This is a genomic window from Acinetobacter sp. BIGb0102 (genome assembly GCF_003815055.1).
GTDB lineage: Bacteria > Pseudomonadota > Gammaproteobacteria > Pseudomonadales > Moraxellaceae > Acinetobacter > Acinetobacter vivianii.
Genome location: NZ_RKQE01000018.1, coordinates 57,672 through 115,342, shown reverse-complemented (window position 1 = coordinate 115,342; position 57,671 = coordinate 57,672). Strand labels below are relative to the sequence as shown.

At 43.2% G+C, this 57,671-nt stretch carries 54 protein-coding genes and 2 tRNA genes (2 of these 56 cut by a window edge); 48 read left to right on the top strand and 8 right to left on the bottom strand.

Annotation, left to right across the window (positions count from 1 at the left end; genetic code table 11):
* The 10 genes from EC846_RS18005 to galE form a co-directional block, all read left to right on the top strand.
* Nucleotides 1-710 carry the 3' portion of an O-antigen polymerase gene (locus EC846_RS18005; RefSeq protein ID WP_123775971.1) on the top strand. 544 nt of this gene lie to the left of the window's left edge, so the window shows 710 of its 1,254 coding nt (coding positions 545-1,254); the start codon falls outside the window, past its left edge; its stop codon occupies nucleotides 708-710.
* 15 nt (nucleotides 711-725) lie between these two features.
* The gene (locus tag EC846_RS18000) at nucleotides 726-1,937 is read left to right on the top strand and encodes a glycosyltransferase family 4 protein (protein ID WP_123775970.1); all 1,212 of its coding nucleotides are present in this window, start codon (nucleotides 726-728) and stop codon (nucleotides 1,935-1,937) included.
* Between the two features lies 1 nt (nucleotide 1,938).
* Nucleotides 1,939-2,550: a sugar transferase gene (locus tag EC846_RS17995; protein WP_123775969.1), complete on the top strand. Its 612-nt coding sequence runs from the start codon at nucleotides 1,939-1,941 to the stop codon at nucleotides 2,548-2,550.
* Nucleotides 2,547-3,197 carry a NeuD/PglB/VioB family sugar acetyltransferase gene (locus EC846_RS17990; protein ID WP_123775968.1) on the top strand — a complete coding sequence of 217 codons (651 nt, stop codon included), beginning with the start codon at nucleotides 2,547-2,549 and terminating at the stop codon, nucleotides 3,195-3,197. The genes EC846_RS17995 and EC846_RS17990 overlap by 4 nt, the downstream gene beginning before the upstream one ends.
* Before the next feature lie 26 nt (nucleotides 3,198-3,223).
* Nucleotides 3,224-4,393, top strand: coding sequence for a DegT/DnrJ/EryC1/StrS family aminotransferase (locus EC846_RS17985; protein ID WP_123775967.1), 1,170 nt, complete (start codon nucleotides 3,224-3,226; stop codon nucleotides 4,391-4,393).
* Nucleotides 4,394-4,541: 148 nt separating this feature from the next.
* On the top strand, nucleotides 4,542-6,416 hold the full coding sequence (locus tag EC846_RS17980; protein WP_123775966.1) for a nucleoside-diphosphate sugar epimerase/dehydratase: 1,875 nt from the start codon (nucleotides 4,542-4,544) through the stop codon (nucleotides 6,414-6,416).
* A gap of 12 nt (nucleotides 6,417-6,428) precedes the next feature.
* Complete coding sequence (galU, locus tag EC846_RS17975) at nucleotides 6,429-7,304, top strand: UTP--glucose-1-phosphate uridylyltransferase GalU (protein WP_123775965.1); 876 nt, start codon at nucleotides 6,429-6,431, stop codon at nucleotides 7,302-7,304.
* 20 nt (nucleotides 7,305-7,324) lie between these two features.
* Nucleotides 7,325-8,584, top strand: a complete 1,260-nt coding sequence (locus EC846_RS17970; RefSeq protein ID WP_123775964.1) for a nucleotide sugar dehydrogenase — start codon at nucleotides 7,325-7,327, stop codon at nucleotides 8,582-8,584.
* Nucleotides 8,585-8,586: 2 nt separating this feature from the next.
* Nucleotides 8,587-10,260, top strand: a complete 1,674-nt coding sequence (pgi, locus tag EC846_RS17965) for a glucose-6-phosphate isomerase (protein ID WP_171410057.1) — start codon at nucleotides 8,587-8,589, stop codon at nucleotides 10,258-10,260.
* Entirely contained in the window at nucleotides 10,253-11,269 is a 1,017-nt protein-coding gene (gene galE / locus EC846_RS17960; protein WP_123775962.1) for a UDP-glucose 4-epimerase GalE, read from the top strand. Before pgi ends, galE begins: the two co-directional genes overlap by 8 nt.
* Nucleotides 11,270-11,321: 52 nt before the next feature.
* On the opposite strand, the gene EC846_RS17955 is transcribed toward galE, so the two are convergent.
* Nucleotides 11,322-12,692 carry a phosphomannomutase CpsG gene (locus EC846_RS17955; protein ID WP_123775961.1) on the bottom strand — a complete coding sequence of 457 codons (1,371 nt, stop codon included), beginning with the start codon at nucleotides 12,690-12,692 and terminating at the stop codon, nucleotides 11,322-11,324.
* A gap of 384 nt (nucleotides 12,693-13,076) precedes the next feature.
* On the opposite strand from EC846_RS17955, the gene lldP reads away from it, so the two are divergent.
* From lldP to dld, 4 genes are all read left to right on the top strand, one after another.
* Nucleotides 13,077-14,744 carry an L-lactate permease gene (lldP, locus tag EC846_RS17950; protein ID WP_171410052.1) on the top strand — a complete coding sequence of 556 codons (1,668 nt, stop codon included), beginning with the start codon at nucleotides 13,077-13,079 and terminating at the stop codon, nucleotides 14,742-14,744.
* Between the two features lie 19 nt (nucleotides 14,745-14,763).
* Nucleotides 14,764-15,516: a transcriptional regulator LldR gene (gene lldR / locus EC846_RS17945; RefSeq protein ID WP_123775959.1), complete on the top strand. Its 753-nt coding sequence runs from the start codon at nucleotides 14,764-14,766 to the stop codon at nucleotides 15,514-15,516.
* Entirely contained in the window at nucleotides 15,513-16,664 is a 1,152-nt protein-coding gene (gene lldD, locus EC846_RS17940) for an FMN-dependent L-lactate dehydrogenase LldD (protein WP_123775958.1), read from the top strand. Before lldR ends, lldD begins: the two co-directional genes overlap by 4 nt.
* Before the next feature lie 255 nt (nucleotides 16,665-16,919).
* Nucleotides 16,920-18,626 (top strand): D-lactate dehydrogenase, encoded by a 1,707-nt coding sequence (gene dld / locus EC846_RS17930; RefSeq protein WP_123775956.1) that lies wholly within the window; start codon nucleotides 16,920-16,922, stop codon nucleotides 18,624-18,626.
* Nucleotides 18,627-18,684: 58 nt separating this feature from the next.
* On the opposite strand, the gene EC846_RS17925 is transcribed toward dld, so the two are convergent.
* A complete protein-coding gene (locus EC846_RS17925; protein WP_123775955.1) occupies nucleotides 18,685-19,899 on the bottom strand; it encodes an aromatic amino acid transaminase in 1,215 nt (404 codons plus the stop codon).
* A gap of 442 nt (nucleotides 19,900-20,341) precedes the next feature.
* Between EC846_RS17925 and EC846_RS17920 the strand changes: the two genes are divergently transcribed.
* The 13 genes from EC846_RS17920 to EC846_RS17860 all read left to right on the top strand — a co-directional run bounded on the left by EC846_RS17920 (nucleotide 20,342) and on the right by EC846_RS17860 (nucleotide 33,153).
* The gene (locus EC846_RS17920) at nucleotides 20,342-21,052 is read left to right on the top strand and encodes a GntR family transcriptional regulator (protein WP_005255772.1); all 711 of its coding nucleotides are present in this window, start codon (nucleotides 20,342-20,344) and stop codon (nucleotides 21,050-21,052) included.
* The gene (gene prpB, locus EC846_RS17915) at nucleotides 21,045-21,929 is read left to right on the top strand and encodes a methylisocitrate lyase (protein WP_004773358.1); all 885 of its coding nucleotides are present in this window, start codon (nucleotides 21,045-21,047) and stop codon (nucleotides 21,927-21,929) included. Before EC846_RS17920 ends, prpB begins: the two co-directional genes overlap by 8 nt.
* Before the next feature lie 269 nt (nucleotides 21,930-22,198).
* Nucleotides 22,199-23,356: a 2-methylcitrate synthase gene (prpC, locus tag EC846_RS17910; RefSeq protein WP_123775954.1), complete on the top strand. Its 1,158-nt coding sequence runs from the start codon at nucleotides 22,199-22,201 to the stop codon at nucleotides 23,354-23,356.
* Nucleotides 23,356-25,962: a Fe/S-dependent 2-methylisocitrate dehydratase AcnD gene (acnD, locus tag EC846_RS17905; RefSeq protein WP_123775953.1), complete on the top strand. Its 2,607-nt coding sequence runs from the start codon at nucleotides 23,356-23,358 to the stop codon at nucleotides 25,960-25,962. The genes prpC and acnD overlap by 1 nt, the downstream gene beginning before the upstream one ends.
* 75 nt (nucleotides 25,963-26,037) lie before the next feature.
* The gene (locus EC846_RS17900; protein ID WP_123775952.1) at nucleotides 26,038-27,471 is read left to right on the top strand and encodes a hypothetical protein; all 1,434 of its coding nucleotides are present in this window, start codon (nucleotides 26,038-26,040) and stop codon (nucleotides 27,469-27,471) included.
* 336 nt (nucleotides 27,472-27,807) lie between these two features.
* A complete protein-coding gene (locus EC846_RS17895) occupies nucleotides 27,808-27,951 on the top strand; it encodes a zinc ribbon-containing protein (protein ID WP_004637424.1) in 144 nt (47 codons plus the stop codon).
* Nucleotides 27,952-28,078: 127 nt separating this feature from the next.
* Nucleotides 28,079-28,654 carry a DUF4126 domain-containing protein gene (locus EC846_RS17890; RefSeq protein WP_123775951.1) on the top strand — a complete coding sequence of 192 codons (576 nt, stop codon included), beginning with the start codon at nucleotides 28,079-28,081 and terminating at the stop codon, nucleotides 28,652-28,654.
* A 43-nt stretch (nucleotides 28,655-28,697) separates the two neighbouring features.
* The gene (locus EC846_RS17885; protein ID WP_123776000.1) at nucleotides 28,698-29,399 is read left to right on the top strand and encodes a hypothetical protein; all 702 of its coding nucleotides are present in this window, start codon (nucleotides 28,698-28,700) and stop codon (nucleotides 29,397-29,399) included.
* Between the two features lie 72 nt (nucleotides 29,400-29,471).
* Complete coding sequence (locus tag EC846_RS17880) at nucleotides 29,472-30,359, top strand: DMT family transporter (RefSeq protein WP_123775950.1); 888 nt, start codon at nucleotides 29,472-29,474, stop codon at nucleotides 30,357-30,359.
* A gap of 571 nt (nucleotides 30,360-30,930) precedes the next feature.
* On the top strand, nucleotides 30,931-31,383 hold the full coding sequence (locus tag EC846_RS17875; RefSeq protein ID WP_123775949.1) for a hypothetical protein: 453 nt from the start codon (nucleotides 30,931-30,933) through the stop codon (nucleotides 31,381-31,383).
* Nucleotides 31,384-31,484: 101 nt separating this feature from the next.
* The gene (locus EC846_RS17870) at nucleotides 31,485-32,150 is read left to right on the top strand and encodes an RluA family pseudouridine synthase (protein WP_004773344.1); all 666 of its coding nucleotides are present in this window, start codon (nucleotides 31,485-31,487) and stop codon (nucleotides 32,148-32,150) included.
* A gap of 25 nt (nucleotides 32,151-32,175) precedes the next feature.
* Nucleotides 32,176-32,658, top strand: coding sequence for a GNAT family N-acetyltransferase (locus EC846_RS17865; protein ID WP_123775948.1), 483 nt, complete (start codon nucleotides 32,176-32,178; stop codon nucleotides 32,656-32,658).
* Nucleotides 32,659-32,784: 126 nt separating this feature from the next.
* Complete coding sequence (locus EC846_RS17860; RefSeq protein WP_005255750.1) at nucleotides 32,785-33,153, top strand: ribonuclease E inhibitor RraB; 369 nt, start codon at nucleotides 32,785-32,787, stop codon at nucleotides 33,151-33,153.
* 59 nt (nucleotides 33,154-33,212) lie between these two features.
* On the opposite strand, the gene EC846_RS17855 is transcribed toward EC846_RS17860, so the two are convergent.
* The gene (locus tag EC846_RS17855; protein ID WP_004773316.1) at nucleotides 33,213-33,680 is read right to left on the bottom strand and encodes an Lrp/AsnC ligand binding domain-containing protein; all 468 of its coding nucleotides are present in this window, start codon (nucleotides 33,678-33,680) and stop codon (nucleotides 33,213-33,215) included.
* A gap of 139 nt (nucleotides 33,681-33,819) precedes the next feature.
* Between EC846_RS17855 and EC846_RS17850 the strand changes: the two genes are divergently transcribed.
* From EC846_RS17850 to EC846_RS17835, 4 genes are all read left to right on the top strand, one after another.
* Complete coding sequence (locus EC846_RS17850) at nucleotides 33,820-35,076, top strand: D-amino acid dehydrogenase (RefSeq protein WP_123775947.1); 1,257 nt, start codon at nucleotides 33,820-33,822, stop codon at nucleotides 35,074-35,076.
* A 24-nt stretch (nucleotides 35,077-35,100) separates the two neighbouring features.
* Nucleotides 35,101-36,204, top strand: a complete 1,104-nt coding sequence (gene alr, locus EC846_RS17845) for an alanine racemase (protein ID WP_123775946.1) — start codon at nucleotides 35,101-35,103, stop codon at nucleotides 36,202-36,204.
* A gap of 10 nt (nucleotides 36,205-36,214) precedes the next feature.
* Entirely contained in the window at nucleotides 36,215-36,574 is a 360-nt protein-coding gene (locus EC846_RS17840) for a RidA family protein (protein ID WP_123775945.1), read from the top strand.
* A gap of 192 nt (nucleotides 36,575-36,766) precedes the next feature.
* Nucleotides 36,767-38,203 carry an amino acid permease gene (locus tag EC846_RS17835; RefSeq protein WP_123775944.1) on the top strand — a complete coding sequence of 479 codons (1,437 nt, stop codon included), beginning with the start codon at nucleotides 36,767-36,769 and terminating at the stop codon, nucleotides 38,201-38,203.
* 66 nt (nucleotides 38,204-38,269) lie between these two features.
* Here EC846_RS17835 and EC846_RS17830 read toward each other — a convergent pair whose 3' ends face one another.
* On the bottom strand, nucleotides 38,270-39,151 hold the full coding sequence (locus tag EC846_RS17830) for a LysR family transcriptional regulator (RefSeq protein WP_123775943.1): 882 nt from the start codon (nucleotides 39,149-39,151) through the stop codon (nucleotides 38,270-38,272).
* Nucleotides 39,152-39,316: 165 nt separating this feature from the next.
* On the opposite strand from EC846_RS17830, the gene EC846_RS17825 reads away from it, so the two are divergent.
* The 7 genes from EC846_RS17825 (at nucleotide 39,317) to EC846_RS17795 (ending at nucleotide 47,915) form a co-directional block, all read left to right on the top strand.
* Nucleotides 39,317-40,834 (top strand): CoA-acylating methylmalonate-semialdehyde dehydrogenase, encoded by a 1,518-nt coding sequence (locus EC846_RS17825; RefSeq protein ID WP_123775942.1) that lies wholly within the window; start codon nucleotides 39,317-39,319, stop codon nucleotides 40,832-40,834.
* 11 nt (nucleotides 40,835-40,845) lie between these two features.
* Entirely contained in the window at nucleotides 40,846-41,736 is an 891-nt protein-coding gene (mmsB, locus tag EC846_RS17820; RefSeq protein ID WP_123775941.1) for a 3-hydroxyisobutyrate dehydrogenase, read from the top strand.
* A gap of 81 nt (nucleotides 41,737-41,817) precedes the next feature.
* On the top strand, nucleotides 41,818-43,467 hold the full coding sequence (locus EC846_RS17815; protein ID WP_123775940.1) for an AMP-binding protein: 1,650 nt from the start codon (nucleotides 41,818-41,820) through the stop codon (nucleotides 43,465-43,467).
* A 10-nt stretch (nucleotides 43,468-43,477) separates the two neighbouring features.
* Nucleotides 43,478-44,605 (top strand): acyl-CoA dehydrogenase family protein, encoded by a 1,128-nt coding sequence (locus EC846_RS17810; protein ID WP_123775939.1) that lies wholly within the window; start codon nucleotides 43,478-43,480, stop codon nucleotides 44,603-44,605.
* A gap of 21 nt (nucleotides 44,606-44,626) precedes the next feature.
* Nucleotides 44,627-45,400, top strand: a complete 774-nt coding sequence (locus EC846_RS17805) for an enoyl-CoA hydratase (RefSeq protein ID WP_123775938.1) — start codon at nucleotides 44,627-44,629, stop codon at nucleotides 45,398-45,400.
* A 12-nt stretch (nucleotides 45,401-45,412) separates the two neighbouring features.
* A complete protein-coding gene (locus EC846_RS17800; protein WP_123775937.1) occupies nucleotides 45,413-46,438 on the top strand; it encodes an enoyl-CoA hydratase/isomerase family protein in 1,026 nt (341 codons plus the stop codon).
* Nucleotides 46,439-46,559: 121 nt separating this feature from the next.
* Nucleotides 46,560-47,915 carry an MFS transporter gene (locus EC846_RS17795; protein WP_123775936.1) on the top strand — a complete coding sequence of 452 codons (1,356 nt, stop codon included), beginning with the start codon at nucleotides 46,560-46,562 and terminating at the stop codon, nucleotides 47,913-47,915.
* A gap of 187 nt (nucleotides 47,916-48,102) precedes the next feature.
* Here EC846_RS17795 and EC846_RS17790 read toward each other — a convergent pair.
* A tRNA-Gly gene (locus tag EC846_RS17790) sits at nucleotides 48,103-48,178 on the bottom strand.
* A 45-nt stretch (nucleotides 48,179-48,223) separates the two neighbouring features.
* Nucleotides 48,224-48,299: transfer RNA gene (locus tag EC846_RS17785), tRNA-Gly, on the bottom strand.
* A 189-nt stretch (nucleotides 48,300-48,488) separates the two neighbouring features.
* On the opposite strand from EC846_RS17785, the gene EC846_RS17780 reads away from it, so the two are divergent.
* From EC846_RS17780 to EC846_RS17760, 5 genes are all read left to right on the top strand, one after another.
* Nucleotides 48,489-48,797, top strand: a complete 309-nt coding sequence (locus EC846_RS17780; protein ID WP_004773293.1) for a BolA family protein — start codon at nucleotides 48,489-48,491, stop codon at nucleotides 48,795-48,797.
* Between the two features lie 9 nt (nucleotides 48,798-48,806).
* The gene (locus tag EC846_RS17775) at nucleotides 48,807-49,199 is read left to right on the top strand and encodes a SirB2 family protein (protein WP_123775935.1); all 393 of its coding nucleotides are present in this window, start codon (nucleotides 48,807-48,809) and stop codon (nucleotides 49,197-49,199) included.
* A gap of 80 nt (nucleotides 49,200-49,279) precedes the next feature.
* Nucleotides 49,280-50,122: a ParA family protein gene (locus EC846_RS17770; RefSeq protein ID WP_004773290.1), complete on the top strand. Its 843-nt coding sequence runs from the start codon at nucleotides 49,280-49,282 to the stop codon at nucleotides 50,120-50,122.
* A gap of 9 nt (nucleotides 50,123-50,131) precedes the next feature.
* Entirely contained in the window at nucleotides 50,132-50,521 is a 390-nt protein-coding gene (locus tag EC846_RS17765; protein ID WP_004773289.1) for a hypothetical protein, read from the top strand.
* A 209-nt stretch (nucleotides 50,522-50,730) separates the two neighbouring features.
* Nucleotides 50,731-51,321 carry a LysE family translocator gene (locus tag EC846_RS17760; RefSeq protein ID WP_047433081.1) on the top strand — a complete coding sequence of 197 codons (591 nt, stop codon included), beginning with the start codon at nucleotides 50,731-50,733 and terminating at the stop codon, nucleotides 51,319-51,321.
* 13 nt (nucleotides 51,322-51,334) lie between these two features.
* On the opposite strand, the gene EC846_RS17755 is transcribed toward EC846_RS17760, so the two are convergent.
* A complete protein-coding gene (locus tag EC846_RS17755; RefSeq protein ID WP_004773285.1) occupies nucleotides 51,335-51,973 on the bottom strand; it encodes a DedA family protein in 639 nt (212 codons plus the stop codon).
* Between the two features lie 234 nt (nucleotides 51,974-52,207).
* Here EC846_RS17755 and EC846_RS17750 point away from each other — a divergent pair, with 234 nt between their 5' ends.
* Nucleotides 52,208-52,624 (top strand): DoxX family protein, encoded by a 417-nt coding sequence (locus EC846_RS17750; protein WP_004773284.1) that lies wholly within the window; start codon nucleotides 52,208-52,210, stop codon nucleotides 52,622-52,624.
* A gap of 144 nt (nucleotides 52,625-52,768) precedes the next feature.
* Nucleotides 52,769-53,137, top strand: a complete 369-nt coding sequence (locus tag EC846_RS17745; RefSeq protein ID WP_005255721.1) for a NirD/YgiW/YdeI family stress tolerance protein — start codon at nucleotides 52,769-52,771, stop codon at nucleotides 53,135-53,137.
* Between the two features lie 48 nt (nucleotides 53,138-53,185).
* Here the strand turns inward: EC846_RS17745 and EC846_RS17740 are convergent, their stop codons facing one another.
* Nucleotides 53,186-54,412: a DUF445 family protein gene (locus EC846_RS17740; RefSeq protein ID WP_171062171.1), complete on the bottom strand. Its 1,227-nt coding sequence runs from the start codon at nucleotides 54,410-54,412 to the stop codon at nucleotides 53,186-53,188.
* Between the two features lie 443 nt (nucleotides 54,413-54,855).
* Between EC846_RS17740 and guaA the strand changes: the two genes are divergently transcribed.
* The 3 genes from guaA to EC846_RS17725 all read left to right on the top strand — a co-directional run.
* Nucleotides 54,856-56,424, top strand: coding sequence for a glutamine-hydrolyzing GMP synthase (gene guaA / locus EC846_RS17735; protein WP_005255720.1), 1,569 nt, complete (start codon nucleotides 54,856-54,858; stop codon nucleotides 56,422-56,424).
* Between the two features lie 70 nt (nucleotides 56,425-56,494).
* A complete protein-coding gene (locus tag EC846_RS17730; RefSeq protein WP_123775934.1) occupies nucleotides 56,495-57,286 on the top strand; it encodes an ANT(3'')-II family aminoglycoside nucleotidyltransferase in 792 nt (263 codons plus the stop codon).
* Nucleotides 57,287-57,401: 115 nt separating this feature from the next.
* Nucleotides 57,402-57,671, top strand: the start of a protein-coding gene (locus EC846_RS17725) for a LysR family transcriptional regulator (protein WP_123775933.1). Its footprint extends 660 nt past the window's final position; the window shows 270 of its 930 coding nt (coding positions 1-270); the start codon lies at nucleotides 57,402-57,404; its stop codon lies beyond the right edge, outside the window.

The window sequence follows — 57,671 nt, the reverse complement described above, 5'->3', positions numbered from 1 at the left end:
TCTATATTATTATAATTCGAAGTAGAGGTTTTATTGTGCCTGTACTTATGATTTTTGGTTTTTATTATTTAGTTTGGAAGAGAAAAGTTTTTAGTTCATTTTTGTTCGGTATTTTATTTTTATTTTTGTTTTTTGCACTTCAGCAGATAAGATATTTGGGTGAGCTTAATAATGTCTCAGATATTAAATTTGATGTTATGGTTGGAAATATAATAGATAAAATTATGAGTGAGGATAGTGAGTTCTCTTTGAGGAATTCATTTTATTATTTTATTCAAAATTATAACTATTTGGTTGAAAGATATGGGTTTGGTAACTTCCAGACCTATAGACGTATAGTTTTCTTTTTTGATGTTTTTAATTTAGGACTTAAGCCTGATGATTTTACGAATACTATGTATCGTGCTTATTATGGTGATAGTGCAGTCTTAGCAAATCCTACTTTGCATCCTACAATGTATGGCAATTTATATGCAAATGGCTTATATATTTCTTCATTAATTTTCACTTTATTTTTTTCTTTCTTGATTTTTATTGAAAAAATTATACGTGAAAAAGGTGGACTAATTTATTGGTTTATCGTGCCTATATTTTTGTATAGTTGTATTTTTATTGCGAGAGGGAGTATCTATAATGCTTTCCTGATTTTAATAATGAATATATTTCTAGTTTTTTTTCTTGTTAATATTAGAAAAATTAGATTGTTTTGAAAATGGAGCTAGTATATGAGAATTTTATATTTCCACCAGCATTTTTCAACACCTAAAGGGTCAGCAGGCATTCGCTCCTATGCCATGGCACAATCACTAATCCGTAATGGCCATCAGGTAACAATGGTTTGTGGTTCTTTTGGTGCAGGTCAAACCGGTTTAACTCAGCCATTTAATAAAGGCATGCGACGAGGTGTGGTTGATGGAATCGATATTATTGAATTTGAGCTGCCATACTCAAATAGTCTATCTTTCCTTAAACGCATTTTAATTTTTTTAAGTTTTGCCTTTAAATCAATTAAAGTTGCTTTAACTGAACAATACGATGTTGTATTCGCAACAACGACACCATTAACAGCAGGGATTCCGGGAATTTTTGCCAAGTGGTTACGACGGAAACCTTTTGTTTTTGAAGTGCGAGACTTATGGCCAGAACTCCCTAAGGCGATGGGCGTAATTAAAAATCCAGTTGTATTATGGATGATGTCTGTACTTGAGTGGACCTCTTATCATTCAGCTGATCGCTTGGTTGGTCTGTCTCCAGGTATTGTAGATGGTATAATTAAACGGGGAATCGCGCCTGAAAAAGTTGCGTCTATTCCAAATGGCTGTGATCTTGATATTTTTGCTTCTGAACATCAGCCTTGGCGACCAGAGGGTGTCAAAGAAACGGATCTCATGGCAATTTTTACCGGGACGCATGGCTTAGCCAATGGACTCAATGCTGTGCTAGATGCAGCAGTTGAGTTAAAGAAACGCCAAAGAACAGATATTAAGTTGGTTCTGGTTGGTGATGGTATGCAGAAGCAGGCGTTGGTAGAGCGTGCAACTGAATTGCAACTCGATAATATTATTTTTCACAATCCGGTTAATAAAGAAAAGTTGGCAGGGCTTATGGCCAGTGCCGATATTGGTTTACAAATTTTAGCTAATGTCCCTGCCTTTTATTATGGAACCTCACCCAATAAGTTTTTTGACTATATTTCAGCAGGCTTACCTGTTTTAAATAACTATCCAGGTTGGTTGGCAGACTTGATTACCAATAAACAATGTGGTTTTGCTGTACCGCCTGAAAATCCTCAAGCTTTTGCTGATGCGCTAGAGCAAGCTGCGGATCACCGTGAACAATTATTGGAAATGGGTAAAAATAGCCAGCAAGTTGCTACAGAACAATTTAATCGTAGCATTCTTTCTCAAAAATTTTCTGACTGGGTAACAGGAGCATAATATGCTGAAACGCTTACTGGACGTTGTGATTGCCTCTATTGCCCTGATTCTGCTTTCACCTTTATACGCCTATGTCGCTTATAAAGTAAAAAAGAATCTGGGTTCACCCGTGTTATTCCGCCAAGTCCGTCCAGGTTTACATGGTAAGCCTTTCGAAATGATTAAGTTTCGTACCATGAAAGATGCAATCGATGAGCAGGGCAACCCATTACCGGATAGTGAGCGTTTAACGCCTTTTGGCAAGATGTTACGTTCGACCAGTCTGGATGAAATGCCTGAACTCTGGAATGTGATTAAAGGTGATATGAGTATTGTAGGCCCACGTCCATTATTGATGGAGTACTTGCCGCTGTATAATAAAGAACAGGCAAGACGGCATGAAGTTCGTCCGGGTATGACTGGACATGCTCAGGTCAATGGCCGCAATGCGATTAGCTGGGAACAGAAGTTTAAACTGGATACCTGGTATGTAGAAAACCGTTCGCTGTGGTTAGATTTTAAGATCATGCTGCAGACGGTAAAGAAAGTCATTGCCAAAGATGATATCAGCGAAGCTGGAGAGGCGACCATGAGTAAATTTACAGGTACAAACAATAAGGATTTAGATAAATGACAGAATTTATTGGTATTTACGGTGCAAGCGGTTTTGGCAAAGAGGTCATGCCATTAGTCCGTCAAAAATTTCCTACTTTGAAAAAAGAACAATTTGTTTTTATTGATGACGGTCAGGCGGGTGTAAGCCTAAATGGTTATTCTGTTTTAACTTATACAGATTTCATTAATAACTCAGCCACGCATAAAGCTGTAACGATTGCGATCGCAAATAGTGCTGTGCGAGAAAAACTAGTTGCACGTTTAAATGAAGATAAAATCCAACACCTAGCTGTTCAAGCCGCCAATACCGTAATTTTGGATGAAGTAGAGATGGGCGAAGGAAGCTTACTTTGTCCATTCACCTGCCTAACTTCAAATATTAAAATTGGCAAGTTTTTCCACGCTAATATCTACAGTTACGTTGCTCATGACTGTGTGATTGGCGACTACGTGACCTTTGCACCGGGTGTCAAATGTAACGGTAATATCCATATCGAAGACCATGCTTATATTGGGACGGGTGCTGTGATCAAGCAGGGAACACCAGATCAGCCATTGGTGATTGGTAAGGGTGCCGTTGTGGGTATGGGTGCAGTCGTGACCAAAAGTGTACCTGCAGGCGTCACTGTAGTCGGTAACCCTGCAAGAATTTTAGAAAGAAAGTAAGACATATTTTTTATTAGGAAATCATAATGTTAAATACTGCATTTGAACCATGGCCAAGTTTTACGCAAGAAGAAGCAGACGCAGTTAAAAATATATTACTTTCAAATAAAGTAAATTACTGGACAGGGCAAGAGTGCCGTGAGTTCGAAAAAGAATTTGCAACATTTGCCGGTACTCAATATGCAGTGGCTTTAACCAATGGTACCGTTGCGCTGGATGTCGCTTTAAAGGCTTTGGGCATTGGTCCGGGTGATGATGTCATCGTGACCTCGCGTACTTTTTTGGCTTCAGCCAGCTCAATTGTGACGGCAGGCGCCAATCCTGTATTCGCCGATGTAGAACTGGATTCCCAGAACATTTCACGTCGTACCATTGAAGCCGTACTGACACCAAACACGAAAGCGATTATTTGTGTACATCTGGCGGGCTGGATGTGTGATATGGACCCAATTATGCAGCTTGCTCAAGAAAAGGGTTTATCTGTCATTGAGGACTGTGCACAAGCGCATGGTGCAAAATACAAAGGCAAACCTGCAGGTTCAATTGGACATATTGCTGCTTGGTCTTTCTGTCAGGATAAGATCATGAGCACGGGTGGGGAAGGTGGTATGGTCACCACCAATGATGAAATGCTGTGGAAGAAAATGTGGTCTTATAAAGATCATGGTAAAAGCTATGATAGTGTTTATAACAAGCAACATCTGCCAGGTTTCCGATGGTTGCATGATTCCTTTGGTACAAACTGGCGTATGATGGAAATGCAGGCAGTGATTGGTCGTATTCAGTTAACACGTATGACCGAATGGACACAAAAACGTACTGAAAATGCAGAGAAAATCTTAAAGGCTTTTGAAGGTTCTCCTTACTTTACCGTTCACTTACCTTCAAATGATTATGTACATGCGCATTATAAATGTTATGTACAGGTCAATTTACCTGCATTACCAGAGGGCTGGTCGCGTGATCGAATCATGCAAGAGATCAATGCACAAGATGTGCCTTGCTTTAGCGGTTCGTGTTCAGAAGTCTATCTGGAGCATGCATTTGATGGAACGCCATGGCGTCCAGAACAACGTTTGCAAAATGCACAGCAACTCGGTGAGACAAGTCTCATGTTCTTGGTGCATCCAACACTGAGCACAGAGAGCATTGATAAAACAATTAGTGCAATTGACAAGGTAATACGCGCAATTTAATAAGGTTAAAAAAGTAAGGAGAAGAGTGCAATAATCTTTCAAATGCTTCTCCTTATGATTGTGTAATCAATATGTAAAAGTCATTTCTAGTTCTGTCAGAAATGCGTATAAAGATCAAACTGTAAAATGGAATGATTAGAAGATCATTGTGAAAAAGATTATTCATCAATTCGCCTCAGCACCAAGGCTTTTTAAGCAAATTTTCCTTGTTCTTTTGGATGCTCTAGCTTTCCCTATAATTTTATGGTTATGCTATGTGATCCGTTTATTTGACTTAGGTGCAGATGTTATTCCTGGTATTCCTCATGGAATCATGCTGGTCAGTTTTATTACGGTTCTGAGTCTGGCACTTACAGGCGTTTATCATTTTATTGTACGCACATTTAACGAAGTCTTTATTGTTAAATTGGCGATTTCCGTGGCATTGACCATGGCAACCTTGTACATCCTTAATGTGATTACGCCAGCCTATATCCCAATGTCGATTCCATTTATGTATGGATTTATGATGTTTGCCTGGGTATGGCTCAGTCGTGCAGTGATTCGTTTTATTATCAAAGCTTCTTTTTATTCTGAGATTGGTCGTAAACGAATCGCAATTTATGGAGCGGGTGATGCAGGGCAGCAAATCGCAGCGGCATTACATCGTTCAGATGACCATTTACCAGTATTCTTTATTGATGACTATACTTCTTTACAAGGCCAAACTGTTGGTGGTTTAAAAGTTTATTCGGTTGAAAAAGCGTTACAGCGCTTTAAAAAAGACCGTATTGATGAAATTCTACTGGCACTTCCTTCTGTTGGACGGGTGCGTAAGGCTGAAATTATCCAGCAATTTGAAATCGCACGTTTAAAAATTACAGAATTACCTGGTCTAACCCGTTTAGTGGATGGCGAAATCCAAGTTTCGGATATCCAGGAAGTTGATATTATTGATTTATTGGGTCGTGATCCAGTTCCACCTATTTCACATCTGATTGCCAAAAATATCCAGAATAAAGTGGTCATGGTGACAGGTGCTGGCGGTTCAATTGGTTCTGAACTGTGCCGTCAAATTATTAAGAATAAGCCTAAGATGTTAGTCATTTATGAGCTAACAGAATTCGCTTTATACGATATTGATAAAGAGTTAAGACAAACAGCAACTTGTGAAATTGTTCCGATTTTGGGAACGGTACAAGATCAGCAAAAACTTGAACGTATTATTGAACAATATCATATTCAGACGGTTTATCATGCCGCAGCTTATAAGCATGTCCCTCTGGTTGAGTGTAATCCTATCGCTGGCTTAAAAAACAATGCGATTGGTACTGCGAATAGTTTGAATGCCGCCGTGAAAAAAGGCGTTGAAACCTTTGTTTTGATCTCAACAGATAAGGCGGTGCGACCAACCAATGTGATGGGTGCATCAAAACGTATGGCTGAGCTCTATTGTCAGGCGGTCGCTGAAACCAAACCTGATACGCAAATCAGTATTGTTCGTTTTGGTAATGTCTTGGGATCTTCTGGTTCGGTTGTTCCACTCTTTAAGCAACAGATTGCAAAAGGTGGTCCGATTACAGTGACTCATCCTGAGGTGACCCGTTACTTTATGACCATCCCTGAAGCATCACAGCTTGTCATTCAAGCGGGTGCATTGGGCACTGGGGGCGATGTATTCTTGCTCGATATGGGTGATCCCGTCAGAATTCAGGATCTTGCTCGTCAAATGATCAAACTCAGTGGTTTGAAAGTGAGAGAAAGCGGTTCACTGGATGGTGATATTGAAATTGCCTATAGTGGTTTGCGTCCAGGTGAAAAACTGTATGAAGAATTGCTGATTGATCAGGACAATACCGAATATACTGAACATACCCGTATCTTACGTTCGTTTGAAAAACATTTTCCCTTAGAAGAAATTCAGTGTGTATTTGGTAAAATCAATCAAATGACAGCAATCGATCATGATGTTGACTGGGCTTTAACACAGCTTGAGCATTATGTTGATGGCTATAAACGTAGTGATGAAGTTCGAGTTAACTAATCTGAGAAAGCAATGATCAAAAAAGCAATTTTACCTGTAGCAGGTTTAGGTACACGTTTCTTACCCGCAAGTAAATCTATTCCAAAGGAAATGGTGACTGTTGTTGATCGTCCTGCGATTGAATATGTGGTGTGTGAAGCTGTAGAAGCGGGAATTGAGCAAATCATTTTGGTCACCCACTCATCAAAAGCATCGATTGAAAACTATTTTGATCGTAATTTTGAGCTGGAAACGACGTTAGAGCAAAAAAAGAAATTCGATTTACTCAAAGAAATCACAGATATTCTGCCAAAACATGTCAGCGTGGTGAGTGTACGTCAACCACAGCCATTAGGCCTTGGTCATGCGGTACTCTGCGCAAAAGATATTGTCGGCGATGAAGCCTTTGCGGTGTTATTACCCGATGTGCTGGTCAAAAACCAAAGTGCTGAAAATGATTTGTCATTGATGATTCAGCGTTTTGAAGCATCTCAAGCTGCGCAAATTATGGTAGAAGCAGTACCTGACCACTTGGTTGATCAATATGGGATTGTAGACGTTGCTGTATCACCGAATGAAGGTGAAAGTATTGTTATGCAAGGCATTGTTGAAAAACCTGCCGTGGGAACAGCACCTTCAAATCTATCTGTGGTTGGTCGTTACATTTTACCCGCACAAATTATGGATCTTTTGGAAAATACACCGCGTGGCGCTGGAAATGAAATTCAGCTGACGGATGCGATTGCGACTTTACAGCAAGCACAGGCCGTTGAAGCATATCGTATGAAAGGGCAGACCTTCGATTGCGGTAGCAAACTTGGTTATCTGAAAGCTGTGTTACATTATGGTGTTGAGCATCCAAAACTGGGCGCAGAATTTAAGGGCTTAATCAAGGAATTGGCCCTCTAATCATTTAGGGCAAGTATTTTATGAAAGTCGCGATCTTTGGTAATACTTTATATGCAGGCGTTATGTCTGCATTATTGTCTGAATCTGGTCATTTGGTGTATTGGTGTTCACAGCTTAATAGAGAAATAGATGATCAACAATATGCCTTCCATGATGAAAACGTCAGTCATTTATTGCAGAAACAACTGAGCAGTGGTTTTCTGCATTATAGTGATTTAGCGGGTATACCTTTAGATATTGATGCTTATCTATTTAGTTTTAACCAAACGCAAGAGCAGCAAGTCTTTCAACTGTTACACTCTTTGAAACAACGTCCAATTATTCATCCGAAATTGATGATTAATGCATCCACTTTTGGTTTGCGTGGCACAGAGAAATTTCAACAGATCCTTTGTGATGATGATTGGGCTTATTTGCCTGATACCATGCAGGAAGGAAACGCCTTACAGAGCTTAACTCAGGCAAAACAATTGATTGTGGGCTGTACACGAACCGAAGTACAGGTGAAGGTCAAAGAGTTATTAAGACCTTTCTTTCCCTTAGAGCAACAATATCTATTTATGCCGATTCTGGATGCCGAATTTACCAAGCTGAGTATTTCGGGCATGTTGGCGACACGCATTAGTTATATCAATGATTTGGCAGTAGTGGCGGAAAAGTTGGGTATTGATATTGCCTCAGTGCGGCAGGGCATGTCCGCAGACAGTCGTATCGGCTCGGCGTATCTGGCACCTGGTGCTGGTTTTGGCGGGGAAAACTTCTCGCATGATATTTTGACCCTTGCCAATACTGTTGCCAATACTGGGGTGAAAAGTCAGTTACTTGCCCAAGTTTGGGATATTAATGAACAGCAAAAAGAAATCCTGTTTCGCAAGTTCTGGAATTATTACCACGGTGATTTACAAGCTAAATCCGTTGCGATCTGGGGTGCATCTTTTAAAGAAAATACCTCAAGTATTCAACAATCTCCAATTCATCAAATGCTTGCCGCTTTATGGGCTCAAGGTGTAACCGTTCATCTGCATGATCCACAGGCCTTAGATGAAATTGAAATAATGTATGGGCAGCGTAGTGATTTGATTTTGCATCATGATCAATATGATGCTGTTAAAAATGTGCATGGCTTATGCGTTTTAACGGCTTGGAAACAATACTGGAGTCCGGATTTCAAACAATTAACACAATTAATGGAACATCCCTTGATTTTAGACGGTCGAAATATTTATGACCCACACTATGTAAAAGCCCAAGGTTTTGCTTATATGGGAGTGGGACGTTAATGATGACTAAGCAGATTCATCCTTTCGCTGTTAAAGCACAGTCCTCTGTTTTGGAGGAGCTGGCTGTTTTACAAAAGCAGTTTAAGGCGCTTCATCTAAATGCTTTATTTGCAGAGGATCCTACTCGCTTCAAGCATTTTTCAGTCGAATATGATCAGATCGTTTTAGATTTTAGTAAACATCGTATTGATCAACAGGTGTTAAATCAATTGGTGGATTTGGCTCATGCTCAGGATCTAAATGGGTGGATTAAACGACTATTCTCATGTGAGCAGATTAACTACACCGAACATCGGGCTGCGATGCATTGGGCCTTACGTCTGCCTAAATCAAGTCCAAAGCTGCCAGAGGTCAATCAAGCCGTTCAAGGTCAACTGGAGCAAATGTATGCACTGGTTGAAAAAATTCATGCTGGCCAATGCCGTGGTGCAACGGGTGAAGTGATTCAGGATGTGGTGAATATCGGAGTCGGTGGATCTGATCTAGGCCCACTCATGGTCACGCACGCCCTTTCAGACTTTAAAGTCAAAACGGCAAAGCCTTTAGATATTCACTTTGTTTCAACCATGGATGGCAGTCAGCTCTCTGAATTGTTACATCAGCTTCGCCCTGAAACCACCTTATTTATTATTTCTTCCAAGTCGTTTGGTACCATCGATACACTTTCGAATGCTCAAACTGTACGACAATGGTTAGAAAAAGCGTTAGGAAGCAACGAAAAGATTCTAAAGAATCACTTTGTTGGGGTCTCGACTAAACCAGAAAAAATGACGGAATGGGGGATTGCACCTGATAAGCAGCTTTTGCTTTGGGATTGGGTCGGTGGCCGCTATTCACTGTGGTCATGTATTGGTTTACCGATTGCGTTAACGATAGGTGTTGAAGGGTTTAAACAACTGTTGGCAGGGGCATATGCCATCGATCACCATTTCCAGACGGCTTCATTTGAACAGAATATCCCTGTATTGATGGGGCTGTTAGGGGCGTGGAATAATAATTTTCTCGATATCCAAACCCATGCGGTATTGCCTTATGATGGGCGTCTCAAGTATTTCGCAGCTTATTTACAGCAGCTTGAAATGGAGTCGAATGGTAAGTCCATTCAACGCAATGGGGAAAAGGTCAATTCAGCCACCTGCCCAATTGTTTGGGGGGAAGTGGGACCGAATGCCCAGCATGCCTTCTATCAGCTGTTACATCAAGGCACGCACTCGGTCAGCTGTGATTTTATTGCCCCAGTAAAACGTTATAACGCAAATCAGTTTACCTATGCAGAAAGCGCAGAGGCACTGGTCGAGCAACATCATCTTGCTTTGTCTAACTGTCTGGCTCAATCACGTTTACTGGCGTTTGGAAATCAGGCTTTAGCCGCTGACGAACTTGAAGCTTTACCTGTATATAAGCAATATGAAGGTAATCAACCGAGCTCAACCATTTTACTTAAAGAACTCAACCCTTATAGTTTAGGGATGTTGATTGCAATGTATGAGCATAAGGTATTTGTGCAATCTGTACTCTGGAATATCAACCCCTTCGATCAATGGGGCGTTGAAAAAGGTAAAGAAATTGCCAATCAGCTGTTACCGATTTTAAATCGTGAGCAAGAAGATTTATCTTCATTTGATGCATCAACCCAAGGTTTGCTGAAAATATTGTTAGGAAAGACCGATGGCTAAGATTTTAGTCACAGGTGGTGCGGGCTATATTGGTTCGCATACCTGTTTAGAATTGCTGGATGCAGGTCATGAAGTTATCGCATTTGATAATTTGTCCAATAGTTCGGAAGAAGCTTTGCGCCGTGTCGAAAAACTGGCAAATAAAAGCCTGATTTTTGTAAAGGGTGATATTCGCCATGAGCAGGATCTAGATCAGGTCTTTCAAAAATTCCAGATTGATGCGGTGATCCATTTTGCAGGCTTAAAAGCAGTGGGTGAAAGTCAGCAAATCCCCTTGGCCTATTTTGAACATAATATTGCGGGGAGTATACAACTCTTCAAATCGATGGAAAAAGCGGGTGTTTTTAGCTTAGCATTTAGTTCATCTGCAACGGTATATGGTGAGTTAAATCCTTCACCTTATCAAGAAGATATGTCTCTAAGTTTGCCAAATAATAATTATGGTTATACCAAACTGATTATTGAACAGATGCTAGAAAAGATGGCGCTGGCAGACTCAAGATGGTCGATTGCCTTGCTACGTTATTTTAATCCAGTCGGTGCACATAAAAGTGGGCAGATTGGAGAAGATCCTCAGGGTATTCCCAATAATTTAATGCCCTATGTCACACAAGTAGCGGTAGGACGTCGTGAAAAACTGTCTATTTTTGGCAATGACTATCCAACCAAAGACGGCACTTGTGAGCGGGATTTTATTCATGTGGTTGATTTGGCGAAAGCTCATGTGCTGGCTGTTTCCAATCGTCTCAACAATAAAGGTTGCCGAGCTTGGAATATTGGAACCGGAGCTCCAATTTCAGTTCTACAAATTAAAGAAACCTTTGAGAAAGTGAATGGGATTAAGATTCCGACAGAATTTGCGGAGCGGAGAGCTGGAGATTTAGCCGCATTTTATGCAGATGCTTCGCGAGTTAAAGCTGAGCTGGGCTGGCAACCCCAATATACTTTGGAAGATATGCTGGCAGATAGCTGGAACTGGCAAAAGCAAAACCCAAATGGTTTTAACTGAATCTGGTGGTAATAAAAAAGGAGCATGAAGCTCCTTTTTTATTGGGACTAAATTAGCCCTGAATCAAAGCTGTTAATTCATCAACATAATGCTGCATCGGTTGCGGATTTTTGTCTGCACGGCTTTCGATATTTAAGCGCAATAATGGCTCAGTATTTGATGCACGTACATTCAGGCGCCAAGCACCAAAATCGAGGCTAACACCATCAGTGCGGTCTACCTGAGGATTCTGGTCAGCATAATGATCAAAGATTTTTTGCACTGTGGTTTGAGTATCAGCCACTTTAAAGTTGATCTCGCCACTGCACGGGAATTTGGCAATCATGTTTTCAACCAGTGTTGAAAGCGATTGTCCTGTTTCTGAAAGCAATGCAATGGTGAGTAACCACGGAATCATACCGCTGTCACAATAGGCAAAATCGCGGAAATAATGATGGGCGCTCATTTCACCGCCGTAAACTGCATTGTGTTCACGCATCACATCTTTAATGAAGGCATGTCCTGATTTTGACTGTACCGCAATGCCTTGATATTGATCGACGATATCAAAGGTATTCCAGACCAGACGTGGGTCATGCACGATTTTCTCACCTGATTGTTTGATCAGGAAGGCTTGTGCCAATAAACCGACGATGTAATAGCCCTCAATAAACTGACCTTTTTCATCGAACAGGAAGCAACGGTCAAAATCACCATCCCAGGCAATGCCCATATCGGCTTGATGTTGCAGTACTGCATCACGGGTACTGTCGCGGTTTTCAATTAAAATTGGGTTAGGAATACCATTTGGGAAGTTGCCATCAGCTTCATGATGAATTTTAATAAATTCCACAGGGATGTTGAGTTGCTGGAATTTTTGTTCAATGGCATCAATCACATGACCTGCTGCACCATTACCTGCATTGACCACCAGTTTGAGTGGACGAATTTTTTGTGGATCGATATAGGTGAGCAGATGCTCGATAAACTCAGGTAAAATATTATAGTTTTGGGTGGTACCTTTATTCGCAACTTCAGTGAATTGCCCTGATTCCGCTAGTGCCTGAATTTCTTTTAAGCCTGTTTCCGCACTGATAGGACGAGCATTTTCACGCACTAATTTCATGCCGTTGTAATCCATTGGATTGTGGCTGGCTGTCACTTCAATACCGCCTTGCACATCTAAATGGAAGGCTGCGAAATAGACTTCTTCTGTGCCTGTCATACCCAAATCAAGCACATTGATGCCTGCATCATTCAAACCACGAATGGTTGCCTGTTTTAAGCCTTCGCTACTTAAACGGATATCACAACCAATCACTACAGTTTTAGGTTGATAGATCTGTCCATAGGCACGACCAATGTTATAAGCAATCTCTTCATTCAGTTCTGTGCCGAGTTTGCCGCGAATATCATAGGCTTTAAAACAAGTCAGTTGAGTCATATTGTTCAATTCATAGTGATGTGATTTGAGTTGTGAACACATTATACAGATATCGCCAAGAAGTCATATTTATAGTTCTTTATCGAGTGATTACGGTTGAGTTCAACTTCGTAGAGTTGCTGTAAAGACAATCCTTTCATAAGACTTTAGTCGAATGTGAAATAAGAAGATTGATAGAAAAGGGTTGATTTAGTTTAATTATTATTGGTCATACCAATTATTGTCGTTACAGTGGGGTTGATCCTGATAATTCATATAATTAAGATGCGTAAAGATTGCAAATGGGTGGGATTTGCTTATTTATTAAATATTGGTCATACCAATATTGGGAAGATTCGTTAAATATCGAAGTGAAAACAAAATGACGCCCAGCATTTCAAGGAGATGAGAATGCTAAATGTGTGGCAACAAATTTATGACCCTTTAAATAATATCTGGCTATCCAGTGCGGTTGCGCTGATTCCGATTGTTTTCTTCTTTTTAGCTTTGGCTGTATTTCGTTTAAAAGGCAGTGTTGCGGGAACCTGTACCGTGATTATTGCCATGCTGATTGCTTTATTCTTCTATCAAATGCCCGCTGAAATGGCATTTGCTTCAGTAGTTTATGGTTTTATTTACGGTTTATGGCCAATTTCGTGGATTATTATCGGTGCCGTTTTTCTATATAAAATTTCAGTGAAAACAGGGCAGTTTGATGTCATTCGCTCCAGTATTTTGTCGATTACTGAAGATCAACGTCTGCAAATGCTGCTGGTGGGTTTCGCTTTTGGTACCTTCCTTGAAGGTGCGGCAGGTTTTGGTGCGCCAGTTGCGATTACCGCTGCCTTATTAGTCGGACTAGGTTTTAAACCGCTTTATGCCGCTGGTCTTTGTTTGATTGTGAATACTGCCCCTGTGGCCTTTGGGGCGATGGGGATCCCGATTATTGTGGCAGGGCAGGTATCTGGTGTGGATACCATGGAAATCAGCCAGATGGTGGGGCGCCAGTTACCTTTTCTAACTATCATCGTGCTGTTCTGGATCATGGCGATCATGGATGGCTGGCGTGGAGTGAAAGAAACTTGGCCTGCAGTACTGGTTGGCGGGAGTGCCTTCGCCATTGCACAATACCTGACCTCGAATTTTCTGGGGCCAGAACTGCCTGATATTACTGCCGCGATTGCCTCATTGGTCAGTCTCACCTTGTTATTCCGCGTCTGGAAACCAAAGCATATTTTCCGTTTTGAGGGTGTAGAGCCACAAGATACAAGCTCAGCAGAGCATACGCCACAACGCTATAGCATTGCGCAGATTGCCAAAGCATGGTCTCCGTTTATGATCTTAACCGTGATGGTGACCATCTGGAGTATTCAACCCTTTAAGGCTTTGTTTGCCAAAGATGGGGCATTGGCGGACTGGATTTTTAAAATTGAAGTGCCGTATCTGCATAAGCTGGTAGAAAAAATGGCGCCGATCGTGCCTGAAACCACAGCTTATGAAGCGATCTATAAATTTGACTGGTTCTCTGCCACAGGTACAGCGATTTTTATTGCGGCTATCATTACCATCATGTTCCTGAAAATGCAAACGCGTGAGGCGGTCACCACCTTTGGCGAAACATTGAATGAATTAAAAACGCCAATTTATTCTATTGGGATGGTGTTGGCTTTTGCTTTTATTGCCAATTATTCAGGTCTTTCTGCGACTCTGGCTCTAGCGTTATCACACACAGGTCATGCTTTTACTTTCTTCTCGCCATTCTTGGGTTGGCTGGGTGTATTCCTGACGGGTTCAGATACGTCATCAAATGCCTTGTTCTCGGCTTTACAAGCGACCACAGCCCAGCAAATTGGGATTCCAGAAGTATTGCTGGTAGCTGCCAATACCAGTGGCGGCGTAACGGGCAAGATGATTTCACCACAATCGATTGCGATTGCCTGTGCAGCGGTAGGTCTCGTTGGAAAAGAGTCAGACTTGTTCCGTTTCACGGTAAAACATAGCATCATATTTACTATCTTTGTTGGCATCATCGTCACGGTTCAGGCTTATCTGGTGCCGTGGATGATTCCATAACGCTAATCAAGGAAATGTGATGAGAATCTCCGATCAAGTGGTCATGAAATTACAGGCGCTCATTGAGCAGCGTCAGATGAAACAAGGTGATCGTTTGCCAGCCGAGCGTCAGCTTGCAACTAGCTTGGGAGTGTCTCGTCCGTCCTTACGTGAAGCGATCCAGCAGTTGAACAGTCAGGGCGTGCTCAGTAGCCGCCGTGGTGATGGGACTTATATCCAGCAATTGCCAGAACAATGGTCACAACAGTTGATTGTGAATCCGATTAGTAACTTGATTGAAGAAGATCCGCTGTACCGTTTTGATGTGCAAGAAGCTCGGTTATTACTGGAAGGTGGAACAGCATGGTATGCAGCATTGCGTTCAACGTCTGAAGATCGCGCCAAAATCCATCATTATTTTGATGAGATTAGCCGCCATCAAAATGCAGGGGATTCGTCTCAGGCCGCGGTTGCAGATGCAGAATTTCATCTGGCGATTGCTGAGGCCTCACACAATATTGTGTTGATCCAGATGATGCGCGGCTTGTTTGACTTGTTGCAATACAACGTCTTACTGGGACGCAAGAAAGTTTATAACGATCCTGTTAATGGTGATTTGCTCAGTGAGCAGCATTTTCAGGTGATGGATGCGATTGATCGTAAAGATCCGGAGGCTGCGCGCCAAGCGGTGTGTGGTCATATTGAATTTGTGATTAATCATGTACGTGCGCTGGACGAAGATGAAGCTCGCCAGAAACGTGCAACACGTTTAACAAGAGTTGACTCAAAATGATTATTTCTTCTGGCAATGATTATCGTGCTGCGGCACAACGTCGTTTACCGCCATTTTTATTTCACTATATCGACGGTGGTGCCTACTCGGAATATACCTTAAAACGCAATGTACAGGACCTTTCTGAAATTGCCTTGCGTCAACGGGTGCTGAACGATATGTCGGCACTCAGTTTGGAGACCAAGCTGTTTAATGAAACCTTATCGATGCCTGTGGCTTTGGCACCTGTAGGTTTAACAGGTATGTATGCGCGTCGCGGTGAAGTTCAGGCGGCAGTGGCAGCGGATAAAAAAGGCATTCCATTTACCTTGTCGACGGTTTCGGTCTGTCCAATCGAAGAAGTGGCACCTGCCATTAATCGCCCAATGTGGTTCCAGCTTTATGTTTTGCGTGACCGTGGCTTTATGCGCAATGCTTTGGAACGTGCCAAAGCGGCAGGGTGTTCGACACTGGTATTTACCGTGGATATGCCTGTGCCAGGGGCGCGTTATCGTGATGCGCATTCAGGGATGAGTGGCCCAAATGCGGCGATGCGTCGTTATATGCAGTCGATGTTGCATCCACATTGGGCATGGAATGTTGGCATGTGTGGCCGTCCACATGATTTGGGCAATATCTCGAAATATCTGGGCAAACCGACAGGGCTTGAGGATTATATCGGCTGGTTAGGTTCTAACTTTGATCCGTCAATTTCTTGGAAAGATCTGGAGTGGATTCGTGAGTTCTGGGATGGCCCGATGGTGATTAAGGGGATTCTTGATCCTGAAGATGCTAAGGATGCAGTGCGCTTTGGTGCAGATGGCATCGTGGTCTCCAATCATGGGGGGCGTCAACTGGATGGCGTGATGTCTTCTGCGCGAGCTTTGCCTGCGATTGCTGATGCAGTGAAGGGTGATCTGGCGATTCTGGCAGATTCAGGTATTCGTAATGGGCTGGATGTGGTACGGATGCTGGCGCTTGGTGCGGATACGGTGTTATTGGGACGTGCCTTTGTTTATGCGCTGGCGGCAGCAGGGGGGCAAGGGGTATCGAATTTGCTTGATCTGATTGATAAGGAAATGCGGGTGGCAATGACGTTGACGGGTGCCAAGTCGATTCAAGAAATTAATGCAGATTGTTTGGTACAAGCCATTAAACAAGGTTTTTAAGAATTATTTTCTAAGTTTAGTAGTAGGCACAGCCGCCAAGTTTGGTGACATGCTTATGTCTGAGGTAGAGGCATTTGTCACTTTTGAAGGATCAAAAGTAACCAAAAATCCTCTACTCCGATGACGGTACTTCCCTGCTACCGCATCGGAACAGGCGGCATCCTTGCCGCCAATCGCGATAGCAAAATGAGATGTTCTCAATTAGAAAAAGAGCGACCTAAGCTCTTGATAGTAAATTATGCGAAAGGAGCCATCATGCAAACATTTTCTCCCAAAGCGGTGATTGATCGTTTACAGCAGATTGTTGGACGTCAGCATGTACTGAGTGATGATCAAAGTACACGGCAGTATCGGCAAGGCCGTCGTTTTGGTGAAGGTAAAGTCTTTGCAGTGGTCATCCCGGGTACCTTGCTGGAACAGTGGCAGGTGCTGCAAGCGGCGATTGATGCAGATTGTATTGTCATTATGCAAGCCGCCAATACAGGACTAACGGGTGGTTCAACACCCTATGGCGATGATTATGACCGTCCTGTGTTGGTGATGAGTACGCGTCGTTTAAAGGGCATTCAGGTGATCCATGACGGTAAACAAGTGATTTGTTTGCCTGGGGCGACTTTGGATAATCTGGAACAGCTATTGAAAGGCTATGATCGGGAACCACATTCGGTGATTGGTTCTTCCTGCATTGGCGCTTCGGTATTGGGTGGGGTCTGTAATAACTCAGGCGGTGCACTGGTACGTCGTGGACCTGCTTATACGGAGCTGGCGCTATATGCGCAGGTTAATGCGCAAGGTCAGCTGGAATTGGTGAATCATCTGGGAGTGAACTTAGGCTCGAGTCCTGAAGAAATCCTTACCTGTTTAGAACAACAGCAATACCAAGCCAAAGATATTTTAGATGATGCTGAAAAGCAGGCATCCGATCAGCGTTATGCGCAAGATGTCACACAAGTCGATGCCGATAGTCCTGCTCGTTTTAATGCTGATCCATCACGTTTGTTTGAAGCCTCAGGTTCGGCAGGAAAAGTCTGCGTGTTTGCGGTGCGTCTCGATACCTATGAGAAGGTGGAAAGCAGCGTTTTCTACATTGGCACAAATGATGCCGATGACCTAACCGCGATCCGTCGTTATTTACTCACGTCGTTGCCAAGCTTGCCGATTGCAGGGGAATATATTCATCGTGATGCTTACCATATTGGCGAAAAATACGGTAAAGATACCTTTCTGTTTATTGAGAAATTTGGCACAGCCAATGTGCCGAAAGCCTTCGCGCTCAAGGATAAGGTCGATGGCTTTTTAGAAAGATTTAAAATCAAAGGGCTGACCGATCATATTTTACAAGCGATCACGTCCTTGTTACCGAGTCATTTACCCAAACGAATGACGGAATATCGCGATCGTTATGAGCATCATTTGATGTTACGCGTTGAAAATAATTGCAAAGCCCAGACCGAGCAATTTTTACAAGATTATTTTAAAGTCCATCCCTCGGGCAATTTCTTCCTTTGTGATGCTGAGGAAGGACGTAAAGCCTTTTTGCATCGTTTTGCGGTGGCAGGTGCAGCGATTCGTTATCGTGATACCCATCGGGATGAGGTTGAAGATATTGTGGCGCTCGACATTGCGTTACGTCGTAATGATCGTGAATGGGTCGAGCAGCTGCCTGAGGAGATAGAACAACAAATTATTCATAAGCTTTATTATGGGCACTTTTTCTGCCATGTTTTTCATCAGGATTATATCCTTAAAAAAGGCAATGATCCTTTAGCGATGGAACATCAAATGTGGCATTTGCTGGATGCACGCCGTGCTGAATATCCAGCCGAGCATAATGTCGGCCATCTGTATATTGCCAAGCCAGCATTGGCCAATTTCTATCAGAAACTTGATCCGAATAATTGTTTTAATGTCGGGATAGGGCAAACCTCTAAATTGAAATATTGGGGTAAAGCCAAGTCCTGATTTTAAATAAAACAGACAATAAAAAGGCGCTTCAAGCGCCTTTTTTATGTGTGATAACTTAAGCTGTTGCAGCAGATTTTGCTAAAACTTCAGCCACGGCTTTTGCAACTTTGTACACGTTATTCATGTTTAGACCCGCAACACAGATACGACCACTGCGTACCAAGTAGATTGCATATTCTTCACGCAATGTATCGACTTGCTCAGCCGTTAAACCGGTGTAGCTAAACATGCCTTTTTGGTTCACAAGGTAGCTAAAGTCACGGTCAGGAAGGGCTTTAGTCAATTCATCTTTCAAGATGCTACGCATTTTGATAATACGCTCACGCATCTCTTTCACTTCGCCTTGCCATTGTTGATTGAGATCAGCATCATTTAACACTTCATCAACCAACCATGCACCTGTTGTTGGTGGGCTAGAGTAGATACGACGTACCGTTGCTTTCAATTGCCCGAATGTGCATTTTGCTGCTTCAGCATCGTCACATACGAACGTCAAACCACCAACACGCTCACCGTAAAGTGAGAAGATTTTAGAGAACGAATTGCTGACAATAAAGTTCAGACCTGCTTGGTCTAAAGCACGAATTGCATAGGCATCCTGTTCCATACCATCACCGAAACCTTGATACGCGATGTCGAGGAATGGAATGAGGTTACGTTCTTTTAATACCACAATCACTTGATCCCATTGTGCTGGGTTCAAGTCTGCACCTGTTGGGTTATGGCAGCATGGGTGTAATAACACAATGCTTTGTTCTGGCAAGGTTTTTAAAGTAGACAACATACCGTCAAAATCAACGCCACGCGTTTCAGCATCGAAGTACGGGTAGAAGTTGCTCTTGATGCCTGCACCATTGAAGATCGCAACGTGGTTGTCCCAAGTTGGCTGGCTTACCCAAACTTCTGAATTCGGGAAGTAGGTTTTTAAGAAGTCTGCACCTACTTTTAATGCGCCAGAACCACCAAGCGTTTGAATTGTTGCAACACGACCTTGTTGAATTGCAGGGCTATTCGCACCAAACAATAACGCTTGAATCGCATCACGGTAAGGCTTGAAACCTTCCATTGGTAAATAAAGCTTGGTTTGCGTGTTTTTAGGAGCAATACGTTTTTGCGCTTCGATAATGGTATCAAGCTGAGGAACGATACTGTCTTCGTTATAGTACAAACCAATACTAAGGTTAACCTTTTCAGCACGCGAATCAGCATTAAACTGTTCCATTAATGAAAGGATCGGATCGCCTGCATAAGGTGGGATATGTTGAAACATTAACAATGTCCTTTTCTTCAACAAAGTGCATAGATGTCTGGGGAAGTTGCGCTTCATGAGCGGAACCTTCGATGCCCAATAATGTATCAATAAAGACTGCATGAAGCACGCTGTTATTTACATTTTGGTGCAGTATTTACTTACAAAATTTGTCGGGATTGCTCAATTATAAAGATTGTCTACAATCAAGCTGTCATACCATGGTCGTAGGATAAAAAGTAGCAGCTCTGAAAGGGCAATGAAAAGACCTAAGATCTGATCCTGTATTTTGAATTTAAGTTATTGTTTTATATTTTATTTTAATAATTCTGCCAAGAGACAATATACGTGTGTCAAGGCCATTGGATTGACAGTATCAGCCTAATTTATTGTCGACAATCCTATTGCATTTTTTGTTATACCTCGTTATAAAGTCATCAAAACTATAGAGATTGTCGACAATATGCAAGATACCCTTGTTCCTCAAGCCATCAGCACCAGTCAGGGAATGACCCTGACGGAACACGTATTTAAGCAAATTCAGTCGGCAATTGTGTTGGGACAAATTCCTGCGGGCAGCAAGATTTCAGAACCTGAGCTGGCACGTATTTATGGCATTAGCCGTGGCCCGCTACGTGAAGCTATTCACCGTCTGGAAGGACAGAAATTGGTTGAGCGTACTGCCCATGTTGGTGCGCGTGTGGTGTCATTGTCACTGCAACAGTTTCAAGAGCTCTATCAAATTCGTGCGTCATTAGAAGGCTTGGCCTGCAAACTGGCGGCCCAGCATATTGATAAAAAACAGATTCTGGCCTTGCGTGATGTATTGCGTATGCATGCTGAAGATGAAAATTTTAAAGCAGGTAAAGGCTATTATCTGCAAGAAGGTCAGGACGATTTCCATTACTGCATTATCAAAAGCAGTGGCAATAAAACCCTCGAAAAAATGTTATGCGATGAGCTGTATCACCTCATTCGTATGTATCGCATCCAGTTTTCAAATACCCCAGATCGTCCGAGCAAAGCTTGGGATGAACATATCCGCATTTTAGATGCGATTGCCGAAGGTGATGGTGAGCTGGCTGAAATGCTGATGCACCGTCATATCAACGCATCCTACAAAATTGTTGAGCAAACATTGCTACAAAATCAAGGAGAACAACAACATGGCTAAACAGTCTGCTGGTCAGCTATTCCGCGACGCGGTCGCAAATGAAAAACCATTACAAGTGGTGGGTGCGATCAATGCCAACCATGCTTTATTGGCAAAGCGTGCAGGTTATAAAGCGATCTACTTGTCTGGTGGTGGTGTTGCGGCAGGTTCTTTGGGTTTACCTGATTTGGGTATCAGTAACCTTGATGATGTATTGACCGATGTACGCCGTATTACTGATGTGTGTGATCTGCCATTGTTGGTCGATGTGGATACAGGTTTCGGGGCATCTGCGTTTAATATCGCACGTACCACCAAGTCGATGATCAAGTTCGGTGCTGCTGCGATGCATATCGAAGATCAGGTTGGCGCTAAACGTTGTGGTCATCGCCCAAATAAAGCCATTGTAACTCAGCAAGAAATGGTAGACCGTATCAAGGCCGCAGTTGATGCACGTACTGATGACAGCTTTGTGATCATGGCACGTACAGATGCGCTTGCGGTTGAAGGCTTACAAGCTGCGATTGACCGTGCGGGTGCTTATATTGAAGCAGGTGCAGACATGCTGTTCCCTGAAGCAATTACTGAATTGGCAATGTATAAGCAATTTGCAAATGCGACCAAAGTGCCTGTTTTAGCCAATATCACTGAATTTGGTTCTACGCCATTATTTACCACTGAAGAACTGGCTTCTGCCGATGTCAGCATTGCGCTCTATCCACTTTCTGCATTCCGTGCCATGAACAAGGCCGCAGAAAATGTTTATGAGACATTGCGTAAAGAAGGCACGCAAAAGAATGTGGTCGATACTATGCAAACCCGTCAAGAATTGTATGAACGCATTAACTACCATGCGTTTGAACAGTATCTTGATGGAACTTTTGCGAAGAATAAATAATTTTACCCCCTCCTAACCTCCCCCAGAGGGAGAGGGATTTCACGAATTTAAGACCTTCTTTTATGAAAGACTTAAGAATCGTGAAGGCGGCATGGATGCCGCCACGTTGGGCTGCGGTAGCAGGGAAGTACCGTCAGGCCAACAAAGGATTTTTGCTTACTTTTGATCCGTCAAAAGTAAGTCCGGCCGAAGGCTTATCCTCAAATAAGATGAGAGTTCGGTAAGACACCGCTACGAAATTCACCTAAGGATATAAAAAGGACAATCTTATGAGCAGTAATGAAACAACAACAGGCTTCAAACCAAAAAAATCAGTTGCACTCAGCGGACAAGTTGCAGGCAACACTGCACTCTGTACCGTAGGCCGCAGCGGCAACGACTTACACTACCGTGGCTATGACATTCTCGATCTTGCTGTCGGCAGCCAATTTGAAGAAGTGGCACACTTGCTGGTACACGGCAAACTTCCAAACAAAGCCGAACTCAAAGCCTATAAAGCAAAATTAAAAGCACTCCGCGGCTTACCAGCAGCATTGAAAACAGCACTTGAGCAATTGCCACCATCTGCACACCCAATGGATGTGATGCGTACTGGCGTATCTGTGCTCGGCTGCTTAACCCCAGAACATGAAGACCACAACGAAGCTGGCGCAAAAGACATTGCGGATAAATTGATGGCAAGCTTGGGTTCAATGTTGTTGTACTGGTATCACTTCAGCAACAACGGTCGTCGTATCGAAGTTGAAACCAATGACGATTCGATTGCTGCACATTTCTTGCATTTACTGCATGGCGAAGCGCCATCGGAAGAATGGATTCAAGCCATGCACACCTCATTGATTCTGTATGCAGAGCATGAGTTTAACGCATCTACATTTACCTCTCGTGTGGTAGCAGGGACAGGCTCAGACATGTACTCGGCAATTACGGGCGGTATCGGTGCGTTACGCGGCCCTAAACATGGTGGCGCGAACGAAGTAGCGTTTGTGATTCAACAGCGTTATGACAATGCCGATGAAGCAGAAGCTGACATTCGTAGTCGCGTTGAGAAAAAAGAAGTAGTGATTGGTTTTGGTCACCCAGTCTATACAGTTTCTGATCCACGTAACGAAGTGATCAAGAAAGTGGCACACGACTTGGCGCAAGCACAAGATAACACCAAGATGTACTTGATCGCTGAGCGCCTAGAAGCTGTGATGAAAGAAGTGAAAAATATGTTCCCGAACCTCGACTGGTTTAGTGCGGTGAGCTATCACTTGATGGGCGTTCCAACAGCCATGTTTACGCCATTATTCGTGATTGCTCGTACTGCGGGTTGGTCTGCGCATGTGATTGAACAACGTCAGGACGGCAAAATCATTCGTCCAAGTGCCAACTATACTGGCCCTGAAAATCTTGAATTTATACCATTGGCGGAGCGTGGTTAATGAACACAAAATATCGTAAACCGCTGGCGGGTACCCAGCTCGAATACTATGACGTGCGTCAAGCCGTTGAGGATATTCAGCCAGGCGCATATGCAACTCTGCCGTACACATCGAAAGTGTTGGCTGAACAGCTGGTGCGTAAAGCTGATGCAGAAAATTTAACAGAATACCTAAAGCAATTGATCGAACGTCGCCAAGATACCGATTTTCCATGGTATCCAGCGCGCGTCGTCTGTCATGACATTTTGGGTCAAACCGCACTGGTAGATCTTGCTGGTTTGCGTGATGCGATTGCAGATAAAGGCGGTGATCCTTCCAAAGTGAATCCTGTGGTGCCAACCCAGTTGATCGTCGATCACTCTTTGGCAGTGGAATACGGTGGTTTTGACCCTGATGCGTTTGAGAAAAACCGTGCAGTGGAAGACCGTCGTAATGAAGACCGTTTCCACTTTATTGAGTGGACCAAAACTGCCTTTAAAAATGTCGATGTGATCCCTGCGGGCAACGGCATCATGCATCAGATCAACTTGGAGAAAATGTCTCCAGTGATTCAAAATCGTGATGGCTTGGCGTTCCCTGATACCTGTGTCGGTACAGATTCACATACGCCACATACCGATGCGCTTGGCGTGATTTCAGTCGGTGTCGGTGGCTTAGAAGCTGAAAATGTCATGCTCGGTCGCGCGTCTTGGATGCGTTTACCTGACATCATTGGGGTTGAATTTGTAGGTCAGCGTCAAGCAGGTATTACTGCAACCGATATCGTACTGGCTTTAACCGAGTTCTTACGTAAAGAGCGTGTAGTTGGTGCTTACCTTGAGTTCTTCGGTGAAGGTGCTGACAGCATGTCTGTAGGCGACCGTGCCACCATTTCGAATATGACACCTGAATATGGCGCAACTGCGGCAATGTTCTATATTGACCAGAACACGATTGATTATTTACGTCTGACTGGTCGTGAAGATGCGCAAGTGGCTTTGGTTGAGCAATATGCCAAAGAAATTGGTCTTTGGGCATCTGATATGACCAAAGCTGAGTACCCACGTGTACTTCGTTTTGATCTTTCGACGGTGACTCGTAACATTGCAGGCCCATCAAATCCGCATGCGCGTGTGTCTACGGCTGACTTGAAAGAGAAAGGTATTGCTGGTGTAGTTGAGAATCGTACCGATGGCTTAATGCCAGATGGCGCTATTATCATTGCTGCCATCACCTCATGTACCAATACTTCAAACCCACGTAATACTGTTGCCGCAGGTCTGTTGGCTCGTAAGGCCAATGAGCTAGGTTTAGTGCGTAAGCCTTGGGTGAAATCATCATTTGCACCGGGTTCAAAAGCGGCTGCGCTGTATCTTGAAGAAGCGGGCGTGTTGGGTGACCTTGAGAAACTTGGTTTTGGTATCGTCGCCTATGCATGTACTACGTGTAACGGCATGTCAGGCGCACTTGATCCCGTGATTCAACAAGAAATCATTGATCGTGACTTATACGCGACTGCGGTACTTTCGGGTAACCGTAACTTCGATGGTCGTATCCATCCATATGCAAAACAGGCATTCCTTGCATCTCCGCCGTTGGTTGTGGCCTATGCAATTGCAGGAACGATTCGTTTTGATATCGAAAAAGATGCGCTGGGTACAGACAAAGAAGGTAATCCAATTTACCTGAAAGATATCTGGCCTTCAGATGCTGAAATTGATGCACTTGTGAAAGAAGCGGTGAAGCCTGAACAGTTCCGTAAAGTCTATATTCCAATGTTTGACTTGGGTGAATTTGAACAAGCTGAAAGTCCGTTATATGACTGGCGTCCGCAAAGTACCTATATCCGCCGCCCACCATATTGGGAAGGGGCATTGGCTGCACCACGTACCCTAGCCAATATGCGTCCGTTGGCAATCTTGGGTGACAATATCACCACCGATCACTTGTCACCATCGAATGCGATTTTGATGGACTCGGCTGCGGGTGAATACCTACACAAAATGGGCGTACCTGAAGAAGACTTCAACTCATACGCAACCCATCGTGGTGACCATTTGACGGCACAACGTGCAACCTTTGCCAATCCGAAACTGTTTAATGAAATGGTGGTTCGTTCCGACGGCACGATCAAGCAAGGTTCAAAAGCGCGTGTCGAGCCAGAAGGCGAAGTGATGCGGATGTGGGAAGCGATTGAAACCTACATGAACCGTAAGCAACCGTTGATCATTGTGGCGGGTGCGGATTATGGTCAGGGTTCAAGTCGTGACTGGGCAGCGAAAGGTGTACGTCTTGCAGGTGTTGAAGCGATTGTGGCTGAAGGTTTTGAGCGTATTCACCGTACTAACTTGGTCGGTATGGGCGTTTTACCGCTTGAGTTTAAAGCAGGTGTAAACCGTAAAACCTTAAAGTTAGATGGTACGGAGCTTTATAGCGTAATTGGTAATATTGCACCGCGTTCGACTTTAACTTTGGTGATTGAACGCGCTACAGCAGATGGTAAAGAAGAGATTGTTGAAGTACCTGTGACTTGCCGTTTAGATACAGAAGAAGAAGTTTCTGTTTATGAAGCGGGTGGGGTATTACAGCGTTTTGCACAAGACTTTTTAGAAGGTCAAGTGGCTTGATAATGTACTAATCTTGTTGATTATCTTTAATAAAAGCCCTACTTTAGAGTAGGGTTTTTTTTAAAGATATAGAATATGGCTAAAAAGAAAATTTTAACAATTGGCTTTTCTTTGTATGGAGATGATGCTGAATATTGTGATTTTAATTCAGAAACTTCGTTGTTAGATTGGGATATAATTTTAATCCAGCCTGATATTAGTGATTACTTATTTAGGGGAGGAGATTATTTTCAAGGGAAAAAAAGCCTTTCGGATTATGATTCCTTTACTCTTAAATCTAAAACAGAGCACTGGAAAAGAGAAATAAAAACAGCAATGGATCATGGGAAGTTAGTTGTTGTTTTCTTAGATAAGTTGCAAGAGGTATTTATAGCAACAGGAGAAAAACAATATTCTGGTACTGGAAAAAATAGGCAAACTACTAGAATAGTAACTTCATATACTAATTATGATATGTTGCCTATTAAGTTGAAAATTACAAATTCGAAAGGTAAAGAAATAAAATTAGCACCTAAAAAATCAGAAGTAGTATCTACCTATTGGAGTAGCCTTGGTGACAATTCCTCATATCAAGTATTAGTTGAAGGAGCTGTTGTACCTTGTTTGCAAACTAAACATGGAGATAAAACAGTAGGTTTTATTTTGAATGCAAGTAATTCAAATGGAGCTTTAATAGGTTTGCCTAATATAAATTTTTCAGACGATTCCTTTTTTGATGAAGAACAAGAAGAATGGAGTGTAATAGGTCAACAATTTTCTCATAATTTTATTAAACAGATAGTTAGCTTAGAAAAATCAGTTAAGCAAGACGGAGATTTAACAGTAGAACCAGATTGGGCGAGGGTTGATCAATTTAAATTAAAGAATGAAGAGATAGAAAATAATAAATTACTTATTTTGGAGGAAAAACTAAGTAAAATATCTGCTGAAAAAGAAGACGTTTTAGAAAGAATAAACCAGCTAAGTAAATTAAGAAATTTATTATTTGAAAAAGGAAAACCTTTAGAGTTTGCAATATTAGATGCATTAGAAATTTTAGGCTTCTCTGTGTCTCAATATGAGGATGCTGATTCAGAATTTGATGCAGTTTTTGAGTCAGAAGAGGGGCGACTAATTGGAGAGGTTGAGGGAAAAGATAATAAGGCTATCAATATTGATAAGTTGAGACAATTATCTTTGAATATACATGAAGATCTACAACGAGAAGAGGTTTTAGTACCCGCTAAATCGGTACTCTTTGGAAATGCTTATCGCTTACTTCCTTTAGAAGAAAGACCTAATCCATTCACTGATAAATGTAGCTCTGCTGCCTTAGTTGGCTCGACTGCATTAGTATTTACCCCCGATCTTTTTTTAGTGGCTAAATATTTAAAGGATAATAAGAATGCCAGATTTGCAACACAATGTAGAAAATCTATTTTAGAAGCAGTTGGTCGAGTTAAATTTCCCTCTCTCCCCACAAAAAATGGAAATATCCCTTTAAGTAATAAAAGATTAGAAAACAATTGATTTAAATTTTTACTTAAAATGATTATAGAAAAGCCCAACATCCTGTTGGGCTTTTCTATATTTGGTTGCTAGATATGACTCCCATCGTACCTCACGATCTGATGTTTGAACCTACTATTATTTTATGTTCCGGAATATCCTGTTCCTGTATGAACTCATCATAGGAAAAAAGTGGTAAGTCGCCAATCCGCATAATTCCTAACGCGTGTATAGAAAAAATGTACACATTCCATCCTTCACCTTTCCGCCATCACCACCCGTCGGAAAGGTCAATAAATAATCAAAACTATCACGCTATAGTATATATACCATTTCTAAAATCTATGGAGAGCAAAGATGGTAACTGCTGGCGAAAAACCTGGAACAGGCTTCTATTTTTGTGTTCAATGCGGACACCGCACCTATTTAGAAATTGGTACTGATCGTTTACCTCCGTGTACCAAATGCCTTGGCAATCAATTCAACAGTAAGAATGCCTAAGCCGCAAAATACCAAACAGTTACCCACTGTTTGAATAAAAGCCCTATCCCTTGATAGGGCTTTTTGTTACCTTAAAAATAAGATTTAAATAACAAGACCTGTCATAGGCATAGAAAGGTAATCCGTGATGGAAACGATTTTAGGACTCTGTATTGGCGTTGGACTCAGCGCAGCCTGTGGCTTTCGTGTCTTTGTTCCGCTATTGGCGATGAGCATTGCTACCTTAATGGGATGGTATCAACCTGCTCAAGGCTTTGAATGGTTGGCACTTCCATCGGTGTGTATGGCATTAGGTTTTGCCACGATCTGTGAAATTGCAGCTTACTATGTACCTTGGGTCGATAACCTATTAGATACCATTGCCACACCTGCGGCTGTAGTGGCGGGTACATTGACCACGATGGCGGTGAGCAGTGGTGAAATGTCCCAGTTTGCCACTTGGGCAGCGGCACTGATTGTCGGTGGTGGAACAGCAGGCGTAGTGCAAATGAGTACCGTAGCAGCACGCGGGGTTTCGACAGCAACCACAGGTGGACTGGGTAATTTTGTGGTTGCTACAGGTGAACTGATTGGCTCGATCTTATTGTCGATTCTGGCTTTTATCATGCCTGTGGTGATTACGGTTTTGGTGATTGTTCTTATTATTGTTGCCGCACGCTGGATTCGTTCGAAAAAACAAGAGAAACTCAGCCATTCTATATAAGTGTCATAACAGCAATAACAACCTGAATGAAGAATTAAAAATGATGATAAAAACACAATGTATTGCATTCATCTTGGCTTGTTCAAGCCTATCTGCATTGCCACAAGTCAGCTTTGCTCAAGAACAACCAACAGCAGAAGAACTGAAACTCCGCAAAGATAAAGTCACTTATAAAGCCTATGTCCCTGCGAAATATCAATTATTTCAAGCGATTGAAGGCGACCTCAATAAAGATGGTTTGAAGGATGTGGTGTTGATCGTCAAAGCCACTGATTCCAAAGCCTTTGTACATGATGAGTATCGTGGACATTTAGACCGCAACCGCCGTGGTGTAATCGTATTGCTGAATCAAAAAGGCAAATATAAACCTGTTGTCAGCAACCTCAGTTGTTTTAGCTCGGAAAATGAAGATGGCGGTGTCTATTTCCCACCTGAGTTATGGATGGAAATTAAAAATAATCTATTGAGTGTCTATTATTCGCATGGACGTTATGGTTATTGGCGTTATCTGTTTCGCTTAGAAGGCAGTGATCTGCGTCTGATTGGCTATGATGATTCAAGTAATCATGGTCCTCTTATTCAAAGCCAAACCAGTATTAACTTTTTAACAGGCAAAAAAGTGATACGGAAAAATATGAGTGAAGATGAAGAAGCAGACCCAAGGTTTAAAGAAACGTGGAGCAAAATCAATCAGGCACCCCTCTATTTGTCCAAAGTGAAAGACTTTGATGATTTAAGTTTTTAAGCACTGACGACTATCGAAAAACCAGTCAGAACAGCGTAAATTAGCTTCACTTTTGATATTGCGTTCAAGCTTATGATGATCACTTGGATTCTGTTCACCCTGATGGCTGCATTTATGCAGGCTTGGCGCAATGCATTTCAAAAACAACTCAGTACCACTGTGGATGTCTACGGCACCACACTGGCCCGATTCATCTTTTCCCCCATCTTTGCCTTTAGTTATCTGACCTTTCTCTATCTACATCAGCCCGTCACCGCATCCGTGCATTTTTCCGATAAATTCTGGTTCTATATCGTGATTGCAGGTATTAGCCAGATCTATGCGACTGCCTTGATGGTGAAACTATTCCAGCAAAAGAACTATGCCATTGGCGTGGGACTGGCCAAAAGTGAAGCGATCTTGGCTGCCTTGGTCGGTGTGCTGTTCTTGCAAGAACATCTCAGCACATGGGGCTGGGTCGGGGTAGTGATTGGGGCATTGGCAGTATTTTTACTTAGTAAAGGTAAGCAGCAGTCCGATCTTTCTCTAAAAACCTTGATGATTGGATTGGGTAGCGGGCTGTGTTTTGCCATCACCTCTTTATTGGTTCGTGAAGCCAGTTTAGAGCTGAGCATGTTGCCATTTTTGCATCGGGCGGCTTGGGTGTTGTGCAGTCTGATCAGCTTTCAATGTATCGTACTGTTGATCTATCTCGGATTTTTTAGTCGACCGACCTTGTACAAAATGTGGCAGCGCGTTGGGCTGACCTTGAGAGTGAGTATCTGTAGTTTTCTAGCTTCAGTGGGCTGGTTTAGTGCGATGAGTATGCAAACTGTGGCGATTGTCAAAACACTGGGTCAGGTGGAAATTTTATTTAGTCTATTGATTTCGGCCTTTTTCTTTAAAGAAAAGCTCGCCAAAACTGATCATTTGGGTCTGTGGCTGGTCATTGTCGCCGCGATTATGGTGATTTGGGCCTAAATTAGAAGTCTTATTTGAAAAAATACACATGTAAATTTGAATTTATCGAAATATAAATCGTAGTTTTTTAATGGAAGTGGGAAATATTTCAATATTTGTCTTTTAGTATGCAAATTTATTTCATTGAGCGTTAAAAATAGCACTTTTTAGGAAAACAATCCCACCAAGATCTGCCTAAACTATGTCTCAAGGGTGTGAAAGGGATCGAAAAGAGTAGCATGCACCGACGCTTACAAAGCAAGTGTGTACGTACCCAAAAGGTCTCGATTCGGCTTAGGACGCTATAGATCAAAAGTTTATAGGCAAAGGTTATGGCTTACAAAGTCATAGGTGTTGAAGTAAACAACCTCTGTTTTCCCTTGATACCCTAAAAAATTTAACCAAATAGAAAATAATAATCAGCGCTAAATAATAAAAACTGCATCAATAAAAGCAAAAACGAATGTGACCTCCATCCTGTAATCCTGCCAATATGAAGATAAATCGATATTTTTATATTAAAAAACAAAATGATATAATTTTTCTATACCTAAAAATCAAAACATGATCACAGGAACAGGTCAATACAATAATGAATCAGTTTGAACTTAAAATTCGCTATCCACATCAGATGAATCGCAATGAAATTGATGCGATGGGGACATTTGACCTGACCACGATTTTAAGCAAATTTGACGAGATGAGCTGGCGTCAGCAACTGGTTCGTCAGTTACAGCTCAACGGTGCTGATACTAGTTTTATAGTGACCGATCTTGATACCGATCAAACTCTTGCAATTACGCTGGATGCCTATGCCAAGTCACAACAACTGGAATTTAAGCTGGATAGTGATCTTGTGGTGATTGTTCCTAAAAAGGATGTATTTGGATTGGTGACTCGTAAAACCAAAGAAACCATTGCATTTAAACAGTTGAGTCTGGCGCGGGCAAAAGACTACCTGATTGCCTTTTTAAATCGGGACATTGTCATTCTGGAAGAGAAATATAAAGATAACTTAAGCAAAGGCATTAAAGCCCATTCTTAATGATTCAATTGCCTTGCCTATAAATAAGCCTGTTGCGAAACTGTTTTGCAGCACTATAATCGCTGCTCATTTTGTCCCTTTGTCTGCCTGCTTATTTTCTTATGCCTTTAAACGACAACTTTATTTATGCTCCTCCGCAACACGCTTTAGAAATCATCTATGAAGATGAGGACTTGATTGTGGTGAATAAGCCTGCGGGACTATTGTCTGTCATGGGGCGTTTACCCGAGCATCAAGACAGTGCTTATTTACGGGTTTTAGAACAGCATCCAGCTGCCAAAGTGACGCATCGTCTGGATATGGCGACCTCTGGGCTGTTGATGTTTGCCAAGCATCGGGAAGCAGAAGTGGCGGTCAGTAAAATGTTTCAGGCACGAACCGTCAAAAAATACTATGAAGCACTGGTACAAGGTGAAATTCAGGCCGAGGGGAGTGTTGACGTTCCACTAATTACCGATTGGGAAAACCGTCCACGTCAGATCGTCCATTTTGAGCTGGGCAAGCAAGCCAAAACCTTATTCCAACGCATCCAGTATGATGCGGCAACTGATCAAAGCCGTGTTCGTTTGGAGCCAGTGACAGGTCGTTCACATCAACTGCGGGTGCATATGATGCACATTGGTCATCCGATCATGGGCGATAAACTCTATCATCCTGAGCCTGCCAAGTTTCATTTAAAACGCATGGCACTACATGCTGCCTATCTAGCATTTCAGCATCCACTTAAGTTGCATGAAATTGAAATTCATTCTGAGGTAAAATTCTAAAAGACAACAATAAATAGGCAGGCTGATGTATTCGATTCAACAGGTGCTCTGGCAGACCTTGCTGCCTGCGCAACAAGCACAACTCAGGACTTTGCTACTCGAAGCCGATCCGGATTGGGTGCACGTTTCAAGTTATCTGTTTCAATCGAATCTATTCCTGATGCTGGATGAGCAGGCACAAATCATTGCCCAGTTGTGTTTACTGGAAACGAATGATCAAGCTGAAATTAAAAATCTGACTGTGGTCGAAAATCATCAAGGGCAGGGCTTGGCTAAAAGATTGATTCAACATGCAATTGAATCTGCCAAACAGATGCATATCCATACTTTATGGGTCAAGACGGGCAACTCCAGTCTGGATCAATTGGCGCTTTATCAAAAATGTGGCTTTCGTATGTCACATATAGAACGTGATGTGTTTAGAGATTATCCAGCACCGATTTATGAAAATGGGATTCGTTGTTTAGATCAAGTGGTGTTGTGCTTAGACTGTATTGAAAATCAGTAAGCCAAGATATTTTGGGTTGATCATTTTTTGACTACAATATTCCTATTAACACGTATAAAAATTGAAATAAAAATCGGTTAACCTATAGCCAAATATCAACTCTAAAACACAACAAAGGATATGCATATGACACGTGACTATGACAAATTTCCAGATAATGATAACGGCAACGTACTGTGGCAAATGGTTGAAGATGGCAATGACCTGAATGAGCCACATGAAGTTGAATTTTCGATTGTTTTTGAGAAGCAGGAGCAAATTGAAAAATGTGCTTTACACCTTTTGCATCAAGAACAGAAAATTTCCCTGTTTCAGGAAGAACAGCACTCGGACGGTTCTGATCTGTGGGTTCTGAATATTCACGTTAACATGACGCTGGAATACGAAGATATTGCAGATCTGGAAGAATGGATGACGCGTATCGCGCAGGAGTTTAATGGTGAATATGATGGCTGGGGTTGTATGAGCTATATTTACGATGAAGAAGATGAGTAATCTTACTGCTGTTTGAATAAAAGCCCTGAAAAGGGCTTTTATTTATTTATGGTTGGATGCTACACACCCATATCCAGATACAAAGATTCTTTCACTTCTTCCATCACCACATAGCTATGCGATGAAGCAGAGGCCGGCAGTTTTTTTAGTAAATCCCCTAAGAGACGACGGTAGGCACTCATTTCTTTAAGACGTGCCTTCACCAGATAATCAAACTCCCCTGAAATCAGATGGCATTCCAATACTTCTGGGATATCCACCAAATCACGTGCGACCTGATCAAATACATCGCCTGATTTTGCTGACAGTTTAATTTCCAGAAATACTAACAGGTTACGATCGACATATTCTGGATTAAGTCGGGCGTAGTAGCCCATGATGATGCCTTCACGTTCTAAACGCTTGACCCGTTCTGAACAAGGCGTGGTCGATAAGTTGACCCGTGAAGCCAGTTCACTAATCGCAATACGACCTTCACGTTGCAAAATATCTAAAATCAGGCGATCAATACGGTCTAATTTACGCATCATATATTCCCTTTTATTTTAATTTTTCCGTGACGAAAACATCAAATTACCTAGATTATACCTATAAAATCAGTGAAAAAAACTATTGATCCAAAAATATACTAGTTAAATAAACTAGTGTGTGCGTGAGGGAACGACAATGCGCGTAATCGTTTTAGGAAGTGGCGTCATTGGTGTGGCAAGTGCCTATTATCTTGCACAACAAGGTGCGCAAGTGACGGTGCTTGACCGTCAATCAGGACCTGCAAAAGAAACCAGCTTTGGTAACGCAGGCCAAATCTCCCCAGGATATTCAACGCCGTGGGCTGCTCCCGGTATTCCTTTTAAAGCCGTCAAGTGGATGTTCCAGCATCATGCACCATTAGCCATTAATATTGATGGCAGCATGTGGCAGTTGCAGTGGATGGCACAGATGCTGAAAAACTGTAATCCACAAAGCTATGCGGTGAATAAAGAACGCATGATGCGTGTTGCAGAATATAGCCGTGACTGCTTACGTGACTTAAGAGCGAAAACAGGCATCAACTATGAAAACCGTGCCAAGGGTACGCTACAGGTGTTCCGTAGCGAAGCACAACTTGAAGCGGTGCAGCGTGATATTGAAGTACTCAAAGAGTGTGGCGTTGATTTCGATTTGTTGAATGCTCAAGAGCTGGGGGCTGTAGAACCCGCTTTAGCCTTTACCGATAAACTGGTGGGTGGTTTACATTTGCCGAATGATGAAACAGGCGATTGTTACCTGTTTACCAATGCTTTAGCAAAACTGGCGCAAGAGTTGGGCGTGGACTTCAAGTTCGATCAAAATGTCGAAAATTTGATTGTTGAAGGCGATCAGATCAAAGGTGTTGTGGTCAATGGTGAAGTCCTGACTGCCGATCGCTATGTCTTGGCCTTTGGTAGTTATTCACGTGATTTCCTCAAGCCGCTTGAGCTGAATTTGCCTGTTTATCCAGTGAAAGGTTATTCACTGACTATTCCAATTGTAGAACCAAAATTTGCACCACAATCAACGGTACTGGATGAAACTTATAAAGTTGCCTTAACGCGCTTTGACCAGCGTATCCGTGTCGGTGGTATGGCAGAACTGAGTGGTTTTAACCTAGGTCTGAAAGAAGATCGTCGTGCGACGCTGGAAATGGTGACTCAGGACTTGTTCCCAGGTGGCGACTTGACTCAGGCATCGTTCTGGACAGGCTTACGTCCGATGACCCCAGACAGTACCCCGATTATTGGTGCAACAAAATATAAGAATCTGTTCCTGAATACCGGTCACGGTACGTTAGGTTGGACCATGGCATGTGGTTCTGGCAAGTTGATCAGTGATCTGGTGATGAATCATCGTCCAGATATCAGTACAGATGGTTTATCTATTCAGCGTTATTCACACGCCGCATAAATATGGTTTACAAGGAAGTTTAGTATGCCTCGTCCGATTACTGCGGTGATCCATGCCCAAGCCTTACGCCAGAATCTGGCGGTGGTCAGGCAGTCTGTACCCGACAGCAAAGTCTTTGCTGTGGTCAAAGCCAATGCGTATGGGCATGGGATTGAACGCGTCTATGAATCTTTTAAAAGTGCCGATGGTTTTGCTTTACTCGATATCGAGGAAGCAAAACGTCTGCGTGCTTTAGGTTGGACAGGCCCGATTTTACTGCTTGAAGGAATTTTCTCTCCACAAGACTTGTTTGATTGTGTGCAGTACCAATTAAGTTTTACGGTGCATAGCGAGCAGCAAATGGTCTGGTTACAGCACCATCCGTATCCAGCACAGTTTGATATTTTCCTGAAAATGAACAGTGGCATGAACCGTTTAGGTTTCAAGCCACAGCAATATCGTGAGATCTGGCAGCAGTTGGCTTCATCTGAGCAAGTGGCTTCGGTGACTCATATGATGCATTTTTCTGATGCGGATGGAGAGCGTTTTGGTCAGAAGGGCATTGACTATCAACTCAGCGAATTTGAAGCCACGATTCAGGATTTACCGGGTGAAAGATCGGTCAGTAATAGTGCTGCAATCTTAAGATATCAAAATCAATTGCAATCGGATTACGTACGTGGCGGCATCATGCTGTACGGCAGTTCTCCCGATTACCCCAAACACAGCATTCAGGACTGGGGCCTTGCACCGACCATGAGCTTGCGCAGCGAAATCATTGCTGTACAACAGCTCAATGCCAATGAAAGTGTTGGTTATGGTTCCAGCTATGTGGCCGAACAGCCAATCAGGATCGGTATTGTGGCCTGTGGTTATGCCGATGGTTACCAACGCATTTCAGCAACAGGTACGCCAGTACTGGTCAATGGGATTCGGACCCGAACCATTGGTCGTGTCAGCATGGATATGTTGGCGGTGGACTTGACCCCGATCAGTGATGCGCAAGTGGGCAGTGAAGTAGTGCTATGGGGCCAATCCAGCACAGGAACAATTTTACCTATTGACGATGTCGCAGCGACCTCAGGCACGATCGGTTATGAACTGATGTGCGGCGTGACGGCACGTGTCAATTTTATCAATCAGGAATAAGGAAATAATCATGTCAAATTCAAATATTCAAAAGATCAACACCAACGAAGTGATGAGTGCGGTAACCGTATTCAATAAGGTGGTTTATTTGTCTGGTCAGGTGCCTAAAAATGCGGATCTAGATATTGAAGGACAAACCCATGAAGTCCTTGCAACGATCGAACAGTTACTTGCTTCAGCAGGGACAGATAAATCTCGCTTGCTCTCTGCGCAACTGTTTTTAAAAGATCTTTCAGATTTCCCTGTGGTCAACACCATCTGGATTGACTGGTTAAAAGGTCATGTTGCGCCTTCACGCGCGACCATTCAGGCTGATCTGGTAAATCCAAAGTGGTTGATCGAAATTGCGGTTGTTGCAGCACAAAAATAAAACGATCCGCTTTATTTTTGCTTAAAAAATATAAAAAAAGAAGAAAAGTAACGTATTTGCAGTAGATAAAACGTAGTGAGATACGTATTTTCTTGCAATTAAAAATGAGTCAGCCCGCAGGAATGGACGGCTAGCAATAGCACAACAATAACAGGCTGGCTCATGAGGGAATCGTAAAAAGGAACTTTTGTTATGACGGTTACACATCAACAGTCAGAAGGCGAACAGTCGCCCCATGACTTGCAGCGCAAACTCTCTAATCGCCATTTGCAACTGATTGCAATTGGTGGTGCCATCGGTACGGGCCTGTTCATGGGCTCAGGAAAAACCATTTCACTTGCAGGCCCATCGATTCTGTTTATTTACATGATTATCGGCGGGATGTTTTTCTTTTTGATGCGTGCACTCGGCGAGTTGCTGCTGGCAAATTTACACTATAAATCTTTTGTGGACATGGCTCATGACCTGATTGGGCCTTGGGCTGGTTATTATCTAGGCTGGACCTACTGGTTGGGCTGGGTACTGGTCGGGATTGCCGATCTTGCCGCCGTGATCAATTATTTAACTTTCTGGCTGCCTGAAGGCACCATGTTTACCCCGATCGGGCAGGCCGCGATCAGTGCAGGCTGTGTCCTGTTTGTGCTGTTCTTAAACCTGCTGACGGTACGTTTGTTTGGTGAAGTTGAATTCTGGTTTGCTTTGATTAAGATTCTGGCTATCCTCGGTTTAATTGGTGTTGGTGGCTATATGATCTTTAGCCATTTTCAGGCTCCGCATGGGACGGTCGCATCGCTCAGTAATGTCTGGTCTCATGGCGGGATGTTCCCTAAAGGACTGGATGGTTTCTTGGCGGGTTTCCAGATCGCAGTCTTTGCCTTTGTTGGAGTAGAGCTGATTGGAACGACCGCCGCTGAAACCAAAGATCCACATAAGAACCTGCCAAAAGCGATTAATGCGATTCCGATCCGTATTATTCTGTTTTATGTACTGGCTTTACTGGTAGTGATGTCGGTCACGCCATGGAATATTATTCGTGCGGACAAGAGTCCATTTGTGGAATTGTTCATGAATGCAGGGATTGTGACCTCAGCCATTATCATGAATCTGGTGGTGCTATCTTCGGTCATGTCTTCCATGAACAGTGGGGTATTCTCGACCAGCCGTATGTTGTTTGGGCTATCTAAAGATGGTCAAGCGCCAAATGCATTTGGGCGATTATCAAAAAGTGCTGTACCTGCTAATGGTTTGATCTTTTCATGTGTGTTCATTATGGGTGGAGCAGTACTGCAATACTTTGTACCGAATACCCTTGAAGCCTTTACTTTGGCAAGCTCCCTCTGTGTGATTCTGTTCATTAGTGTCTGGAGTCTGATTATGGTGTGCTATATCCGCTACCGTAAGTTACGCCCAGAATTGCATGCTCAATCGAAGTTTAAAATGCCAGGTGGTGTATTCATGTCCTATGTCGTGATTGCCTTCTTGCTATTTGCACTGGTGATCTTGGTATTGGAACCAGATACCTTAAAAGCACTCTATGTCAGTCCATTATGGGTGATTCTGTTGGCGGTGACCTATCAGTTGCTGTATAAGCCAAGAATGAAAAAACTCGGTCGAGAACTGGTGCAATAAATCATAGCGAATTGATTAAAGGCCGATCTATAGAGATCGGCTTTTTTATGCTTTGGTTGAGTCGGTTTAATCCACCAGTAACTGTTGGTATTGATCTGCCTGTTTACGTAAATAGTCCCAAACTAGTTTGATGCGCGGATCGTGTTGTAGATCCACAAAAGTCAGCATCCAGAAGGTATGGGTAAAGCGCACTTGCTGTTGTAACACGGCTTCAAGCTCAGGTTTATCATCGGCCAGAAACTTGGGCAAGATGGCCAGTCCTGCGCCTGCACTCACTGCAATTTGTTGTGCCAGAATACTGCTGCTCCGGAAGTTGGCGGTTAGCTTCAAGGGTAAGCGTTCCAGACAATACAGCTCAGGGCTATATACCAGATCATCAATATAATTGACGAAACGATGTTGGGTTAAATCATCCAGCCCACGAATTGGCGGGTTTTGTGCCAGATAGTGCTGACTGCCATAAATCTTTAAACAATAATCAGAGAGTCGCGTAATAATATAAGGCCCTGAGGTTGGCCGCTCAATCGACACCACAATATCCGCTTCACGATGCGACAGCTTAATCATTTTAGGTACGGGAATCAGATCAATGGTGAGCAATGGATATTGGATCGAAAACTCCGCCAGCAAACGGGCTAAAAATGCGGTACCAAAGCCTTCGGGTGTGCCAATTCGCACACGACCTTGTAAAGGCTGATGAGGTTTATCAATCTGTAAAAAGGCCTGTTCCATTTGTTCAACACGTGGGACTAGCGCCATACCTTCAAGGGTAAGCTCATACCCCGTTGCTTCACGTTTAAATAAAGTGGTGCCTAAAGCCTGTTCCAAAGCCTGAATGCGTCTGGCGACGGTACTATGTTCGACCCCAATCACGCGTGCTGCATTGGTCAAGGTCTTGGTTCTTGCCAAAACCAGAAAAAATTGTAGATGATCCCAATCCACTTTCATTGTTATTGTATTCCCTGTGCATATTTGCACAATAATCGTGCATGAATTTCCATTGGTGGTCAAAGCTTTCTTTGTTAGTCTCAGATAAAAGCCCAATCAGGAAAATACCACCAAAGTGTATTTCCGATGATTTAACACAATAAAAATACGACCTATGGAGAGGTTATGAATACAATCCAGAACATCCAGTTGGAAACCGCCAAATTACTCATTAACGGCAATTTTATCGAGTCTGAAACACAGCAATGGCAAGATATTGTGAACCCTGCGACTCAGGAAGTGATTGGTCGTGTACCCTTTGCAACGACTCAGGAAGTTGATGCTGCGATCCAAGCTGCACAAGACGCTTTTGCTTCATGGCGTCAAACCCCGATTCAGGCACGTATGCGTATCATGCTCAAACTGCAAGAACTGATTCGTGCCAACATGAAAGAAATTGCACAGGTACTGACTGCCGAACAAGGTAAAACGCTGGCGGATGCGGAAGGTGATATTCAACGCGGTTTGGAGGTGGTTGAACATGCCTGTTCAGTCGGTACCTTGCAAATGGGTGAGTATGTTGAAGGTGTGGCACGTGGTGTCGATACCTACACCTTGCAGCAACCGTTGGGCGTGTGCGCGGGCATTACGCCGTTTAATTTCCCAGCCATGATTCCGTTGTGGATGTTCCCGATGGCGATCGTCTGTGGCAATACCTTTGTTTTAAAACCATCTGAACAAGATCCGCTTTCAACCATGATGCTGGTAGAGCTGGCGATTCAGGCAGGCATTCCAGCGGGTGTGCTCAATGTCGTGCATGGCGGTAAAGAAGTGGTGGATCGTCTATGTACCCATACTGATATTAAAGCGATTTCATTTGTTGGTTCGACTGCGGTCGGTACGCATGTGTATAACCTTGCAGGACAACATGGCAAACGTGTCCAGTCGATGATGGGTGCCAAAAACCATGTCGCCGTAATGCCAGATGCCAATAAGGAACAGACCCTGAATGCCTTGGTGGGTGCGGCTTTTGGTGCAGCAGGGCAACGCTGTATGGCGTTGTCAGTTGCGGTGATGGTCGGTGATAGTAAACACTGGATTCCAGAATTGGTTGAAAAAGCCAAGACTTTAAAAGTGAATGCAGGGCATGAGCCAAATACCGATATTGGCCCAGTCATTTCAAAACGTGCCAAAGCCCGTGTACTGGATTTGATTCATAGCGGTGTCGAGCAAGGGGCTGAGCTGTTACTTGATGGTCGCGATGTTCAGGTGCAAGGCTATGAAGTTGGCAACTTTGTCGGGGCGACGATTTTTAGTGGCGTGAATACCGACATGCGTATTTATAAAGAAGAAATCTTTGGCCCGGTACTGTCGATTATTTGTGTTGATACGCTTGAAGAAGCGATTGCGTTGATCAATGCCAATCCATTTGGTAATGGCGTAGGATTATTCACGCAAAGTGGCGCGATTGCGCGTACTTTCCAGAACCTGATTGATATCGGTCAGGTGGGGATCAACATTCCGATTCCTGTGCCTGTACCATTCTTTAGCTTTACCGGTTCCCGTGGTTCAAAACTTGGTGATTTGGGACCTTACGGCAAACAGGCAGTGCAGTTCTATACCCAAACCAAAACCATTACCAGTCGCTGGTTTGAAGACAGCCACGAAGTGGGCGGTGTAAACACGACCATTAGTTTACGTTAAGGGGATCACGGATGAATATCGCCTTTATCGGTCTAGGTAATATGGGCGGCAGAATGGCCCAAAACCTGCTCAAAGCCGGACTCACAGTATATGGTTATGACCTTAGCGAAGTGGCAATTCAGCACTTTGCCGAGGCGGGTGGTGTGGTTTGTGACAGCCCGCAAGCAGCAGCGAAACAAGCCGACGTGGTCATTAGCATGTTACCTGCGGCAAAGCATGTCAAAGAGGTGTATCTGGGCGAAGATGGCGTGCTGGAAGTGCTGAAAGCAGGCAGCTTATGCATTGATAGCAGTACCATTGACCCACAAACCATTAAAGACATTGCTGCCATTGCCCAAAGTAAAAATATTCATATTTGCGATGCGCCTGTTTCAGGTGGCACCATTGGTGCACAAGCGGGTACGCTGACTTTTATGGTCGGTGCAAATGATCAGACCTTTGATGAAGTGAAACCTGTACTCAGTCACATGGGCAAAAACGTGGTGCATTGTGGCGATGTCGGCGCAGGGCAGATTGCCAAAATCTGCAATAACCTGATTCTCGGGATTTCCATGGCTGCGGTGGCTGAAGGGATGGCACTGGGTGCCAAGCTTGGCATTGATCCACATGCTTTGGCTGGTGTGATTAACACTTCAAGTGGCCGTTGCTGGAGTTCGGAAGTTTGTAACCCGTGGCCACATATCAGTGAAAATGCGCCTGCCTCTCGTGGCTATCAGGATGGTTTTGCCACCCAGTTAATGCTAAAAGATTTGGGTCTTGCGGTTGAAGCCGCAGGGCAGGTGAAGCAGCCTGTGGTATTAGGCGGAATGGTGCAGCAGCTGTATCAGCAAATGTGCATGCGTGGTCATGCACACCTTGATTTTTCTAGCATTATTCAGCAATACCTGCCGCCAGAGGCATAAAAACTAAAGCCAAAGGATGGCTTTTATTCAGAAATTAAACCCTGTCATGAATAACAATGAATCCAGACTGAGGGAACACAGATGTTGAATTATAAAGAGACGGTACAGGCTTTCGATCTGGAAAGTACTGCAAAACACATGTTATCCGGTTCAATGGATGCACTGAATGCCTGTTATGAATGTTGTGATCGCCATGCACAAGGCGACAAAATCGCGTTGTATTGGCAAGGCAAAGATGGTCGTAAGGAACAATATACTTTTCATCAATTACAGCAATGGTCGAGTCAATTTGCCAACTTTTTAAAGTCGCAAGGTGTGGAAGCAGGTGACCGTATTTCAGGTCTATTGCCGAGAACGCCTGAACTGCTGGTGACGATTTTCGCGGCTTGGCGCATTGGCGCCGTATATCAGCCCTTATTTACAGCCTTTGGGCCCAAGGCAATTGAGCATCGTCTGCAACTGGCACAAAGTAAACTGGTGGTAACCGATGTGGCGAACCGCAGCAAACTGGATGAGATCGAACATTGTCCAGCGATTGTCACGGTTGCTGATCCACAAGGTGCGCCGCTGAAGTCAGGTGATTTCAATTTTTGGGATGAAGTCAAACAGCAGCCTGATCAATGTGAATTGGTGATGCGAAGCATCCAAGATCCCTTTTTACTCATGTTTACCTCGGGCACCACAGGGCCTGCCAAACCGCTAGAAGTGCCGTTAAAAGCCTTGCTAGCTTTTGGTCGTTATATGCAAGATGCCATTGGTTTGAGAGAAGAAGATTCGTTTTGGAATATTGCCGATCCAGGTTGGGCTTATGGTTTGTATTATGCCATTACAGGGCCACTATTCTTGGGTCATGCCACCTTGTTCTACGAAGGCGGTTTTAGTACCGATAGCCTGTGTCAGATCGTAAAGGATTATCAGATTACCAATCTGGCGGGAGCACCAACGGCTTATCGCATGATGATGGCGGCTGATCCTGCTCAGATGGCGCCGTTAAAAGGCCAGTTCCGTGTGGTCAGCAGTGCAGGAGAGCCACTGAATCCAGAAGTGATTCGCTGGTTTAAGCAGGTTCTGGATGCCCCGATTTATGACCATTATGGACAGACTGAGGTCGGCATGGTGGTGTGTAATCATCATGGTTTAACTCATGAGATTCGTGCAGGTTCCGCAGGTTTTGCGAGTGCGGGTTATCGCGTTGCGGTGGTCAATGAACAGGGTGAGGAGCTTCCAGCGGATACCCCTGGAATTCTAGCCGTGGATATTAGCCAGTCTCCGATGATGTGGTTTGGTGGCTATAAGGAAAGCCGTAAATCCCCTTTTATCGGGCACTACTATCTCACAGGTGATACCGCCGAGTTACATGCGGATGGCAGCATGAGCTTTGTTGGTCGTAGTGATGACGTGATCACCACATCGGGTTATCGGATCGGGCCTTTTGATGTGGAAAGTGCTTTGCTGGAGCATGATGCTGTGGTTGAAGCAGCGGTAATCGGTGTACCAGATCCCGACCGTACCGAAGTAGTGAAGGCTTTCGTGATTCTGGCGGCGGGTATTCAACCTTTGGAACAGTTGGCGGAAGAGTTGAGCCAGTTTGTGAAAAAACGCTTATCAGCACATGCTTATCCACGATTGGTCGAGTTCGTGACCGAACTTCCAAAAACACCAAGTGGCAAGATTCAGCGCTTTTTATTACGTAATCAGGAAATTGCGAAACAGCAAGCAAAGGCAGGGTAAGGAACACAAGATGCAATTGACCGAAGAACAAGTCTTAATACGTGATATGGCGAAAAGTTTCGCCCAAGAACAGATTAAACCCAATGCCAGTGACTGGGATCGACATGGCACATTTCCAAAAGATGCGCTTGCACAAATGGGGCAGCTCGGTTTTATGGGCATGCTGATTCCTGAGCAATGGGGCGGTTCTGACACAGGTAATTTGGCCTATGTGTTGGCACTTGAAGAAGTCGCTGCGGCAGATGGTGCGACCTCAACCGTTATGAGTGTACATAACTCGGTGGGCTGTGTGCCGATTTTAAAATTTGGTACCGATGAGCAAAAAGAACGCTTTTTAAAACCATTGGCACAAGGTGAAATGATCGGTGCTTTTGCCTTAACTGAACCGCATACAGGTTCAGATGCGGCAGCCATTAAAACCCGCGCGGTGAAAGATGGCGATGACTACATTCTCAATGGTGCCAAGCAGTTTATTACCTCGGGTGATAACGCAGGCGTGATTATTGTGTTTGCCGTGACTGATCCGAGTGCGGGTAAAAAGGACATCAGTGCCTTCCTTGTGCCACGCGAGACAGCGGGTTATGAAGTGATTCGGGTTGAAGAAAAACTTGGCTTACATGCTTCGGATACCTGCCAGATTGCCCTGACAGATGTACGTATTCATAAAAGCCTGATGCTGGGTAAAGAAGGTGAAGGTTTAAAAATCGCGCTTGCCAATCTGGAAGGTGGTCGTATTGGTATTGCCGCACAGGCAGTAGGTCTGGCACGGGCGGCGCTGGAAGAAGCCACGCGCTATGCCAAAGAACGGCTGGCCTTTGGTAAACCAATCTTTGAGCATCAGGCACTGGCATTCCGTCTTGCCAGTATGGCGACTGAGATCGAAGCGGCACGACAGCTGGTGCATTACGCTGCACGGCTCAAAGAAGCAGGGCAGCCCTGTCTTAATGAAGCCTCAATGGCCAAGCTGTTCGCTTCGGAAATGACCGAACGGGTCTGTTCAAACGCATTACAGGTATTTGGTGGCTATGGCTATCTGAAAGACTTCCCGATTGAACGGATCTATCGTGATGCACGTATTTGTCAGATTTATGAAGGGACTAGCGATATCCAGCGTTTAGTGATCGCACGTAGTCTATAAAAGCAAAGCAAGGAATGAAGCATGCAGTGGAACAGTATTTTATTAGAAAAGCGTAATGGTGTTGGACTGATTACTCTCAATCGTCCGCAAGCCTTGAATGCGCTGAATAGTGAATTGATTAGTGAAATCAATCAGGCGTTGGATGCGTTAGAAAAAGATCGTGAGATTGGCTGCATCGTATTGGCAGGTTCTGAAAAGGCTTTTGCTGCAGGTGCAGATATTAAGGAAATGGCTGATCTGGCATTTCCAGATATCTACTTCGATGACTTTTTCCATCTGGCAGATCGTATCGCGCAACGCCGTAAACCGTTGATTACGGCGGTGAGTGGCTATGCGTTGGGTGGTGGTTGTGAACTGGCACTGATGTGTGACTTTATCTATTGTGCTGACAATGCCAAGTTTGGTTTACCCGAAGTGACTTTAGGTGTCATACCGGGCATTGGTGGTACACAGCGTTTAACTCACGCGATTGGGAAAGCCAAAGCCATGGAAATGTGCTTTACCGCACGGCAAATGGGTGCAGTAGAGGCAGAGCAAAGTGGTCTGGTGGCGCGTGTGTTTGGCAAAGAAGAATTACTGGAACAAACCTTGAAAGCCGCAGAAAAAATTGCAGCACGCTCTTTAACCGCCAATATGATGCTGAAAGAAACCATCAATCGTGCCTTCGAGGTCAATCTCACCGAAGGCTTACGTTTTGAACGTCGTATGTTCCATTCGATTTTTGCAACTTCGGATCAAAAAGAGGGGATGCAGGCCTTTGTGGAAAAACGGCAGGCAAACTTTAAAAATCAATAAGGGATCAAGAAAATGAATACAGAAAATCACTTAATGATTGAGCAACAAGGTAGCTTAGGCGTCATCAGTCTGGATCGGGTCAAGCATTTGAATGCGTTATCGCTCGATATGATTGAAGGTATCTGCACACAACTGGAACTGTGGTGCAATGATGCTGCCATTCAGGCGGTTTTGTTCAAATCGAATAGTCCCAAAGCCTTTTGTGCGGGTGGCGATATCCGTTATCTGTATGACAGTTATAAGAATGAAACAGCTGATTATAAAGGCTATTTCAGCGCTGAATATAAAATGCTGAATCTGCTACGCGAATATCAAAAGCCTGTGATCGTGATACTTGATGGCTATGTGCTGGGTGGCGGTTTTGGCTTGGCTCAAGCGTGTCATATTGTGGTGAGTAGTGAAAAGTCCAGATTCGCCATGCCTGAAACTGCGATTGGATTTTTCCCTGATGTCGGTGCGACTCATTTCCTGTCTCGGCTGGATGATATCGGCGTGTATATGGCGATTACGGGAGAGCAGATCAGCAGCAGTGATGCGCTCTATCTTGATCTGATTGATTACCATGTGCCGAGTGAGCAATTGTCTTCCTTACAAGAGGCATTGATTGCAGCATCGAACCTGAGCAAAGCCAATATTGAACAGATCATTGCCCGCTTCATTACCCGTCCTGCTGAAAGTGAACTCAAGCAACTCATTGAACCGATCCGTAAACATTTCGGTTTCCAACATCTGGATGAGATCGAGCATAGCCTTGAACATGAACAGGAGGAACAGTTCAAAACTTGGGCCAGCAAGATGCTGGATATTTTGCAGCAACGTTCCTTTATCGCCAAACAAACTAGCCTGAAATTACAGTATTTGGGTCGTGGATTATCTTTACAGCAATGTATGCAACTGGAACGGGATTTACAGGATATCTGGTTTGAACATGGTGATTTTATTGAAGGTGTGCGCGCCTTAATTGTCGATAAAGACAAACAGCCAAAATGGCAACAGCGTAATCCTGAACTGGAACAGATTCTAGAAAAACTGAGCTAAATCCACTCTTCCTTCTATCTACATACATCAAGGAGTATCAACCATCTGAACATGCTGGTGATCAGGATTGAGCATCAGCACAAAAATATAAAACAAGAATATCCAAGAAAGGAAAATGACGATGCAAACAATACATGGAAACGGTTCATCTCCTAACAAGTCATCTCATCGACTGGCAGGTATTTCCAGTATGGTCGGGACCACCATTGAGTGGTATGACTTTTTTATTTACGGTGCAGCAGCAGCTTTAATTTTCAATAAATTATTTTTCCCGAATCTTGATCCACTGACGGGCGTACTCGCTGCCTTTGCGACCTATGCAGTGGGATTCATTGGGCGACCTCTGGGTGGTCTGGTATTTGGGCATTTTGGTGACAAGATTGGCCGAAAATCGATGTTACTGTTGACCTTGATGCTGATGGGAATACCCACAGTGCTGATCGGTCTTTTACCGACCTATGAGTCAATTGGCTACTGGGCTGCAATTGGCTTGGTGATCTTGCGATTTATCCAAGGTATGGCGATGGGTGGCGAGTGGGGCGGTGCAGTTTTGATGGCGGTTGAACACGCGCCAGAAGGCAAAAAAGGCTTCTGGGGCAGCCTCCCCCAAGCCAGTACCGGTGGCGGTTTGATGTTGGCCTCTATCGCGCTTGGGCTGGTGTCTTTATTACCTGAACAGGCCCTGTTTAGCTGGGGCTGGCGGATTCCCTTTCTAGCGAGCATTATTTTACTTGCAGTCGGTTGGTACATTCGGGTGAAAGTACCAGAGTCGCCAGACTTTGAAAAAGTGAAACAACAAGCTGAAGAAGTTAAAGTCCCTGCCTTACAGGTATTTAAGCAACATCCTAAGCAATTGATTAGCATTATTGTGGCACGTGCGGCAGAGAATGCATGGTTTTATATTGCTTCTACCTTTACTTTGGCCTACACCACCACACAACTGGGCATCGCCAGACAGGAAATTCTATTTGCCACTATTTGCGGTGCCGCCGTGATTTTAGTGATGACACCATTATGTGGACATCTGTCAGATAAAGTCGGACAGCGCAATATGTTCATGTTTGGGCTGTGCGTGCTGGCACTGTATTGTTATCCGTTCTTTAGTATGCTCAATACCAAAGATCCTGTGCTGGTCTGGACGGCAATTGTATTGGCAATCGGTGTGGTTTTTCCGATTATGTATGCGCCTCAGGCACAACTTTTTGCCCGACAGTTTCCCGCAGAAATTCGCTATAGCGGCATCTCGATTTCGGTACAGCTGGCAGGTGTAGTCGGTGGTGGTCTTGCACCGCTGATTGCGACAAAATTATTGAGCGTTGGCGGTGGAAATCCTTACTTGATCATGTTGTATATCGGTTCGATGGCAGTTGTTGCCATTATTGCCACTTCATTTATGCCACGAGATCACAGTCAGCAGGCATTGGCAATGGAGAACAACAAGCAAGACGTCAAACTGCAAGCCAAGATGACAGAATAGCTGTTTATTCAAAATGAAATAAAAAGGTGTTGCTCGATGCTGAGGAACACCTTTTTATTTTTTAAGGATTTATATGCAAAGAAGAGAGATCCAATATTTGTGCTTCATTATTTTTGATGTTCCACGTGGAGCATAATATTTAGACAAAGAAAAAAGCCCTAATCTTTCGACTAGGGCCTTTTAAATTTGGAGCGGGAAACGAGACTCGAACTCGCGACCCCAACCTTGGCAAGGTTATGCTCTACCAACTGAGCTATTCCCGCATATTGAGCAGTTTTTACTAAAACTTACACTTAAAAAAACCAATCTGGAGCGGGAAACGAGACTCGAACTCGCGACCCCAACCTTGGCAAGGTTATGCTCTACCAACTGAGCTATTCCCGCGTGCCAGCTATAATACATTAAGCAAAATGAGGGTCAACAACTTTATGCAAAGAAATTGTTTAATTGCATAAAATAAAAGCATTTTCATGGAAAAAACAGCTAAAAAGCAAAAAAATGGATAAAAGTTTCGCTTCAAGTGAGGTCATGTATACTAATGAGCTATCTCAATCTGACCGGACAGCCTGACTCATGAACTTAGAACAACAGTTGATTGAACGTTTACAAACACTGGCACCCACCCATCTCGAAGTGCTCAATGAGTCAGCAGGGCATGGTGGTTATTTCCCTGGTAAAGAATCACATTTCAAAGTGATTGTGGTGAGCGATGAATTTAAAGGCTTGCGTCTGGTACAGCGTCATCAAAAAATTTATGCCGTTGCAGCGGAATTAATGAGCCCGGGCCGCATCCATGCTTTGGCAATTCATGCTTATGTACCAGATGAATGGCAAGGTGAAGCACCTGCTAGCCCTGAATGTGCACATGCACCAAAAGGTTAAGGACGGATCATGGACCTACATTTCATCACTAAAATGATTCATATGATTGCAATGAGCTTGCTGATTATTGCTTTTGTATTACGCGGTTCAACATTATTTGTGGGTTTACAGGATCAGCAACCTAATCTAAAGGCCCGTAAAGCGATGGTCGGCTTACAGCATTTATCGTTGACCCTGATTATTGTTACGGGTGCGATCTTGCTGGCGATGAAGAACTTTGATGTACAGCCGTGGTTCTATGCCAAAGTCATCTTGTTCTTTGTATTGTGGTCGTCATTGATCAAAACCTATAAGCAAGACAGCAGTATCTTATTGGAACAACGCCGTGCAGGTTTGTTGATCGGTACAGTGGCTATGGTCGGGATTCTCGGTCTTGTGATGATTAAACCGATTTTTGCCTGATTGTTGGACATTGTTTTAGAAATTGTTTTTGCACTAGGTTAAACTGCGTGCAGTTTAAAAAAATAGGGTAGAGGGAAATCATGTTAACGCGTGTGGTGTTTAACCAGAAAGGTGGTGTGGGGAAATCAAGTATTACCGTCAATCTGGCTGCAATTAGTGCAAAACAGGGCCTGAGAACACTGGTCATTGATCTTGATCCACAAGCAAATTCGAGCCAGTACCTGTTAGGTGAAGATGCAACCTATTCTGCGGACAAAGCAGCGTTAGAACCCAATATTGAAAATTTCTTTGATGATGTTTTAGGCACTACACAGCAAAAAGGCCTGATTGGCAATGCCATTGGTTCAATTTTAAAAGCACCTCGTGGCAAAGGTCTGGATAGTTTTGTTCATCGCTCGTCATTTGAAAATCTGGATGTCATTCCTGCCAGCCCAAGTCTGGGCAGTTTAGAGCATGCACTGGAAAGTAAACATAAAATTTATAAATTACGTGATTCAATTCAGTCACTCAGCGCACGTTATGACCGTATCTTTATTGATACGCCACCTGCCTTTAACTTCTTTACTTTATCTGCGTTGATTTCAGCAGATCGTGTGTTGATTCCATTTGATTGTGATGTGTTCTCAAAACGTGCGTTACAAACTTTGATTGAAAATGTCCTCGAAACCCAAGATGATCATAATGATCGCCTTGAGATTGAGGGAATTGTGGTCAATCAGTTCCAGTCTCAGGCAAAATTACCTCGAGAAGTGGTTCAACAATTAAAAGATGAAGGCTTGCCTGTGCTCGATAGCATGTTGCCGCCCTCGATCTTGATGAAAGAATCACATCAAAAGAATTTACCACTGGTTCATTTGGCATCTGAACATAAATTGACACTTGCTTATGTCACCTTGTTCAATGAGATTGAATCTAAAAAATAAGAGAACACTATGAAACGCTTATATTGGATGCCTGTTTTGGCAGCAAGTATGCTCTTGGGTGCTTGTGCATCAACGGTTAAGCCAGCTTATGTTTCACCTACGCAATATCAGACCTTGAACTGCCAGCAACTACAAGCCGAGTACAACCGTATTCAGCTCTATATTGAAAATGGCGTGGAAACACCAAAACGTACCGGTATGGGCGTGGGTGTTGGACTCGGTGGTGGCTGGGGCCGAGGCGGTTGGGGCTTTGGGCCATCTATCTCTGTAAATATGGGCCAGTCAATGAATACCAAGAATACCGAGCTTGCCAAAGTGATGGGACAACAAGATGCGATCGTGCAGGCTGCGAAGTTTAAAGGCTGCCCAATTATCGTAAAACAACGTCCAAAATCATAATTTTTGCCTCCTTATCACCATAATTCGTTATGGTGATAAACAACTAAATTATCGCAAAATGTTTCAAAAAATAATGATAAAAATTAAACGCTTAAAAATTTATCTATCCTGAAATTCTGTATTTTACCTGCTGTTTTTATTACCGAAATTTGTATTTTTGCCCTAAATTCGTTTAAGGTGGCGCCCATGTATAGTCGTTCGGTATGTGTATGATTGAGAGTTGGTTTTTTGTTTTGGCGATGTTGGCAGTGTTACTGATTCCTGGTCCGACCAATGCTTTACTTGCCAGTGCAACCCACCAACAAGGTGTACCTAAAACCATGAAATTTATTCCAATCGAATGGTTGGGATATTTGTACGGCATTAGTTTATGGGCGCTGTTCATTCATCTTTTTGATCCGATCTGGCCTGCTTTAGGCGCGATTTTACATACAGCCAGTTTGCTCTATGTGCTTTGGATGGCTTTTCATCTCTGGAAAAGTTCACATCTACAAAAACATGATCAGCATCATCCGCATATCCGTAAAAGACAACTGTTTATGTCGACCTTAAAGAACCCGAAAACGGTTTTGTTGGCAGCAGGAATTTTCCCAAGTGAAACCTGGAATTCACTCGAAAATGCAGCCATCGTTTTTGCAGTGTTTAGTCTAGTGCTTTTGCCCGTCAGTATTTTCTGGATGTTATTTGGACGTGCTTTATTGGCAGGAAGCTTGATCGGAATTAAAGCCGATCATTTATATAAAGGATCGGCTGTGTTATTGCTGATTTGTATGTTACCAATGATCTTTCGTTTGTTTTAAACTGAAATTTGATTTATTGGCCTTTGCGGTTACTCAGTTTTTGACGAATAAAACCAATCACACCCGGTAAAACACTAATAATAATAATACCGAAAATTAAGTGAGTGAAATTATCCTTCACGATTGGCATGTTGCCAAATAAATAACCCAGTGTAATAAATGATGCAATCCAGCAGAATGCGCCAATCACGTTATAGGTCAGGAAATACTTATAGTTCATGCTGCCTGCACCTGCAACAAAGGGAGCAAAAGTACGGGCAAAGGGTACAAAACGGGCAAAAATAATCGTTTTACCGCCATGACGTTCAAAGAAATGCTGGGTTTTGATCAGATGTTGTTTATTGATAAAACGAGAATTGGTTTCAAAAACGCGCGGGCCAATGTAGCGACCAATGTGGTAATTTACGGTATCGCCGAGTACCGCTGCGATAAATAATAAAATACCTAAAACCCATGGATCCATTGCACCTGTTGAAGCAGCCAATGCACCTGCTGCAAATAACAGACTGTCACCTGGTAAAAATGGCATCACCACTAAACCAGTTTCAACAAAAATAATTAAAAATAAAATGGCATAAATCCACACGCCATAATTGGTAATAAATTCTAAAAGGTGTTCGTCAACGTGCAGAATAAAATCAATGAGTTCCATGAAGATGTTAACACTATAAATGTGGACTAAATCCTAGCAGTGCATCATTAGAATGTCAGTATAAAAAGCTAATTAATTAGTAACTTTGCAAGGGAAACATTTGATAGGAAAGCCGATTTAATCTTTTTATTGTTGCAAATAAAGAACGATATGTTAACTAATATGGTGTTTATTGCATAAACAAAGATACATAAACTGGCTCCATGTTAAAAAACAAACAGTGTGGAACCAACCATGTTTAATCCGAATGTTGTTGTAAAAAATATCGTAACGCAATCTGGCGTAGCAAATGGTGTCATTTTAGTTGCACGTTTATTACTGGCTTATATCTTTCTTGTTGCTGGTTGGGGCAAGATTGTAGGTTATGCAGGTACTGCTGGCTATATGGAATCAATGGGCGTACCAGCTGCGTTACTTCCACTGGTGATTCTGATGGAGTTCGGTGGTGGTCTGGCTCTACTGTTTGGCTTTCAGACACGTTTTGCATCGCTGGGCTTGGGTATCTTTAGCATTCTCACTGCATTTATCTTTCATAATGGTGCCGAAGATGCGATTAACTTTATGAAGAACTTTGCGATGGCAGGTGGTTTCTTCGCGCTCATGTTGTATGGTGCAGGCCGTTTTAGCCTTGATCACCTAATTGAAAAATAACATTGCAATACATTGCCCTGCTTTTATCAGCGGGGCTAAGCCTCTTTATGACTTACATGAATTACGCTTGATTACAAACTTAAGCCGACATGAGCGACTATTTCTGTTTAGATCATAAGACCTTAGAACAAAACAGGAAATGAAATGAAAAAAATCATCGCGAGTTGTGGGATTGTGGTTTTAGCGGGATTATCAACAGCGACTTGGGCAGGTAAAGATGACCATGTCATTGTGCAGGAGGCGGCGAAGAATGTCGTAACCGTCAGTCAGGTGGCAAAACTTGCTGATGAGACAGGCATTACGTTGACAGGTCAGATCACTAAACATCTGAAAGGTGATCATTATGAATTTAAAGACAAAAGCGGGACGATTGGTGTCGAAATTGATGATGATATCTGGCGTCAAGCAAACCTAAAAGTCGGTGATCATGTGCGTCTCGTCGGTGAAGTTGATACGCATCGTTATAAGCCAACTGATATCGAAGTTGTCAAAATTGAAAAACATGCCCATTAATTAAAAAAAGGAAGCTGAAGCTTCCTTTTTTATTAGATATCATATTTTTTAAAGCATAAAGTGAATCTGCATTTCCCCGACAAGGAAACCAAGCACCGCACCGACAATAATCAAAGACCATTCGTCTTCTTTAAAGGCTGGACGTAGCATTCCTTCGAATTCTTCGGGGCTTAGTTTCTGCATGCGCTCAACCAAGGTATTGCGTACATTCATCGCGTCTTCAGCATAAGATTCAACGTAGCGCATGGTGTCTGGAAGCTGTTTTAAAATACGTTCAGCCACATCAGCTTTCAGGTTTTGATATTTCTCACCGCCGATTGCATAGACCACCAGTGGTCGAACAATACCTGCCTGTAAATCAATTTCCTGTTTGACCTGACGGCTGACCAGTTCAATGACTTTGTCTGAATGTGTACCCGAAAATAGTTCTTCCATCATGTTGCGAGAGGTGAGTAACTGTTTTGAAATCAACGCAGCATAATCAGCCGCCACTTCATTCTGACGTTTAATGAATAAACCTTGCCACGTATAGCCCATGATCTTTTTCGGATATAACGGGCGGAACATCATTTGCAGGGCCATCCAGTCACTAAAGAAACCGACAAAGCCGCCAAACATCGGCAACATCCATGGATATTTACCTTGAGTGACGATCCAGCACAGCATTTGCACCACACCAATCGCGAAACCAAATACAAAACCGACATTACTAAAGAATTTGAATTCCTGTTTGCCGACTTTTTTAAAGATTTCATTCAGGAGACGCTTATCTTTGAGTAGGTTGTTGACCACCATATGCTTGATATCGAAGTACTTGGCAACATCCTTCTGTACTTCACTCATAATATGTTCAACAATTTCAGGGGCTTTGGCCTGAACCCGCTTAATCAGTCTTTGGCGGGCAAACTCTGGCATGCCTTCCCATAAACCGGGCTGATATTGCTGTGCGACTTCACGAGTAATATCCTCGGCAGCCGCCATTAACGGTTTTTCAATTTCCTGTGCAATACGTTTGGGGTCGAGTCTGGCAAAGATTTCTTCAGGTTTGATGAGCTTGGAGGTCATTAGCTCAACGGCTGTGGTCGCCATTTTTTCAGCTTTGCGTGGCACAATCCCTTGCCATCCGAGTGGAAGTCCAAATAATCTCAACCCTTTAAATTCGAGGGGAGAAAACATCATTTGAATCGCAATGACTTTGGTCACATAACCAATAAAGCCGCTGATAAATGGAATGGAAATATATAGCCAGAAATTTTGGTGAAAATCCGCAATCATTTCTTGAAACATTATTTTATTGGTCCTTCAAGTCCTAATTGTTGCTCGTGGTCGGGCAAGCGCTAGATGATAGTAAAATATTTTAGGACATTGGTGATCTACCAAGACCTTGAGATGCTGTATTACCTTTTTATTTTTCCTTTAATTAAGGACATCACAATCGCATAAAAAGGCAACGATGCTGTCGATTGAATACCTTTCCATGGTAATCCCTATTTCGAGCCATCATCTTAGCACCAATTTTTGTTTTGTGTTGAGCAGAATCGGTGAGTTTTGTTGATTTAAATCGCTTAAATAAGTGGCTTGTGGGGAAATTTTAGTTTAAATATCAGGGCTGATGGCAAGGCTGGATTAAAATGCAAGATAGATGATGAATTGCGGTGCGTCAAAGCGTGAAAAATGTTAGAATGTGGCGCTTAATTCATTTGCCTTTAAGATGAACCATGACGACCAATACTCAAATTACTGAAGATCGTATCCTTATTCTGGATTTCGGCTCTCAATATAGCCAGCTCATTGCACGTCGTGTACGTGAAGCAGGTGTCTATTCTGAAATGTATGCATTCGATATGTCTGAAGAAGACATTCGTGCGTTTAATCCGAATGGGATTATTTTATCAGGTGGCCCTGAGAGCGTACATGAAGAAGGAAGCCCACGTGCACCGCAAGTTGTATTTGAACTTGGTGTACCAGTGTTGGGTATTTGCTATGGTTTACAAACCATGTCTGAACAGCTTGGCGGTAAAGTAGAGCCAGGTACAGTACATGAGTTTGGTTATGCAGAAGTTGATATTCTGGTACGTGACAATCTGATTGGTAACTTGCAAGATCGCGAGAACCAGCTTCACGTATGGATGAGTCATGGCGATAAAGTAAGTGCGATTCCTGAAGGTTTCCAGGTTACTGCAAGCACCCCAAGCTGCCCATTTGCTGCGGTGAGTGATGAAACTCGTCGTTTCTATGGCGTACAGTTCCACCCAGAAGTAACACATACTGCCAAAGGCGCTGAGTTACTGTCTAACTTTGTACACAAGATTTGTGGTTGCCGTGGTCTGTGGACACCTGAACACATCATCGATTTACGTGTAGAACAGTTACGTGCACAAATTGGTGATGAAAAAGTTCTATTAGGTTTATCTGGTGGTGTGGATTCATCAGTCGTTGCTGCGTTATTACACAAAGCGATTGGCGACCAGTTAACTTGCGTATTTGTAGACAATGGTTTACTTCGTTTAAACGAAGGTGATCAAGTGATGCAAATGTTTGCAGACAACATGGGTATCCGTGTGATCCGTGCAGATGCTGAACAACGCTTCTTGTCTGCATTGGCTGGTGAAGTTGATCCTGAGAAAAAACGTAAAATCATTGGTCGTGAATTTATCGAAGTATTTGCAGAAGAAGCACGTAAACTTGATGGCGTGAAATTCTTGGCACAAGGTACGATTTACCCAGACGTAATCGAATCTGCTGCAAGCAAACAAGGTAAGGCGCACGTGATCAAATCACATCATAACGTGGGTGGTTTACCAGAAGATCTAGCGTTTGATCTGGTTGAGCCATTACGTGACTTGTTCAAAGATGAAGTACGTAAATTAGGTACAACACTTGGTTTACCGCACAGCATGATTTATCGTCATCCATTCCCAGGTCCAGGTTTGGGCGTGCGTATCTTGGGTGAAGTGAAAAAAGAATATGCTGATATTCTTCGTCTTGCTGATGACATCTTTATGCAAGAACTTCGTGACAGCGGCTGGTATGACAAAACTGCACAAGCATTTGCAGTATTCCAACCTGTGAAATCAGTAGGTGTTGTCGGTGATGGTCGTCGTTATGCATGGGTGATTGCACTTCGTGCGGTTGAAACCGTTGACTTTATGACAGCGCGTTTTGCTCACTTGCCATACGAATTGGTTGATAAAATCTCAACCCGTATCATGAACGAAATTAAAGATGTTTCTCGTGTTGTATATGACGTGTCATCTAAACCACCAGCAACGATTGAGTGGGAATAATGAAATGAAAAGGCAGGATTAAATCCTGCCTTTTTTTATGTCAGTTGCTCGGCTGTTCAGGAGATTGAAAATGTCAGAAAAATTTCAGCTTCAGCAGTTACAAGAATATTTACATGCTCTATTTGCAGAATCATTATTTGCGATTTACTTGTATGGTTCGGCTGTGGATGGTGGTTTAGGCCCAGAAAGTGATCTGGATCTTCTTGTGGTCGTTACTCAGCCTCTAACACACGCTCAGCGACAGCAGCTTGCACAAGCCTTATTAACGCTTTCACATCCAATTGGTGGATTGCAACGTGCACTCGAAGTAACTGTCTTGCTCAAAGAAGAAGTGATTTCAGGCAGATACCCTTTAAGCTATGAAGTACAGTTTGGGGAATGGTTGCGTGAGGAACTCATCGATGGAGGGGAGCTGTCAGCACAAAATGATCCAGACATCAGTATCTTATTAAAGAAAGCGCACATGCATCACCGAACGTTGTTTGGGCCTGATTTAACAAGTTGGTCAGATGAGATTCCAGATCAGCAACTTTGGCAAGCGATGGCAGACCTTTATCCATCAATAGTGGCACATTGGGATGAAGATGGTGATGAACGTAACCAGATTTTAGCCTTATGCCGAATCTATTTTAGTTTGAGTCTGGGTGAGATTGTTTCTAAGTCGCATGCGGCCCAATGGGTGATCGCTCAACTCGAGGAAAAAGATCAGCCTGTTTTACAACGAATGGTGCAAGAGTATAAAGGCGAGATGACAAAACAGGACTGGCCAAGTCAGCATCAAGCGTTACAGCCTATCGTTGATTTTCTGAGTCAGCACATAGAGACTCTTTTTGATAAAAAGGGCCTAAAAATAAAACAATAAAGGATATTTTCAGGTCGTTTCAGGAATAAGACTGAGTATTGCAATAACAGACTATTCAAATTGGCTTGCTTAGACCTAATATCTGTCTTAAATAAAACCCGCTTTGGGGGTGTGTTTGAATCAGATTATAGAAATGCAGACCTATATTGCTGTCATTGAAGCAGGAAGCATTACCAATGCTGCAAAGCGTTTAGGTATTACAAAATCTGTCGTGAGCCAGCGGATTCAACAACTCGAACAACGTTTGGCTACGGCACTTATTCATCGTGGCAGAACCATGCAATGTACAGATGCGGGACAGGAGTTTTATCAGCAGTCTATCAAGATTTTGGCTGAGCTCAGTCATCTCGAAGAGTCAATCAGCGCTCACCATGATCATTTAAGA

Excerpts from the sequence above, each read along its gene's own strand:
- EC846_RS18000 (WP_123775970.1), top strand. The coding sequence starts at position 726 with ATGAGAATTTTATATTTCCACCAGCATTTTTCAACACCTAAAGGGTCA.
- EC846_RS17995 (WP_123775969.1), top strand. The coding sequence starts at position 1,939 with ATGCTGAAACGCTTACTGGACGTTGTGATTGCCTCTATTGCCCTGATT.
- EC846_RS17990 (WP_123775968.1), top strand. The coding sequence starts at position 2,547 with ATGACAGAATTTATTGGTATTTACGGTGCAAGCGGTTTTGGCAAAGAG.
- EC846_RS17985 (WP_123775967.1), top strand. The coding sequence starts at position 3,224 with ATGTTAAATACTGCATTTGAACCATGGCCAAGTTTTACGCAAGAAGAA.
- galU (WP_123775965.1), top strand. The coding sequence starts at position 6,429 with ATGATCAAAAAAGCAATTTTACCTGTAGCAGGTTTAGGTACACGTTTC.
- EC846_RS17970 (WP_123775964.1), top strand. The coding sequence starts at position 7,325 with ATGAAAGTCGCGATCTTTGGTAATACTTTATATGCAGGCGTTATGTCT.
- pgi (WP_171410057.1), top strand. The coding sequence starts at position 8,587 with ATGACTAAGCAGATTCATCCTTTCGCTGTTAAAGCACAGTCCTCTGTT.
- galE (WP_123775962.1), top strand. The coding sequence starts at position 10,253 with ATGGCTAAGATTTTAGTCACAGGTGGTGCGGGCTATATTGGTTCGCAT.
- EC846_RS17955 (WP_123775961.1), bottom strand. The coding sequence starts at position 12,692 with ATGACTCAACTGACTTGTTTTAAAGCCTATGATATTCGCGGCAAACTC.
- lldP (WP_171410052.1), top strand. The coding sequence starts at position 13,077 with ATGAGAATGCTAAATGTGTGGCAACAAATTTATGACCCTTTAAATAAT.
- lldR (WP_123775959.1), top strand. The coding sequence starts at position 14,764 with ATGAGAATCTCCGATCAAGTGGTCATGAAATTACAGGCGCTCATTGAG.
- lldD (WP_123775958.1), top strand. The coding sequence starts at position 15,513 with ATGATTATTTCTTCTGGCAATGATTATCGTGCTGCGGCACAACGTCGT.
- dld (WP_123775956.1), top strand. The coding sequence starts at position 16,920 with ATGCAAACATTTTCTCCCAAAGCGGTGATTGATCGTTTACAGCAGATT.
- EC846_RS17925 (WP_123775955.1), bottom strand. The coding sequence starts at position 19,899 with ATGTTTCAACATATCCCACCTTATGCAGGCGATCCGATCCTTTCATTA.
- EC846_RS17920 (WP_005255772.1), top strand. The coding sequence starts at position 20,342 with ATGCAAGATACCCTTGTTCCTCAAGCCATCAGCACCAGTCAGGGAATG.
- prpB (WP_004773358.1), top strand. The coding sequence starts at position 21,045 with ATGGCTAAACAGTCTGCTGGTCAGCTATTCCGCGACGCGGTCGCAAAT.
- prpC (WP_123775954.1), top strand. The coding sequence starts at position 22,199 with ATGAGCAGTAATGAAACAACAACAGGCTTCAAACCAAAAAAATCAGTT.
- acnD (WP_123775953.1), top strand. The coding sequence starts at position 23,356 with ATGAACACAAAATATCGTAAACCGCTGGCGGGTACCCAGCTCGAATAC.
- EC846_RS17900 (WP_123775952.1), top strand. The coding sequence starts at position 26,038 with ATGGCTAAAAAGAAAATTTTAACAATTGGCTTTTCTTTGTATGGAGAT.
- EC846_RS17895 (WP_004637424.1), top strand. The coding sequence starts at position 27,808 with ATGGTAACTGCTGGCGAAAAACCTGGAACAGGCTTCTATTTTTGTGTT.
- EC846_RS17890 (WP_123775951.1), top strand. The coding sequence starts at position 28,079 with ATGGAAACGATTTTAGGACTCTGTATTGGCGTTGGACTCAGCGCAGCC.
- EC846_RS17885 (WP_123776000.1), top strand. The coding sequence starts at position 28,698 with ATGATAAAAACACAATGTATTGCATTCATCTTGGCTTGTTCAAGCCTA.
- EC846_RS17880 (WP_123775950.1), top strand. The coding sequence starts at position 29,472 with ATGATGATCACTTGGATTCTGTTCACCCTGATGGCTGCATTTATGCAG.
- EC846_RS17875 (WP_123775949.1), top strand. The coding sequence starts at position 30,931 with ATGAATCAGTTTGAACTTAAAATTCGCTATCCACATCAGATGAATCGC.
- EC846_RS17870 (WP_004773344.1), top strand. The coding sequence starts at position 31,485 with ATGCCTTTAAACGACAACTTTATTTATGCTCCTCCGCAACACGCTTTA.
- EC846_RS17865 (WP_123775948.1), top strand. The coding sequence starts at position 32,176 with ATGTATTCGATTCAACAGGTGCTCTGGCAGACCTTGCTGCCTGCGCAA.
- EC846_RS17860 (WP_005255750.1), top strand. The coding sequence starts at position 32,785 with ATGACACGTGACTATGACAAATTTCCAGATAATGATAACGGCAACGTA.
- EC846_RS17855 (WP_004773316.1), bottom strand. The coding sequence starts at position 33,680 with ATGCGTAAATTAGACCGTATTGATCGCCTGATTTTAGATATTTTGCAA.
- EC846_RS17850 (WP_123775947.1), top strand. The coding sequence starts at position 33,820 with ATGCGCGTAATCGTTTTAGGAAGTGGCGTCATTGGTGTGGCAAGTGCC.
- alr (WP_123775946.1), top strand. The coding sequence starts at position 35,101 with ATGCCTCGTCCGATTACTGCGGTGATCCATGCCCAAGCCTTACGCCAG.
- EC846_RS17840 (WP_123775945.1), top strand. The coding sequence starts at position 36,215 with ATGTCAAATTCAAATATTCAAAAGATCAACACCAACGAAGTGATGAGT.
- EC846_RS17835 (WP_123775944.1), top strand. The coding sequence starts at position 36,767 with ATGACGGTTACACATCAACAGTCAGAAGGCGAACAGTCGCCCCATGAC.
- EC846_RS17830 (WP_123775943.1), bottom strand. The coding sequence starts at position 39,151 with ATGAAAGTGGATTGGGATCATCTACAATTTTTTCTGGTTTTGGCAAGA.
- EC846_RS17825 (WP_123775942.1), top strand. The coding sequence starts at position 39,317 with ATGAATACAATCCAGAACATCCAGTTGGAAACCGCCAAATTACTCATT.
- mmsB (WP_123775941.1), top strand. The coding sequence starts at position 40,846 with ATGAATATCGCCTTTATCGGTCTAGGTAATATGGGCGGCAGAATGGCC.
- EC846_RS17815 (WP_123775940.1), top strand. The coding sequence starts at position 41,818 with ATGTTGAATTATAAAGAGACGGTACAGGCTTTCGATCTGGAAAGTACT.
- EC846_RS17810 (WP_123775939.1), top strand. The coding sequence starts at position 43,478 with ATGCAATTGACCGAAGAACAAGTCTTAATACGTGATATGGCGAAAAGT.
- EC846_RS17805 (WP_123775938.1), top strand. The coding sequence starts at position 44,627 with ATGCAGTGGAACAGTATTTTATTAGAAAAGCGTAATGGTGTTGGACTG.
- EC846_RS17800 (WP_123775937.1), top strand. The coding sequence starts at position 45,413 with ATGAATACAGAAAATCACTTAATGATTGAGCAACAAGGTAGCTTAGGC.
- EC846_RS17795 (WP_123775936.1), top strand. The coding sequence starts at position 46,560 with ATGCAAACAATACATGGAAACGGTTCATCTCCTAACAAGTCATCTCAT.
- EC846_RS17780 (WP_004773293.1), top strand. The coding sequence starts at position 48,489 with ATGAACTTAGAACAACAGTTGATTGAACGTTTACAAACACTGGCACCC.
- EC846_RS17775 (WP_123775935.1), top strand. The coding sequence starts at position 48,807 with ATGGACCTACATTTCATCACTAAAATGATTCATATGATTGCAATGAGC.
- EC846_RS17770 (WP_004773290.1), top strand. The coding sequence starts at position 49,280 with ATGTTAACGCGTGTGGTGTTTAACCAGAAAGGTGGTGTGGGGAAATCA.
- EC846_RS17765 (WP_004773289.1), top strand. The coding sequence starts at position 50,132 with ATGAAACGCTTATATTGGATGCCTGTTTTGGCAGCAAGTATGCTCTTG.
- EC846_RS17760 (WP_047433081.1), top strand. The coding sequence starts at position 50,731 with ATGATTGAGAGTTGGTTTTTTGTTTTGGCGATGTTGGCAGTGTTACTG.
- EC846_RS17755 (WP_004773285.1), bottom strand. The coding sequence starts at position 51,973 with ATGGAACTCATTGATTTTATTCTGCACGTTGACGAACACCTTTTAGAA.
- EC846_RS17750 (WP_004773284.1), top strand. The coding sequence starts at position 52,208 with ATGTTTAATCCGAATGTTGTTGTAAAAAATATCGTAACGCAATCTGGC.
- EC846_RS17745 (WP_005255721.1), top strand. The coding sequence starts at position 52,769 with ATGAAAAAAATCATCGCGAGTTGTGGGATTGTGGTTTTAGCGGGATTA.
- EC846_RS17740 (WP_171062171.1), bottom strand. The coding sequence starts at position 54,412 with ATGATTGCGGATTTTCACCAAAATTTCTGGCTATATATTTCCATTCCA.
- guaA (WP_005255720.1), top strand. The coding sequence starts at position 54,856 with ATGACGACCAATACTCAAATTACTGAAGATCGTATCCTTATTCTGGAT.
- EC846_RS17730 (WP_123775934.1), top strand. The coding sequence starts at position 56,495 with ATGTCAGAAAAATTTCAGCTTCAGCAGTTACAAGAATATTTACATGCT.